Annotated in this window: 41 protein-coding genes, 8 tRNA genes and 1 pseudogene; 29 read left to right on the forward strand and 21 right to left on the reverse strand. The window is 56.0% G+C overall.

The window, feature by feature from the left end:
- Positions 1–147: 147 nt before the first annotated feature.
- The 4 genes from QZ305_RS06685 to QZ305_RS06700 are packed head-to-tail and all read right to left on the reverse strand — an operon-like array spanning position 148 to position 4352.
- On the reverse strand, positions 148–1446 hold the full coding sequence (locus tag QZ305_RS06685; RefSeq protein WP_294730966.1) for an ABC transporter substrate-binding protein: 1299 nt from the start codon (positions 1444–1446) through the stop codon (positions 148–150).
- Positions 1443–2096: a response regulator transcription factor gene (locus QZ305_RS06690; RefSeq protein ID WP_067558783.1), complete on the reverse strand. Its 654-nt coding sequence runs from the start codon at positions 2094–2096 to the stop codon at positions 1443–1445. The genes QZ305_RS06685 and QZ305_RS06690 overlap by 4 nt, the downstream gene beginning before the upstream one ends.
- Positions 2093–3400 (reverse strand): sensor histidine kinase, encoded by a 1308-nt coding sequence (locus tag QZ305_RS06695; RefSeq protein WP_217948440.1) that lies wholly within the window; start codon positions 3398–3400, stop codon positions 2093–2095. The genes QZ305_RS06690 and QZ305_RS06695 overlap by 4 nt, the downstream gene beginning before the upstream one ends.
- 1 nt (position 3401) lies before the next feature.
- Positions 3402–4352: a sugar ABC transporter substrate-binding protein gene (locus QZ305_RS06700; RefSeq protein ID WP_242325067.1), complete on the reverse strand. Its 951-nt coding sequence runs from the start codon at positions 4350–4352 to the stop codon at positions 3402–3404.
- Between the two features lie 448 nt (positions 4353–4800).
- On the opposite strand from QZ305_RS06700, the gene QZ305_RS06705 reads away from it, so the two are divergent.
- From QZ305_RS06705 to prfB, 9 genes are all read left to right on the forward strand, one after another.
- Positions 4801–5535, forward strand: coding sequence for a LytTR family DNA-binding domain-containing protein (locus QZ305_RS06705; RefSeq protein WP_067558778.1), 735 nt, complete (start codon positions 4801–4803; stop codon positions 5533–5535).
- Entirely contained in the window at positions 5529–6317 is a 789-nt protein-coding gene (locus QZ305_RS06710; protein ID WP_217948438.1) for a GHKL domain-containing protein, read from the forward strand. Before QZ305_RS06705 ends, QZ305_RS06710 begins: the two co-directional genes overlap by 7 nt.
- Positions 6314–7144, forward strand: a complete 831-nt coding sequence (locus tag QZ305_RS06715; protein ID WP_217948437.1) for a hypothetical protein — start codon at positions 6314–6316, stop codon at positions 7142–7144. Before QZ305_RS06710 ends, QZ305_RS06715 begins: the two co-directional genes overlap by 4 nt.
- A gap of 233 nt (positions 7145–7377) precedes the next feature.
- Entirely contained in the window at positions 7378–8340 is a 963-nt protein-coding gene (locus QZ305_RS06720; RefSeq protein ID WP_217948435.1) for a type I phosphomannose isomerase catalytic subunit, read from the forward strand.
- A gap of 221 nt (positions 8341–8561) precedes the next feature.
- Positions 8562–9626, forward strand: coding sequence for an A/G-specific adenine glycosylase (locus QZ305_RS06725; RefSeq protein WP_217948434.1), 1065 nt, complete (start codon positions 8562–8564; stop codon positions 9624–9626).
- A 95-nt stretch (positions 9627–9721) separates the two neighbouring features.
- Entirely contained in the window at positions 9722–10198 is a 477-nt protein-coding gene (locus QZ305_RS06730; protein WP_217948433.1) for an S-ribosylhomocysteine lyase, read from the forward strand.
- Between the two features lie 9 nt (positions 10199–10207).
- A complete protein-coding gene (locus tag QZ305_RS06735) occupies positions 10208–10975 on the forward strand; it encodes a carbohydrate deacetylase (protein ID WP_217948432.1) in 768 nt (255 codons plus the stop codon).
- Between the two features lie 234 nt (positions 10976–11209).
- Complete coding sequence (gene secA / locus QZ305_RS06740; protein ID WP_294730967.1) at positions 11210–13606, forward strand: preprotein translocase subunit SecA; 2397 nt, start codon at positions 11210–11212, stop codon at positions 13604–13606.
- Positions 13607–13778: 172 nt separating this feature from the next.
- Complete coding sequence (prfB, locus tag QZ305_RS06745; RefSeq protein WP_294730968.1) at positions 13779–14879, forward strand: peptide chain release factor 2; 1101 nt, start codon at positions 13779–13781, stop codon at positions 14877–14879.
- A gap of 483 nt (positions 14880–15362) precedes the next feature.
- Here the strand turns inward: prfB and rd are convergent, their stop codons facing one another.
- Positions 15363–16385 carry a rubredoxin gene (gene rd, locus QZ305_RS11790; RefSeq protein ID WP_367268823.1) on the reverse strand — a complete coding sequence of 341 codons (1023 nt, stop codon included), beginning with the start codon at positions 16383–16385 and terminating at the stop codon, positions 15363–15365.
- Positions 16386–17510, reverse strand: a pseudogene (locus QZ305_RS06760) (acyl-CoA dehydrogenase); the annotation flags it as partial. It abuts the gene before it with no gap.
- 147 nt (positions 17511–17657) lie between these two features.
- Here QZ305_RS06760 and QZ305_RS06765 point away from each other — a divergent pair.
- The gene (locus tag QZ305_RS06765) at positions 17658–18365 is read left to right on the forward strand and encodes a UTRA domain-containing protein (protein WP_294730969.1); all 708 of its coding nucleotides are present in this window, start codon (positions 17658–17660) and stop codon (positions 18363–18365) included.
- 59 nt (positions 18366–18424) lie between these two features.
- On the opposite strand, the gene QZ305_RS06770 is transcribed toward QZ305_RS06765, so the two are convergent.
- Positions 18425–19039, reverse strand: coding sequence for a hypothetical protein (locus tag QZ305_RS06770; RefSeq protein WP_294730970.1), 615 nt, complete (start codon positions 19037–19039; stop codon positions 18425–18427).
- A 271-nt stretch (positions 19040–19310) separates the two neighbouring features.
- On the opposite strand from QZ305_RS06770, the gene cysK reads away from it, so the two are divergent.
- The gene (gene cysK, locus QZ305_RS06775) at positions 19311–20222 is read left to right on the forward strand and encodes a cysteine synthase A (RefSeq protein WP_294730971.1); all 912 of its coding nucleotides are present in this window, start codon (positions 19311–19313) and stop codon (positions 20220–20222) included.
- A gap of 117 nt (positions 20223–20339) precedes the next feature.
- Here cysK and QZ305_RS06780 read toward each other — a convergent pair whose 3' ends face one another.
- Together QZ305_RS06780 and QZ305_RS06785 are read right to left on the reverse strand one after the other, a co-directional pair.
- Complete coding sequence (locus QZ305_RS06780; RefSeq protein WP_294730972.1) at positions 20340–21170, reverse strand: hypothetical protein; 831 nt, start codon at positions 21168–21170, stop codon at positions 20340–20342.
- 56 nt (positions 21171–21226) lie between these two features.
- Entirely contained in the window at positions 21227–21883 is a 657-nt protein-coding gene (locus tag QZ305_RS06785) for an SGNH/GDSL hydrolase family protein (RefSeq protein WP_294730973.1), read from the reverse strand.
- 455 nt (positions 21884–22338) lie between these two features.
- Between QZ305_RS06785 and QZ305_RS06790 the strand changes: the two genes are divergently transcribed.
- From QZ305_RS06790 to QZ305_RS06810, 5 genes are all read left to right on the forward strand, one after another.
- On the forward strand, positions 22339–23373 hold the full coding sequence (locus QZ305_RS06790; protein WP_294730974.1) for an ABC transporter substrate-binding protein: 1035 nt from the start codon (positions 22339–22341) through the stop codon (positions 23371–23373).
- A complete protein-coding gene (locus QZ305_RS06795; protein ID WP_294730975.1) occupies positions 23370–24236 on the forward strand; it encodes an ABC transporter permease in 867 nt (288 codons plus the stop codon). Before QZ305_RS06790 ends, QZ305_RS06795 begins: the two co-directional genes overlap by 4 nt.
- Positions 24229–24978, forward strand: a complete 750-nt coding sequence (locus QZ305_RS06800) for an ABC transporter ATP-binding protein (RefSeq protein WP_294730976.1) — start codon at positions 24229–24231, stop codon at positions 24976–24978. The genes QZ305_RS06795 and QZ305_RS06800 overlap by 8 nt, the downstream gene beginning before the upstream one ends.
- 139 nt (positions 24979–25117) lie before the next feature.
- Positions 25118–25333: a hypothetical protein gene (locus QZ305_RS06805; RefSeq protein WP_294730977.1), complete on the forward strand. Its 216-nt coding sequence runs from the start codon at positions 25118–25120 to the stop codon at positions 25331–25333.
- 109 nt (positions 25334–25442) lie between these two features.
- Positions 25443–27209 carry a Na/Pi cotransporter family protein gene (locus tag QZ305_RS06810; protein WP_294730978.1) on the forward strand — a complete coding sequence of 589 codons (1767 nt, stop codon included), beginning with the start codon at positions 25443–25445 and terminating at the stop codon, positions 27207–27209.
- Between the two features lie 189 nt (positions 27210–27398).
- On the opposite strand, the gene QZ305_RS06815 is transcribed toward QZ305_RS06810, so the two are convergent.
- The 5 genes from QZ305_RS06815 to QZ305_RS06835 all read right to left on the reverse strand — a co-directional run bounded on the left by QZ305_RS06815 (position 27399) and on the right by QZ305_RS06835 (position 28079).
- Positions 27399–27599 carry a hypothetical protein gene (locus QZ305_RS06815; protein WP_294730979.1) on the reverse strand — a complete coding sequence of 67 codons (201 nt, stop codon included), beginning with the start codon at positions 27597–27599 and terminating at the stop codon, positions 27399–27401.
- 161 nt (positions 27600–27760) lie between these two features.
- Positions 27761–27834 (reverse strand) — tRNA-Gly (locus tag QZ305_RS06820).
- 9 nt (positions 27835–27843) lie between these two features.
- A tRNA-Lys gene (locus QZ305_RS06825) sits at positions 27844–27919 on the reverse strand.
- A 3-nt stretch (positions 27920–27922) separates the two neighbouring features.
- Positions 27923–27998: transfer RNA gene (locus QZ305_RS06830), tRNA-Thr, on the reverse strand.
- 5 nt (positions 27999–28003) lie between these two features.
- Positions 28004–28079: transfer RNA gene (locus QZ305_RS06835), tRNA-Val, on the reverse strand.
- 148 nt (positions 28080–28227) lie between these two features.
- On the opposite strand from QZ305_RS06835, the gene QZ305_RS06840 reads away from it, so the two are divergent.
- From QZ305_RS06840 to QZ305_RS06865, 6 genes are all read left to right on the forward strand, one after another.
- Entirely contained in the window at positions 28228–28989 is a 762-nt protein-coding gene (locus tag QZ305_RS06840; RefSeq protein WP_294730980.1) for a DeoR/GlpR family DNA-binding transcription regulator, read from the forward strand.
- 7 nt (positions 28990–28996) lie between these two features.
- Positions 28997–29671 carry a response regulator transcription factor gene (locus tag QZ305_RS06845; RefSeq protein WP_294730981.1) on the forward strand — a complete coding sequence of 225 codons (675 nt, stop codon included), beginning with the start codon at positions 28997–28999 and terminating at the stop codon, positions 29669–29671.
- A complete protein-coding gene (locus QZ305_RS06850; protein WP_294730982.1) occupies positions 29664–30866 on the forward strand; it encodes a cell wall metabolism sensor histidine kinase WalK in 1203 nt (400 codons plus the stop codon). Before QZ305_RS06845 ends, QZ305_RS06850 begins: the two co-directional genes overlap by 8 nt.
- A gap of 30 nt (positions 30867–30896) precedes the next feature.
- Positions 30897–31136 (forward strand): hypothetical protein, encoded by a 240-nt coding sequence (locus QZ305_RS06855; RefSeq protein WP_294730983.1) that lies wholly within the window; start codon positions 30897–30899, stop codon positions 31134–31136.
- 122 nt (positions 31137–31258) lie between these two features.
- Complete coding sequence (locus tag QZ305_RS06860; protein ID WP_294730984.1) at positions 31259–32137, forward strand: DUF1848 domain-containing protein; 879 nt, start codon at positions 31259–31261, stop codon at positions 32135–32137.
- The gene (locus QZ305_RS06865) at positions 32134–32745 is read left to right on the forward strand and encodes a uracil-DNA glycosylase family protein (protein WP_294730985.1); all 612 of its coding nucleotides are present in this window, start codon (positions 32134–32136) and stop codon (positions 32743–32745) included. Before QZ305_RS06860 ends, QZ305_RS06865 begins: the two co-directional genes overlap by 4 nt.
- A 142-nt stretch (positions 32746–32887) precedes the next feature.
- Here QZ305_RS06865 and QZ305_RS06870 read toward each other — a convergent pair.
- From QZ305_RS06870 to QZ305_RS06890, 5 genes are all read right to left on the reverse strand, one after another.
- A tRNA-Gly gene (locus QZ305_RS06870) sits at positions 32888–32961 on the reverse strand.
- A 12-nt stretch (positions 32962–32973) separates the two neighbouring features.
- Positions 32974–33049 (reverse strand) — tRNA-Gln (locus QZ305_RS06875).
- Positions 33050–33060: 11 nt separating this feature from the next.
- Positions 33061–33144, reverse strand: a tRNA-Tyr gene (locus QZ305_RS06880).
- 7 nt (positions 33145–33151) lie between these two features.
- Positions 33152–33227, reverse strand: a tRNA-Val gene (locus tag QZ305_RS06885).
- Positions 33228–33421: 194 nt separating this feature from the next.
- Entirely contained in the window at positions 33422–33844 is a 423-nt protein-coding gene (locus QZ305_RS06890; RefSeq protein ID WP_294730986.1) for a hypothetical protein, read from the reverse strand.
- Positions 33845–33904: 60 nt separating this feature from the next.
- On the opposite strand from QZ305_RS06890, the gene QZ305_RS06895 reads away from it, so the two are divergent.
- From QZ305_RS06895 to QZ305_RS06920, 6 genes are all read left to right on the forward strand, one after another.
- A complete protein-coding gene (locus QZ305_RS06895; RefSeq protein ID WP_294730987.1) occupies positions 33905–34870 on the forward strand; it encodes a rod shape-determining protein in 966 nt (321 codons plus the stop codon).
- A 166-nt stretch (positions 34871–35036) separates the two neighbouring features.
- Positions 35037–35255, forward strand: coding sequence for a translation initiation factor IF-1 (gene infA / locus QZ305_RS06900; RefSeq protein WP_067558689.1), 219 nt, complete (start codon positions 35037–35039; stop codon positions 35253–35255).
- A gap of 57 nt (positions 35256–35312) precedes the next feature.
- Positions 35313–36263, forward strand: a complete 951-nt coding sequence (locus QZ305_RS06905) for a DNA-directed RNA polymerase subunit alpha (RefSeq protein ID WP_294730988.1) — start codon at positions 35313–35315, stop codon at positions 36261–36263.
- Between the two features lie 63 nt (positions 36264–36326).
- Positions 36327–38069, forward strand: coding sequence for an ABC-F family ATP-binding cassette domain-containing protein (locus tag QZ305_RS06910; RefSeq protein WP_294730989.1), 1743 nt, complete (start codon positions 36327–36329; stop codon positions 38067–38069).
- Entirely contained in the window at positions 38066–39013 is a 948-nt protein-coding gene (locus tag QZ305_RS06915; protein ID WP_294730990.1) for a DMT family transporter, read from the forward strand. Before QZ305_RS06910 ends, QZ305_RS06915 begins: the two co-directional genes overlap by 4 nt.
- A gap of 10 nt (positions 39014–39023) precedes the next feature.
- Positions 39024–40313, forward strand: a complete 1290-nt coding sequence (locus QZ305_RS06920; RefSeq protein WP_294730991.1) for a hemolysin family protein — start codon at positions 39024–39026, stop codon at positions 40311–40313.
- 236 nt (positions 40314–40549) lie between these two features.
- Here the strand turns inward: QZ305_RS06920 and QZ305_RS06925 are convergent, their stop codons facing one another.
- Positions 40550–41128, reverse strand: a complete 579-nt coding sequence (locus QZ305_RS06925) for a TetR/AcrR family transcriptional regulator (RefSeq protein WP_294730992.1) — start codon at positions 41126–41128, stop codon at positions 40550–40552.
- Positions 41129–41172: 44 nt separating this feature from the next.
- Positions 41173–42405: a PPK2 family polyphosphate kinase gene (locus tag QZ305_RS06930; RefSeq protein WP_294730993.1), complete on the reverse strand. Its 1233-nt coding sequence runs from the start codon at positions 42403–42405 to the stop codon at positions 41173–41175.
- Positions 42406–42727: 322 nt separating this feature from the next.
- Between QZ305_RS06930 and QZ305_RS06935 the strand changes: the two genes are divergently transcribed.
- A complete protein-coding gene (locus QZ305_RS06935; protein ID WP_294730994.1) occupies positions 42728–42850 on the forward strand; it encodes a hypothetical protein in 123 nt (40 codons plus the stop codon).
- The last annotated feature ends 30 nt before the right edge of the window (positions 42851–42880 follow it).

Genomic DNA, 42880 nt, shown 5'->3' on the forward strand with positions numbered 1-42880 from the left:
CGACCCTAAGGTCGCGTTATTGTAGGGGGTGGACCCTGTCCAATTTTGCGTATTCCAAAAAGACCGCTTTCCTCTGCCGGCAGGCAGAGGAAAGCGGTCTTTGTCTGTTCTTTCGGTGTTCTGATCAGCCTGTGGCCGGAAAGGGATTCAGCTGCGCAGATAGGAGCGAATTGTCTCCTCGATTTCCACCAGCTGCAGATCCAGATCTTCCGGATCAGCCGCGGCTTTTTCCATCCGGTCCGCCAGCTGTTCCCGGGCGGATTCGTATTTCGCAAACCGCACTCTGGTCCCTTCCTGGTTCATGATCGCCCGCACAGTATCGCCGGACAGCCCGGAATCATCCAGAAATGCATCCAGCAAAGACTTGTCAGTCTGCAGCACACACATTCCCTGAGAATGCTCCAGGATGCCTGTCTGAGTTGTCTGATTCACACAGAATTCCTTGATGAGATCCCAGGCCAGTTCTCCTTCCCGGGTCCCGGCGCTCATGCCCATGACCAGACTGTCCCCGGCATACCGGATGGTCCGGTCCGATGCCTGGGGAAGACTGATGCAGATCCAGTCAAACCCGGTATATTTCTTCACTTTCCAGGGCCAGGGATTGTAGGTGATGAACTCCGCATAAGACATTGGAGCAAAGGCCACCCGCCCGGCCTCCATGAGCACCTCCCGCTCTGTCTGACTGCCCATGAACTCCGTCAGCTCCCGATAGGTTTCTGTCACTTTCCGCACCTGATCGCCCCTGAGATCCACGTTGTGGCCGTCATCGGAGAAGAGGTCCAGACCGCTGGCTTCTGCCAGATCCAGCCAGTCGTAATCCACCACACCGTACTGATCCGGGGTGCCGTCGTGATTCAGGTCCCTGGTCAGCTGCCTGCACAGAGCCAGGAACTGTTCCGGCGTCCAGGATTCCTCCGGGACATTCAGTCCTTCCTCCTTCAGCAAAGAGACATTCACGAACATGAGACGGGGATTCATCATATAAGGAAGGGCATATTGCGAATACTGATATTTTCCGGACTGGACAGCGGCGGGAAAGAAATCCGATTCCGAACAGCTGTCATCCTGCCGGAGGTAGGGATCCAGGTTTTTCAATACCCCCAGACTGGCGTATTCGCCGAACTTTTCATCGGGCATGACAAAGACATCGGGAACCTCTCCCATCACCACGGCATCATCGAGCCATTGGGTGTAGTCGTTTATCCGGATCCCGGATTCATACACCACATCCACCATCGGATGGTTCGCTTTAAACCGCGCGATGGCTTCGTCAATATACTCATAGCCGGAAGACTCATGCACCTGCCAGGGACTGCCCGCATAGATTCCCAGCCGCAGGGTACGGCGTCCTGTCAGAGTGCAGCCGCAGAGGTTCATCACCATGGACAGACACAATCCGGCTACAGCCAGCCCCAGGACACTTCTTCTGACCTGACCGGTTCTCATAGCCGGAACATCGCCGACTGCACCGCCCAGATGGCCAGCTGGGTCCGGTCCCGAAGATCCAGCTTGGCAAGAATCTGCGAAAGGTAGTTCCGGATGGTGCCCTCCGAGAGGTACAACGTACCGGAAATCTCCTTATTGGACTTGCCCTTTCCCACCTCGCGGATGATCGCCCGCTCCGTCTCTGACAGGGACGCTTCTTTTTCGGGTTCCACTTCAATGCCGGTGGATTCCGGAACCCGGGAAAACATATCCACCACTTTGTGAGCCACATCCGGGTTGATCATGGCCCCGCCATGATGGACGGTTCTGATCGCCTTGACCAGATCCTGACTGGGGAGGCCCTTGAGAAGATAGCCCGAGGCGCCGTACCGCAGGGCGGAATACACGAAGTCATCATCGTCAAAGGTGGTCAGAATGATCACCTTCACATGAGGAAAGCGTTTTTTGATTTCCCGGGTGCACAGAACCCCGTCGATCCGGGGCATGCGGATATCCAGAACCGCCACATCCACCGGCATCTGACCAATGAGAGACAGAGCCTGGGCTCCATCCTGGGCTGTGGCACAGACATGGATGTCCGGTTCGCATTCCAGCACGATTTTCAGAGACTCCCGGATCATGGCCTGGTCGTCTGCAAGGATCACATTCATTCTCGGTATTCTCCTTTCGTCAATGGGATCCGCGCTTCTGTCAGAAAGCCGTCAGATCCGTCAAAGAGCAGCGTTCCATGCAGAGAAGAGACATTCTCTTCCATCTGCGTCAGGCCATACCCATAGGTGATGGTCTTCTGAGGAAGTCCGCGGCCGTTGTCCCGGACCGTGATTACCAGCCAGTCACCGTCGACCGCGAAACGGACAGCTGCATGGGTGGCGGCCCCGTGGCGCCGGGCATTGGTGATGGACTCCTGCACCAGGCGGAAACACACATCTTCCTTGGCCTTGTCCACGTCCAGAGAATCCGCCTGATAGTCCAGATCGATGGTCATGGCCGTGACAGACTCGAACTCCCGGATCATTTTCTCCAGGGCCCCCTTCAGGCCACGCTGTTCCAGGGCTCCGGGCCGCAGTTTCTGAAGACTCGCGCGGACATCGCCGATGCCCTCGGAGACCACCTGCCGCACCAGATGCAGCTGGGATTTCGCCATTTCCGGGTTTTTGTCCATGATCACCAGGGTGGCGTCAATGCCCGCCGCAATCCCTGTGAGGGCATGTCCCAGGGTGTCGTGGATTTCCCTGGCCAGCCGTTTGCGCTCCCGGCTTTCCGCAATCTGTTCCGTCATCTGTGCATAATGCCGCAGATCTTCGTTGACGCGGTTCATCATGTTCAGTTCCTGCGCGATGTTCTCCTTCTCCTGATGCAGGTCAATCAGAAACTCGCACATGAAGGCGATGAACAGCACCAGCGTGGCGGATTCCAGCAGCGACTGCCCGAAAGCCAGCAGGCTCGCGGTGCTGTGTTCAAATACCGAAAAGTAGGCACCGGTGCTCACCATGGGGATCATGGGGGTGATTACTTCGTAGGAAAACAGCAGGTACAGTCCGGTCAGGATACTGCCGATGCCCACCATGTACCGTGCCTGGAATCCCCGCATGGTGTACAGGACATCGGAGAACACCAGCAGAAGCAGCGGACGGCAGCTCAGGTTCACGTTCCAGATGATGATGCAAGCCAGCAGTGTCTTGAAGCCGGCACAGAGCAGGATCCCGGACTTGCTTCCCTGGACGGTATTGAGAATGAGCCAGCTCAGGAGACTGCAGAGAATGAAACTCAGCCAGAACACCATCCAGGGACTGGAAGGAGCGTGCGGGATGGACTGCAGAAAGGAAGAGGATTCTCCGGATTCCACAATGTGCAGCGATCCTGCCAGCATGACGCCGGCGGTGTACAGGACCAGCAGGAAACTCAGTGCCGTCATGGCCTGACGGATCCGCTTCATGGCCAGCATATTATTCATGTCACTGCCACTCCGTCAGGGAATACCCGCCGATGGTTTTCCCGTCAATCAGGGACACTTCCACAGGGATGTAATGAGGCACGCGTTTTCCGGACAGATGCTCATACATCGTGCTTGCCGCAATGGAACCGATGGAGATCGGGGATTGCGCCACTGTCGCGAACTGAGCGGGATGGACTGCGATCCGGCTCTTCATGTCCGGCGTGCCGTCAATGCCATACACCAGAACGGAATTCAGTCCCGCTTCCTCGAGGGCTGCGATGGCTCCAAGAGCCGAGGGGTCGTTGAGGGCCATCACGACCGATCCATCCGGGTGCAGACGAATGAGTTCTTCCATGGCCGGCATGGCCTGTTCGAGCTGTCCCTCGCATTCGGCTTCCCCGATCACTGTATACCCCGGGACGGATTCCACCACCGAGAGAAATCCGCGGATCCTGTCACTCGCGGAGACCGCTTCAGAATGTCGCAGGAGCCAGATCCTGGCGGAATCGGTTTTCTCCAGCAGGTCCTGGCCGCACTGCCTGCCTGCATCGTAGTTGTCCGAAATCACCGTCGACAGCAGCATGGAGTCATCCTTGAGCGTGGAATCCACGGCAATCACCGGGATCCCCGCCTTCTGTGCCCGGCGCAGGACCGGACCCAGGGATACGGAATCCACCGGATTCACAAAAATCCCGTCCACGTCATCGGCTATAAACTGCTCCACCTGTTCAATCTGCCGGTCGGCATTCATGAGGGGATCGCGAACCACCAGACTGTCACCGTGTTCTGTGACAGCCTTGCGCAGTTCCGTGTTGATGACCTGATAAAACGGGTTGTTCATGGTCATGTACGTCGCCCCGAACACAAGATGTTCCCGTCGGATGATTCCCGCTGTGAACACCAGAGATCCCAGGGCAAAGACCGCCATCATGACCAGCCAGAACCGCAGGTTTCCCTTCAGATTCTTCATAGTCCAATTCACCGCTTTCTTCCTCTGTCATTTTCTGATTATCAGAACGATTTTGCAAAGAAATTCGACGAATCGGGGGATATGTTGAAAATAAACGTATGATTCTTTGGAATCATAAAGTTATGGCAGGATTCCGCCGATGCCGGCATGTGTCAAGTGGTGCCAGAGAGTACGAAAAAACCGCAGAACGGTCTGCAGCTTCCGGCAAACTGGCGTGAGGTAAAAAGCGGTGCCTGCCTGTAGGCCAGTCAGAGGTTTTCGTCCTGGCCGGAGCCGGCGGATCATCTGCCCAAAACCAGCAGCATCACCATGAATGAATTAAAACAGACTGTTTTATCCGGCAGGCAGTCAGTATAATGGTCCCATTGGCAGGACCAATGGCTCTATCCAACTCTCTGCATGCTGTCCAGGCATGCGGCTGCCGGAAGGTTCTGCAGGAAAGGGAAGCATGGAAGACAAGAAGCAATATGAGCTGGTCCTCTGCGAAAACGATCCGCTGCAGAGGGAAGACATGATCCGGATCCTTTCGCAGCTGGCACCGGAGCTGGTCATTCGTCCTGTCACAGGATCCCTGGAACTGCAGCGGCTCCTGCAGGGGCCGCAGACAGCCGGCACGAAGCGGATATTTCTCATGGACATTGTCCTGGACAACGGGGAAGACGGCATTGATCTGGCCAGATACATTCACCGCCTGGACCCCGGGTCGCCGGTGATATTCATGAGCGCCTACCTGGAAAAATCCTGTGAGGTCTATGATGTGGAACACTGCTACTTCATATACAAGCCGCAGAAGGAACAGCGGCTGAAAGCCGCGTTGTCCAGGGCGCTGCGCCAGCTGCAGGACCAGCCCAAACCACTGGTGATCCACGATGGAACGGCCATCTACCGGGTGGAGCCTTCGTCCATCCTGTGCATGGAACGGGTCCGGCGCTGGACGTTCATCACCTGCCGGAACCGGGTGCTGAAAGCCAGAGAAGATCTGCGCACTCTGCTCGAACAGCTGCCGGACAGCTTTGTGCAGTGTCACCGCAGCTATGTGGTGAATTACTCCATGACCGCTGCCTTCTACGGCACAGAATTCGAACTTGCCAACGGACTGCGCATTCCGGTCTCCAGAGCTCATCAGGCTGAAATCCGCCAGTCCTACAGCCGGTTCCTGCTCCGGGAGGAATCATTGTGCTGAAGGGCAGGCCGCTGATTTACATGATTCTGTTTTTCGTGTCTGAAGCGCTCATGGTCGGCGCTTCGCCATTTCTGTTTCGCAGCTGGAGCTATGAACAGGCACAGGTGGCCATCCTGGGCCTGTTTGCAATCAGCGCCTTTCTCTGTCTTCTGCTCATGAAGTCTCTCATGGCCATGATCCGCCGGGATGCATCGGCCCAGGCACTGGAAACACTGAAGGACATGGAGCTCGAGCAGCTCGCGGCGATGGTGCAGACCGGTCAGGAAATCGAAGCCATACGGTCCCGTATCCGGCAACACCCGTCAGTCATCCAGGACCTGGAGGAGGACCTTCCGGATCTGTATGTCAGCCGCTGTGACAACCCGGTGGCGGATGCCATCCTGTTCAGGAAGTCCAGAGAAATGAAAGAACAGAACATCCGCAGTCATTTTCAGGTCTCACTTCCGGCAGACCTGCCGCTGGATTCGGCCATTCTTTTGAGCCTGCTCACAAACCTGCTGGACAATGCCATCCTGGCTGCCTTGCAGTGTCCGCCGGAGCGCCGGTTTGTGTCTCTGGAAGCCGGACTGCGGCGCAACTGTCTGGTCTGCATTTGCGAAAACTCCGTTTCTGACAACGCCGCCATTACCCCTGGTCTGTCCAGCAAAAACAGGCCTGGTCACGGACACGGACTGCAGATCCTGGAAGATCTCTGCACACAGCAGGGAGGCCAGCTAAAGGGTGTCATGGAAAACGGCCGGTGCCGGTTCACTGCCACTCTCTGGCTCGAGGAAGAAGCATGACCATCAACTGGCTTCATCTGCTGGTTCTGGTCCTGCAGTGCCTGGTGCAGTCCTGGTTTCTGAGCCGGTATTTCGATACAGGACGACGGGGCTTTCTGATATATGGCGGGTTTTTTCTGTTCGTCCTGTATCCCCTGGATGCGATCTGTCCCCTGGACTGGGCGCTGCTGAAAAATATCCTGAACTGCATAGCCCTGCTGCTGCTGTTTCGGGTCATGAACCCGGAACTGAGCCTGAAGCAGCGGCTGCTCGGCTTTGTCCTGTACTGGCTTCCGCTGCCGCTGTGTGAAATCCCGGTTCACAGTCTGATCCATCTGCTGAACATGCAGTTCATTTTCTCCCAGGACATTTATGTGCTGTTTGGTCAGACTCACTGGCTTCTGGGACTGGCACAGCTGCTCGCCACATGGATCATGGCGCTGATCTACGGACTGATCCTGAAAAAAGTCCGCTCTTCGAGCCCCAGTCAGACCCTGTTTCTGTACCTCACGTCTTTGCTGGCCAGTCTTTCCATCCTGGCTTTCTACTGCATCAGTCTGTCTTATCCCCGTGGTTATGCCGCGACCTGGCAGCAGTATGTACTCATGACGGTCATGCTGGCGGCTTTCGATGTGTGGTTTGCCGTTTCTCTCCATCGATATATGCAAAGACAGACAGACATCAGAGCCGGACAGATCATACGGCAGGAATACCGGAAGCAGCTGCAGGCACTGCTCAAGCCCGACCTGAGCCGGCAGGAACTGCGCCGGTTCCGCCACGATCTGATCAACGCCCTGGAACATGAGCGGCTGACGCAAAGCAGCCGCTCCGCAGATGATCTTCCCTGACAAATCCGCCTGCATGCAGCCTGTCGCACGCAGGCTTTTTTCTCCTGATCAGTGATGCCGATGCCGGCCACATGGTCCCGGGACCTGTAAATCCACGGGTTTCAGGACGGAAGACCGCTGCATTTGTCTGATATATGTGCATACATATAAAAAAATACGTATATTCAACCATCACAGGCTCGCTTTCCGAGCCCTGTGTTCTATAATGAGGACAGAAACGAGGTACTTCAAAAATGGCGATTGTGAAACTGCACCCCGCGTTCAAGGATTACATCTGGGGCGGGACCAAGCTGAAAGAACTCTACAATAAAAAAACCGACATGGATCCCCTGGCCGAGAGCTGGGAACTGTCCACACACAAGGACGGACAGAGCGAAGTCGTGACAGGCGATGACGCCGGAAAGACACTCTCACAATACATTGAAGACAAAGGCTGGCAGGTGCTGGGCACAGACTGCAAAGACATGAACCGGTTCCCTGTGCTGATCAAGCTCATTGACGCGAAGGAACCCCTGTCCATTCAGGTCCACCCGGATGACGAGTATGCCTGGCGCGTGGAGGGTGAACCTGGAAAAACCGAAATGTGGTACATCCTGGATGCCGAACCCGGCGCTTTCCTGTATTTCGGCGTAAAGCGCCACACTGACCGGGAGGAATTCCGGAAGGCCATCGAAGACGGCACGGTTCTCGACCTGCTTCGGGCGGTTCCGGTCCACAAAGGCGATGTGTTCTTCATCAAGTCCGGCACGATCCATGCCATTGGCGCCGGCATCCAGATCTGCGAAATCCAGCAGAACTCCAACACCACCTACCGTGTCTATGACTTCGGACGTGTGGGCAAGGACGGCAAGCCCAGGGAACTGCACATTGACAAGGCCCTGGATGTGTCGATTTTCGATCCCATCGACTCCGACTTCAAGCCCATCGGAGAGAAAGTGGACAACGGCCAGGCTTCAACCGAAATGCTGGCAACCTGCAACTACTTCACGACCTTCGTGACGGAAGTGCATGGCAAGGTGACCATTGACCAGGATGACGAAAGCTTCGGCTCGATCATCATGATCGAAGGCGATGCGATCATCTCCAATGACGGCACCGAGCTGCATGCCAACAAAGGCGACTCGATTTTCATCGACGCAGGCAGCGGCAAGGTCGATATCGTGGGCAACTGCACCTATATCTATACACGGGTATAAGCAGAAACAGATCCTCTGATTCCCGTGACCGCCTGCAAGACAGGCCGGCACAGACGCATGAAGAGAACGGGAAGCCGGAAATCCGGTGTTCCCGTTTTTTCTTTCACCCGATTGTGAGAAGCTGTGTATACTGGGCTGTGCCGGTGCTGGCACACAGGGCCTGTGGCTGCAGAGGCAAGCCCGAAGGTGACAGCAGACACCAAAAACAAAGGAGGGACTGCATGAAGACAGAACGAAGCATGAATGCAGATCCGGAAACCGTCAATCCGGCACCGGGGTTTACCCGGCCTTTGATGGACTGGTACCAGGCCCATCACCGGGATCTGCCATTTCGACGGGATCGAGAGCCGTACCACATCTGGGTGTCGGAGATCATGGCCCAGCAGACCCGCATTGAGGCCATGGTGCAGTACTATGACCGGTTCATGACGCTGTTTCCCACGGTGCAGGACCTTGCGGCTGCGGATGAAGACACGCTCCACAGGGCCTGGCAGGGACTTGGATATTATTCCCGGGTGCGGAATCTGCAGAAGGCCGCGCAGATCGTGGCACGGGAAGGAATGCCCCGGTCAAAGAAGGAACTGCAGACACTGCCGGGAATCGGTCCTTATACCGCGGGGGCCATCGCCTCGATTTCCTTTGGCGAAAAAGCCGCTGCGGTGGACGGGAATGTGCTGCGGGTGTTCGCAAGACTGTATGATATCCGGGAGGATGTGACGAAACCGGCGGTGAAGCGGGAAATCGAGGCACGGGTCCTGGATGCCATGATCGAACCGTATGGAGAGTTCAACCAGGCCATCATGGAACTCGGGGCTCTGGTATGCACGCCCGGGACCCCGGACTGTGCGGGCTGTCCGGTGAATCAGTGGTGTCTGGCAAAGGATCCGGCATCACTGCCGGTCCTGCCGGAAAAGAAGCGGAAAACAGAGGAGGAGAAAACCTTCCTGATCTATACAGACGGGTACAGGATGCACCTGGAAAAGCGCCCCGCAAAGGGCCTTTTGGCCGGACTATATGGCTTTCCTGAAGGCGAAGTTTCCAAAGACACAACCGGGATCCATCCGCTGCCGCGATACGACCATGTTTTTACCCACAAGATCTGGCATATCTCCGGCTGGCTGGTTCCTGTCGAACAAGGGGCCATGGCCCAGATGTATACGCCGGAGGAAATCGAAGCCGGCATGGCGGTTCCCACCGCCTTCCAGCCTCTGTACAAAGCCGCCTGCAGGCTGCTGGCTGAGGGGATCATCGGCAGGGAGCGGGTCAGTGAAAACACACAGGACTGACGGCTGTGCCGAGGCGAAGCGATTCCTTTAGAAGCGATTCTTTTATATATAAGAAGGACACCGGGAGCGGACGGTGTCGGAAAGGCAACAGTGATATGAACGATACAACCATCGAGAGCTTTACCCTGGACCATTCAAAAGTGAAGGCCCCGTACGTGCGGCTCATCAGCGAACAGACCGGTCCTGCCGGAGACGTGATTTCCAATTATGATGTCCGGCTGACACAGCCCAATGTGCAGGAGATCCCCACGGGTGCCATCCACACCCTGGAGCACCTGCTGGCGCTCTACCTGCGTCCGCAGCTGGAGGGCTACATTGACTGTTCCCCCTATGGCTGCCGCACGGGGTTCCATCTCCTGACATGGGGCCATGGCGATCCGGAACAGGCGGCAAAGGCCCTGAAGAATGCCCTGGAGCAGGTGCTGGAAACCGAATGGGAGGATGTACCGGGCACCCGGGCCGAAGAGTGCGGCAATTACAAGGATCACTCCCTGACCGGCGCGAAAGCCTGGGCGGGCGAGATTCTGGAAAAGGGCATTTCATCGAATGCCTTCGAGCGCAGACTGGTGTAGACGCGCGGAATGAAGCTGATCGTAAACGGAGATGACTTCGGAATCACCCCCGCCTGCAATGAAACCATCATCGACTGTTACCGCAAGGGAAGGCTGACTTCCTGCTCGCTGATGACGAACATGCCCGCTGCTGAAGAAGCAGCCGGACTGTGGAAGCAAAACCCGGGGCTGAGTGTGGGCCTGCATGTCTGCCTGACCGCAGGCAGGCCGCTGACACGACCGGCTTCGTTGATGAAGGAAGACGGGACCTTTGACAAATCCATCTGGACTGGCGGTCAGGCGATTGATCTGCAGGAGATGGAAACCGAGATCCAGGCGCAGTTTGACCGGTTCGTGGAACTCACCGGGAAGAAGCCGGAACACCTGGATTCCCATCATGGCATCGAGCGGATCCCCGGGGCAGCAGCCATCATGGAACGGCTCTCCGGAAAATACCACATCCCGCTGCGGATGTTCATGGCGCCGGAAGAAAACGGACCCGTCCCCTTTGTGCTGCCCAGACTCTGCCTGGCGGGCTCGTCGGATGACTGCCTGCAATCTCCGGAGGACTTTGTACAGAAACTGGCCGGACAGGCCGGGGACGCCGGGTGGGTGGAACTGGCCCTGCATCCGGGCAGAGCCGATGCGGACCTTGCAGCTCTCTCCAGCCTGTGCAAAGGCAGGGAGGCCGATGCCGCCAACCTGTTATCAGAGACTTTCGGTGCGTTTCTCGACAGACCGGATGTGGAACTGTCTTCCTGGCGGGGTGTACCGGAAAGAACGCCGGAAACAAACTGACTGCCTGAAACAAAGAAGGCCTGTCTGATGGCCTTCTCTGTCCGGCATTTCCGGCTCGTCATTTCAGCAGTCCACCACCCCTCACAACCTCCGGCCTGACCTGTCAGGGTTTCCCTGCCAGGCAGGATGGACGGTTGTATTGTATTATTTAGTACAATAAACCCGCCTGACAGGATACTCTCCGCCCTGCCGACATGATATAATCAAAACTATCGGAAGATGGAAGGAGTATATATGGCAGTATTTGGCGGACTCTTTTCCGAAGAGAAAAGGGAACTGAAAAAACTGGAGAAAACAGCCGACCAGGTCCTGGCGCTGGAGCCCAAAATGCAGGCGCTGAGCGACGAAGAGCTGAAAGATAAAACACGTGAATACCGCGAACGTCTGGAAAAAGGCGAAACCGTGGATGACCTGCTGCCCGAGGCATTTGCGACTGCCCGGGAAGCCGCGTTCCGGGTCATCAACGAAAAGCCCTACAAGGTGCAGATCATGGGTTCTGTGGCCATGCACAAAGGCGACATTGCGGAAATGAAAACCGGTGAGGGCAAGACCCTGACCGCGACCATGGCCGTCTACCTCAATGCACTCTCCGGGCAGGGTGTGCATGTGATCACCGTCAACGAATATCTGGCAGGCCGTGACGCTGCCTGGATGGGGGAGATTTACCGCTTTCTGGGCCTGAGCGTAGGCGTCAACAAACGGGAGCTGTCTCCCCGGGAAAAGCGCGCGGCCTATGCCTGCGACATCACCTACACCACCAACTCGGAACTGGGATTCGACTATCTGCGGGACAACATGGTCACGGATGTAAAGGACCGCGTCATGCGCGGCCTGCACGTGGCATTCGTGGATGAAGTCGATTCGGTTCTGATCGATGAATCCAGAACCCCGCTGATCATTTCCGGAGGAAAGAAACAGACAGCCAATCTGTACATTGCCTCGGACCGGTTCGTGAAGACCCTGACCAAACCGGAGTACGAATTCGACAAGTCCACCAAGGAAAACAAGCTGCTTTCCGGTGACTATGACATCGACGAAAAAACCCGGCAGGTCATGCTCACGGATGACGGCGTGGCCAAAGCCGAGAAGTATTTCGGTCTGGAAAACCTGTACGATCTGGACCACACCCAGCTGGTCCACCACATCAACCAGGCTCTGCGGGCCAACTACATCATGATGCGGGAAGTGGAGTACGTGGTGAACGACGAGCAGGAAATCGTCATCGTTGACCAGTTCACCGGCCGCATGATGCCCGGACGCGCTTACTCCGACGGCCTGCACCAGGCCATTGAAGCCAAGGAAGGTGTGCCCATCAAGGAGGAAACCTCCACGCTGGCCACGATCACCTATCAGAACTTCTTCCGTCTGTATGAGAAACTGGCAGGCATGACCGGTACTGCGAAAACCGAGGAAGAAGAGTTCCTGTCCACCTACAACATGAAAGTCATCGTGATTCCCACGAACCGTCCCGTAGCCAGACAGGATCTGCCCGATGAAATCTATTCCCGGAAAGACTCCAAGTACCGCGCCCTGGTGAACAAAGTCAGGGAACTCCACGAAAAAGGACAGCCGGTGCTGGTGGGTACCATTGCGGTGGAAACCAGTGAGCTGATCTCCAATATGCTGAATGCGGAAAAGATTCCCCATGAAGTGCTCAACGCGAAAAACCACGCCCGTGAAGCGGAAATCATCGCCAAAGCCGGGCGCCCCGGCAGCGTGACCATTGCCACCAACATGGCCGGCCGTGGCACCGACATCAAGCTTACGGAAGAAAGCCGGAAGCTGGGCGGACTGGCAGTGCTGGGATCCGAGCGTCATGAATCCCGCCGGATCGACAACCAGCTGCGGGGCCGCTCCGGCCGGCAGGGCGATCCCGGATTCTCCCGGTTCTACGTCTCCCTGGAAGACTCCCTGATCGTGCGCTTCGGCGGTGACAAGCTGCAGGCGCTGTTCAACAAAATGGGCGACGAGCAGATTGAATCCAAAGCCGTGACGAAGTCCATCACCATGGCACAGAAGCGGGTGGAAGGCTTCAACTTCGATACCCGGAAAACGCTGCTGGACTATGACGATGTTCTCCGCCGCCAGCGGGAAATCATCTATGCCCAGAGAAACCGGATCCTGGAAAGCGAAGAAGTCCATGATCTGGTGAAAGTTGTGCTGGAAAAAGCCATCGACCAGGCCATGCAGGCAAATCTCTCCAACGAGAAGAAACAGTCCGTGGACATTGCGGGCCTGACCAAATCCCTGGAAATGATGGGTCTGCAGGACGACAAGGCCATTCACGCAGACGAACTGGAAGGCAAGTCCTTCACGGAAATCCGGGACTATCTCTACGACAAAGTATGGAACGGCTACGAAAACGAAATCAAAGACGTCCGCAGCCAGTTCCTGCCCTTCGAGAAAACCGTGGTGCTGCGCAACATTGACCGGAACTGGATCGAGCACATTGACCGCATGGACAAACTGCGTTCCGGCATCTATCTGCGCTCCTATGCCCAGAACAACCCCCTGCAGCAGTACGTGCAGGAAGGCTTCGACATGTTCGAGGACATGAATACGCGCATCGACCGGGAAATCGCGTTCTTCCTGATGAAAGTGCGCATCCGCAAGGAACCACCTCAGGCCTGAGACCCCCGCAGCCGGCGGTCATGACAACAGGACAGCCACAGCTGCCCGGGACCTGCTGACGGAAACAGCGGGTCCTTTTGTCTTATCCCTGCTATACTCAGAATACGCCGGACCGGCAGCAGCCGCTCCGGCAATGGCAAAGAATACGGTCTTTTGAACCGGGAGGATGAAAATGGAACTATATGAACTGAGGCAGAACCTGGAAACGGATCTGGAAAAACTCAATGCTCTGGGAGAATCCCTGGATCTTCCGGCAAAAGAAGAAGAAATCCGGCAGCTGGACGAACAGTCCATGGATCCGGATTTCTGGAGCGATCAGAAAAAAGCCCAGTCGGTGATCCGCAAACGCAACGGACTCAAGGATATCGTGGACTCCTACACCACCCTGAAGGAACAGTACGATGGTCTGGCGGAAACCGCCGGGGCGCTGAAAGACGAATTTGACGAAGAGCTCATGGAGATGGCCGTGGAAGAGTACACCGAGGCGTCCAAAGCCATGGAAACCTTTGAAATCAAAGTGCTGCTCTCCCATGAATACGACAACTCCAACGCCATTCTGGAACTGCACCCCGGCGCAGGCGGCACCGAGTCCTGTGACTGGGCCGGCATGCTCTACCGCATGTATACCCGCTACGCCGAACGCAAAGGATACAAAGTCACTGTGCTGGATTATCAGCCCGGTGAAGAAGCGGGCATCAAGAGTGTCACCATGCTGGTGGAAGGCGACAAAGCCTACGGCTATCTCAAAGGAGAAAAAGGCGTGCACCGTCTCGTCCGGATTTCTCCCTTTGACGCCGGCGCACGCCGGCACACCTCCTTCGCCAGCCTGGACGTCATGCCGCAGTTCAATGACGAAATCGAAATCGAGATCAAACCCGAGGACCTCCTGGTGGAAACCAAGCGGGCATCCGGCGCCGGCGGCCAGCACATCAACAAAACTGACAGCGCCATCCGCATGGTCCACAAACCCACCGGCATCGTGGCCACCTGCCAGTCCGAACGCAGTCAGATCCAGAACCGGGAAAAAGCCCTGCAGATCCTGAAATCCCGTCTGTATCAGCTGGAAATCGAGGAACAGGAAAAGAAAATCCGCGAACTCAAAGGCGAACAGGCCGCCAATGAATGGGGCAGCCAGATCCGCAGTTATGTCCTGCATCCCTACACCATGGTCAAGGATGTTCGCACAGGCACCGAAACCAGCCAGGCTCAGTCCGTCCTCGACGGGGATCTGGATGATTTCATCTTCGCTTACCTGAAGTCCCAGGTAGCCTAGCCGGCAAATCGTGACATACAGCCAAAGGCCGGAGCAATCCGGTCTTTTTGCCATGCCGATGCGGGCTGCGCCCTGGACAGGGCATACAGTGCCAGGTGTACCGGGGGACAGAATACGGCGAGGCTTGACAGAAGCACCGTAGTTAGTGCATGCTAACTACAGAGAAAGACAGACAGCCAGGCTGGCTGTCTGAAGGAGAATCAATATGATCAGGCACAAGCTGAACAAATACATCTGGGTTCTCTCAGGCGCCGCTCTGCTCTATGCAGCCGGTTTCCCTCTGTAGAATTCAGACAATCATCGCCGGGGAACTCTATCCGCATCAGCCGGCAGCGGTGAATGGAGTTCCCCGGCTTTTTCCTGTCCGGATGTGCCGCAGATCCGCACAGCATGCTCCGGCAGGCGGCTTTGACCGCCATCGGCAGCGAAAAAACGGGAACCGCCACGTGGGCAGTTCCCGTTGTGCTGGTGAATCAGAGGCTGTCAGCTCTTTTCAAACAGGTCCTTTCCCGCGCCGCAAATCGGGCAGACCCAGTCGGCGGGCAGATCTTCGAAGGGGATCTCTCCGTCGTAGATGTAGCCGCACAGGCTGCAGGTCCAGACAGAGGCACCGGTTTCCCTGACAACCGCTGCGGCTTCTTCCAGGACAGCGCCTTCCGCGGTGAACAGCTCTTTGGGAGCACCGCACATGGGACATACCCAGTCGGCGGGCAGGTCTTCAAAGGGGATCTCTCCGTCGTAGATGTAACCGCACAGACTGCAGGTCCAGATGGGACCGGCGGGTGCAGCGGGAAGTGCTTCTTCCGCCACTTCGGTTTCTTGCGCAGGTTCTTCAGCGGGTTCAAACATATCTTTGTCCGCGCCGCAGATCGGACATACCCAGTCAGCGGGGAGGTCTTCGAATGCCATACCCGGTTCAATGCCGTTTTCAGGATCGCCCACAGCCGGGTCGTAGATGTAGCCACAGAGGCTGCAGACCATGAGCCTGGCCGGAGTCCTGGGGGGTTCGCCGGTGAGTTCTTTCACCAGCAGCGGCAGAATGACATTCATGTCGCCCACGATGCCGTAGTCCGCGCGCTGGAAGATGGGGGCAGTGGGATCCGTGTTGATCGCCACCACGGTTTTGACATCTTCAATGCCTTTCAGGTGCTGCGGGGCCCCGGAGATGCCTGCTGCGATGTACAGATCGCCGTGCGTTTTCTGCCCGGACAGACCAATGAACCGGTCCATGCCCATGAAGTGATGCACTTCGGCTGCGGGGCGGGATCCTGCGAAGACAAAGCCCAGGGCTTTTGCGGCTTCTTTTGCGGCTTCGGCGTTGCGGATGTTGCCGGCGCCCTGTCCGATGGCCAGGATTCTGTTCGCGGTGGACAGGGGTGCGTCCACTGCTTCCGGTTCCTGCAGGCCTTTCTGCCTGAGAATGGATGCCAGCTTCTTCACGGAGGCTTCCAGTGTGAGCTCGTCTATGATCTGCGCTTTTTTCGCAGCTTTGTCCGGTTTCTTCATCTTGCCGAGAATGTGGCTGGCAATGACCACGCGCTGGATTTCGTTGGTACCTTCGTAAATCGTGGTGATCTTCGCATCCCGATACCGGCGTTCCACGCCCATTCCCTTGAGGTAGCCGCTGCCGCCGAAGATCTGCAGTGCGTCGTTGCAGACTTCCAGGGCGATGTCCGAAGCGTACATTTTGGCCATGGCGGCTTCCTTGGAATAGGGCTTCCCGGCCTGTTTGAGTTCGGCTGCCTGATACACCAGCAGCCGGGCGGCTTCCAGTTTGGTGGCCATGTCCGCCAGCTTGAAGGAAATTCCCTGGTTCATGCCGATGGGTGCACCGAACTGCACCCGTTCTCTGGCGTATTCCAGTGCTTCTTCATAGGCGCCCTGGGCAATGCCCAGGGCCTGGGCTGCGATGCCGATTCGGCCGCCGTCCAGTGTGGCCATGGCGATTTTGAATCCCTGGCCTTCCAGCCCCAGCAGATTTTCCTTCGGTACCCGGACGTGATCAAAATGCAGCTGGGCGGTGCAGGAGGAGCGGATGCCCATTTTGTCATAGGGTATCGAGAAGGTGAATCCCGGCATGCCTTTTTCCAGAATGAAGGCGGAAATCCCCCGGGTGCCTTTGGATTTGTCCGTCGAGGCGAATACCACATAGGTGTCGGCTTCCGGGGCATTGGTGATGAAAATCTTCTTTCCGGTGATGATGTAATCGTCTCCGTCTCTGACAGCCACGGTTTCCGTTCCTCCGGCGTCGCTGCCTGCGTTGTCTTCTGTCAGACCGAAGGCAGCGAGCTTCCGTCCGGAGGCGATATCCGGGAGGTATTTCCGTTTCTGTTCCTCATTGCCGAAATGGGCGATGGGGTAGGTGCCCAGAGAGGTATGTGCGGAGAGAATGACACCGATGCCGCCATCCACCCGGGAGAGTTCTTCCACGGCAATGGCATAGGATTTCACATCCGCGCCGGCACCTTCGTACTCTGTGTCATAGGGCAGGCCCATGAGCCCGGCGTCAGCCATCTGCCGGACAAAGGCATGGGGAAATTCGTCGTTCAGGTCCAGATCCATGGCAATGGGCGGAATGTTCTCTTCTGCGAGCGTCCGGACTTTCTGCCGGAAGGTTTCGTAATCAGTCATGTTGTTTGGTCTCCTTTACAGACAGTATAGCGGTTTCATTTTGAAAGAAGATGACAATTTGCTGCCAAATGCCTCAACGCGTCCGGATTCTCCGGGTTCCAAAGCGGGTTTCGGGAAAAATGATATACTGTCAGCAGGAGTGATTGGATGCCCAAATATCAGGACCTGTACCATGATCTGGCTGCGAAAATCCGGAAGGGAGTCTACAAGGAAGACACCTGGCTTCCTTCGGAGCCCATGCTCATGGAAGAATATCAGGCGGGAAAGGACACAGTCCGCAAAGCCCTGGCGCTGCTGCAGCAGGAGGGCTATATTCAGAAGGAACATGGAAAAGGAAGTCTGGTGCTGCATGTGGAGAATCAGCCGCAGCTGCAGGACCTGGCCGCCTATCCCTATCTGCCGGAAGCGGAAGGATGCGAATCAAAGGTGCATTCTGTCCGGCTGATCCAGCCCACGGGGGAGATTGCCCGGAGTCTGGGGTATACGGCGCGGCACAAAGTCTGGAAAGTCCAGAAAACCCGGTTTATCAACGGAGAACCGGCGGTTCTGGAAACGGATTACATCGATCCGACCATCATCCCGGACCTGGATGTGGAAAGTGCACGGATCCCGGCCTGGCAGCAGGTGCAGGATCAGCTGGGGCTGGATGTGGGCTATTCCCGCAAGGAGATCACCCTGCGGCCGGCCACCGGCAGGGAGGCCTCCCAGCTGAGGCTGAAACCCGGACAGCTGGTGGCGGTGGTGCGTTCCTGGACGAGTCTGGAGGATGCCAGACAGCTGGAGTACACGGTGGCAAAACACCACCCGGAAAAATTCAGATACACCGATTTTCTGAGAAAGAACCGAAAGGCATGAAAACAGCCGGAGAAGGCAATTGAGGATGTTCCTCTGCCTGCTCCGGCTGTTTTGCTGTGTCACTTCACTTCTTCGATGGACTGGATCTTCCAGTTCTCTGCGCCGTCCTGAGAGATGACTTTGAAGTTCAGCACCTTGTCTGCCGGCTGCTGTCCGGCAATCTGTTCATACATCCGGTCAAAAATGATTTTTCCCATATCACCCAGGATTTTTTCCTGGTCTGTCTGGTCGGGATGGGCTTCGCCATAGGCCTGGATATCTTCCGAGAGTGTATCCTGAATGTCCTCCATCATGGTTTCCGGATTGATTTCATTGACCGGAATCCCCGTGATTCTCGCCCGGACAGTGGCGCTGTTTCCGTGGCCGGACACACTTTCGATTTCATAGGTCTGGACAGCCAGGGCGGTTTCTTTCTTCTGGAATTCCTGCGCCTGGGTGTCAAAAGCCTCTCCGAATCCGGCATCCTTAAGAAGAGCGTTGAATTCACTGGTATCCTCCACCAGACTGCTCATACCCTGTATATCGTCCGCTTCAAACTGCGCGGCTTTTTCCAGGTCTCCTTCCTGGATCGCATCGAGAAATCCGGTGACCGGGGCTTTGGCGGCTTCTTCGTCCACCGGCTGGCAGCCTGCCAGGATCAGGCAGCCCAGAATCAGACCTGTGAGTCGTTTCATATACTTTGCTCCTTTTGTTTCATTATAGGCACCACGGCCGGATACAGGGCGGTTTCACGCTTTCATGCCTGCCGCCAGATCATTCCCGAAGACCCGCCGGGCAGTCTGCATTACGATGGATACGATGACAGGCGGCGGCTGCAGGGCGTTCTCCGGCTTTGGCCTTTACAGCCGGTGGAAGGAAGGATACAATAAACCTATAAAATAACTAGGATTACTAGGCTATCATGGCCGTGATCCGGGATATGGAAACGAAACAAGGAGGATCAACATGGCAGTACACAAGAGTATTCTGGAAGCAATCGGACACACACCGCTGGTGGAAGTGCAGCAGGAACCGGCCCGGGTTCTGGTGAAGGTGGAAGGCGTCAATCCAGGTGGATCCATCAAGGATCGGATCGCCAAAAACATGATCGAACAGGCGGAAAAGGCCGGGGTTCTCAAGCCAGGCGCCACAATCATTGAACCCACGTCCGGCAATACCGGCATTGGGCTGGCCATGGCCGGAGCCGCGAAGGGATACAAAGTCATCATGACCATGCCGGAAACCATGAGCGTGGAACGCCGCAAGCTGCTGAAAGCCTATGGGGCTCAGGTGGTGCTGACCCCCGGTGCCCAGGGAATGAAGGGCGCCATTGCGAAGGCGGAAGAACTGCATGCACAGATTCCGGGAAGTTTCATTCCTTCCCAGTTCTCGAATCCCCACAACCCGGAGATTCACTATCTGACCACAGGCCCGGAGATCTGGAAGGACACCGAGGGCAATGTGGATGTGTTTGTGGCTGGTGTGGGTACCGGCGGCACCCTGTCGGGTACCGGCAAATATCTGAAGGAACAGAATCCGGCTGTCCGGATCTATGCAGTGGAACCGGAAACATCCCCGGTTCTGTCGGAAGGAAAGGCAGGTCCTCACAAGATTCAGGGAATCGGTGCTGGCTTTGTGCCTGAAACGCTGGATACCGGCATCTATGACGGTGTCCTGAAGATCAGTGACCAGGAAGCCTTTGAAGGCGGCAGGGAACTGGCCAGAGAGAAAGGCATCCTGGCCGGCATTTCTTCCGGCGCCAACTATGTGGCAGCGAAAAAGCTGGCGGCACTGCCGGAAAATGCAGGCAAGACCATTGTGACGGTTCTGCCGGATACCGGCGACCGGTATTTGTCCACTTCGCTCTTTGAGGACTGACCGGTTCCGGAAGGCGGTCAGTCAGCGGACAGAAACTGAAAGAGGCGGAACTTCTGAACATTCGGAAGTCCGCCTTTTTTTGGATAAGACTGACAGATTGTCAGCCTGACTGTTTTTTCAGATGCCGGAAGCTGCACGGCTGCCCTGATGCCACATACCGGCATACAGCAGCTGGCCGGATTGGCTGTATTCCCGGCCGAAACCGTGGAAGCAGTCATCTGCGAAACTGCCTTCATAGCGGATCGCGCCGTTTTCGTAGAACAGCGTGCCTTCTCCGTTTTTGGCGTTCCAGTCCCATTCGCCTTCGTACTCGGGAATGGCATCAGGCAGGAAGGAAATGCCGGATCCCCGCCGGACACCATTGAAGAGCTGTCCGTCGTAGATCACATTTTCTCCCTGTTCGTCATACAGGATCCCGAATCCGTTCAGCACATCGCAGCACCATTCGCCTTCGCTGATCTGGGTTCCGTCGATCCAGTAGCTGCGGCCATAGCCGTTGCGGAATCCATGGGCAAATTCGCCTTCGTGAATGACAGTCTGTCCGTCCGTGTGATAGAGCCGGCCGTGACCGTGACGCCGGTCGTTTTTCCACTCCCCGGCATACTCCAGTGTTCCGTCTTCCCGGTAGAGACAGCCGTAGCCCTGCCGCTGTTCGTGGCAGAGGCTGCCTTCATACCAGACCGTTCTGCCATCTGCATAATAATAGGTGCCGCGTCCGTGAGGCCGGTCCTGATCCCAGACCCCTTCGTAATGCAGCGTTCCGTCACTGCGGTACATCCGTCCAAAACCGTCAAAGGCATTGTTGCGGAATGTTCCGTCATACTGAATCGTACAGCCGTCCTGATAATACAGACAGCCTTCGCCGTTGGCCATGCCATCGGACCAGAACCCGGCGAATTCCAGCGCTCCGCTGGGATACCAGGATTTTCCATACTGTTTCTGCTCCATGAAGATACTCCTTTCTTTATCAAATTCCTCTCAATTCATGAAGTCAGCTTAACATATCAATGTATGGTCATGTCCTGACAATCGGGAGTACAATGTCCCAACGCCCGGGGCAGCCCGCAGGCAATGTGACGGGCGATTTCCTGCTGTCCCAGCGCTGTGGGATGCATGCCGTCTGCAGCCAGCGGGACAAAGACATTCCACAGATCGATCACGGGAATGTCCGCTGTCAGAATGTCCTGACGGATCCGCTCCAGCCGCCGGTTCAGGGCCGGACGGGCGGTCTTTGGCGGAATCACCGCCACCACTGGCCCCAGTGTTTGCAACCGCTTCACCAGCTGCCGGTATTCCGTGCCAAAACGGGGTGTCAGCTGTTCGGCGTCATTGGTTCCCAGAAAGAGAAGGGTCAGATCCGCCGGACGGGAAAAGGCAACGCGGGCTGCCAGGGTGTTTTCCCAGGCGTTGGGCAGAAAGGACTGAACGGCGGCGCCGGCGCTGCCATAGTTCTCGAACCGGATGCCCGGTAGCTGCTTTTCCAGCAGAGACGGCCAGGAAAGAGTTACCGGATCCTCCAGTCCCCAGCCTTCGGTGATGGAATCTCCGACGCACCGGATGGTGTGAATGCCCGCGGGGAGGGCCGGGCAGCTGCCGGCTGCCAGAGAGCTGTCTGTGCCGGCAGGAGTCGTGTGTGACTGATTTTCGCTGGTATGGTTCATGACTGTATTGTAGATCTGAGGGAAAGTTCTGCCATGCAGTGTGCCTGTGGTTCATGAAAGAATGAAAAATTCTGAAAATTTCTGTATGAAGGTTGAAATCTCTTTTCAGGCGGAGTACCATACAGACAAACCTAAGCGGAAGAGATCAAACGGGAAGATGTGCACAAAGCGAGTCCGGAGCGGTGGAAGCCGGGCGGCGGCAGTCCCGCAAATGGACTTCCAAGGGCGAGGTGAACCGGCAGCAGCCGCAGTATCCAGGCCGGGGCTTTCCCGTTACAGAAAGAAGAATGTGATGGCATTCGCAGAGCGGACATACTCCATGTCAATACAGGTGGTACCGCAGATCCGGAACTGAAGATCTGTCCTGTGTCAAAGTTATTTTGACACAGGACTTTTTTGTTAATAAGGGAAGGGCGCAGGCTGCGAAGCATCGAAGCAAACAGGAGGACAGAACCATGAAAACAAATCTGATCAGAAAACTGGCGGCTGGAACTCTGGCCATGAGCATGCTGGCAGGCTGCAGCCAGGGCACAGCCGGTGCGGAAAGCACCGCAAAGGAAGACAGCTATACAGTGGGCGTGGCCCAGCTGGTGGACCACACGTCCCTGAACACCATCCGGGATGCGATGTTCGATGAATTCGAGAAACTCGGATACAAGGACGATGAAAACTTCACCATTGACTATCAGAACGCTGCCGGTCAGATTTCCAATCTGGATACGATCATGAATGGCTATGCCAGCGAAGGCGTGGATGCGATCGTAGCCATTGCCACACCCACTGCGCAGACAGCACAGAACTATTCCAGCGACACACCGGTGATTTTCTCCGCTGTCTCAGACCCTGTGGGTGCAGGTCTGGTGGAAACGCTGGAAGCTCCCGGCGGCAACATCACCGGAACCAGCGACGAGGTGCAGGTGGATCAGATTGCAGACCTGATCAAAGAGATTTGCCCGGATGCGAAGACCATCGGCATGCTGTACAACGCCGGGGAAGCCAATTCCGTGACAAACACCACAAACTTCAGAAAGTATGCGGAATCTCTGGGCTACAAAGTGGAAGAGGCCACCGGAACGGATCTGACCACCCTGCAGCAGGCGGCCGATGTGCTGGCTTCCAAGGTGGATGTGATGTTCTCTCCCAACGACAACACCGTCGCCTCCGGCATGACAGCCCTGGCGCAGATCGCGCTGGATCACAAAGTGCCGTATTTTGTCGGAGCGGACTCCATGGTGCAGGACGGCGGTTTCGCCACTGTGGGCATTGACTACGAACAGCTGGGCCGGGAAACCGCAAAGATGGTTGTGGATGTGCTCAACGGGAAAAACGCCGGCGAGATTCCTGTGAAGGTGTTCAAGGATGACCTGAATGTCTATGTGAACGAAGCGGCGCTGAAACAGCTGGGAATCGAGCTGCCTGCGGCAGTGAAAGACAATGACAAGCTGATCCTGGTGCAGGAAGACGCACAGGACGGGGACAAAGCCGAATGAGTACAGGCGTGATCATCCGCGCCGTTGAACTGGGACTGATCTTTTCAGTCCTTTCTTTGGGTGAGTACATCACAGTCAAGGTGATGGATTCTCCGGATCTGACGGTAGACGGTTCCTTTGTCACCGGCGGGTGCACAGCGGCAATGCTGACCCTGGCCGGCTATCCCAATCTGGGCCTGGCGGCTGCGTTTGCGGCGGGGCTTCTCTGCGGCTGTGTCACGGCGTTTCTTCAGACAAAAATGAAAATCCAGGGCCTGCTGGCGGGAATCCTGACCATGACCGGTCTGTATTCCATCAACCTGCGGATCATGCAGGGGGCGCCCAATGTCTCTTTGCATGCGGTCCCCAAAGCGACGATACTGGCCAATCCGGCCACTGTGCTCTATGTGCTGATCGCCATTGTGGCAGTGATCGTGGCGCTGATGTACGTGTTCTTCAAAACCAACCTGGGGCTGATGCTGCGGGCGGCGGGGGACAACGAGGAAATGATCCGGTCTTCCTCCGTGAATGTGGATGCCATGAAGTTTCTGGGATTTGCCCTGTCCAACGGCCTGGTGGCGCTCTCCGGGGCGCTGCTGGTGCAGTTCCAGAAATTCGCCGATGTCACCGGCGGCACGGGCATGCTGGTGCTGGGCCTGGCGGGCATCATCATCGGCGAGGCCATATTCCGGCGTTCCGGCATCGGTTTCGGTCTGGCGGCTTCGGTGACAGGTGCGATCCTCTACCGGCTGCTGTACACCTTTGCGCTGCAGCTGGGGTTCCCGGCCACGGACATGAACCTGGTCAGCGCCGTGCTGGTGGCCATCACCATTTCGATCCCCCATTTGCAGAAACTGAAAAAGAAAAGAGGCAGCCATGCTTGAACTCAAGGACGTCAGCGTGATCTTCAATCAGGGCACTTCCCTGGAGAAACGGGCTCTGGACGGGGTGTCCGTGCATATTCCCGAAGGGCAGTTCGTGACGGTTCTGGGATCCAATGGAGCGGGAAAATCCACGTTCTTCAATGTGATCACCGGGGCTGCCCCGGCAGCAGCGGGAACGATTCTGCTGGACGGTCAGGACATCACCGCGCAGAAGGAGCATGTGCGCAGCCGCAGCATCGGCCGTCTGTTCCAGAATCCGGAACATGGCACAGCTCCGCATCTGACCGTGGAAGAGAATCTGGCACTGGCTTATTCCCGCAGCCGCGGTCCCTTCTCCAGAGCCATCCGGAAAGAAGAGCAGGCGCTGTTCCGGGAGAAGCTGAAGAGTCTGGACATGGGTCTGGAAGACCGGCTGAAGACACCCATCGGGCTGCTCTCCGGCGGACAGCGGCAGGCGGTGGCGCTGATGATGGCGGTGCTCAATCCGCCCAAGCTGCTGCTTCTGGATGAACACACCGCGGCGCTGGATCCGAAAAGCGCCCGGAAGATTCTGGAGATCACCAATGATCTGGTGCGCCGGGAGCACATGACCGCGCTGATGATCACCCACAACATGACCGATGCGCTGACCAACGGAGACCGGCTGCTGATTTTCAACGACGGCAGGATCACGCAGGATTTCTCCGGGGAAGAAAAAAACCGGCTGCGTCCGGCGGATCTGCTGGATTTCTACGAGGTATGACGACAGCCGCGCAGGCAGATGGATTTCCCGGCATCAGGTGGCAGAAAGCCGGCATTTGGCTATCCTGACCGGATGGCAGCCGGCTGCGGTTGGAAAAAGGCCTGTGTCAGTGATATATTCAGAATGCGAGGTAAAGAATATGAAAACGATGGCGGAAGAACTCCGGGAGATCCCGGCGAAGAAGAAAATCATCACATCTGTTGAATATGACTGCGGCAGAAAAGACGCAGCGGATGAAGTGTTTGCCACGGTCACCGGAATCGTGACTGACCATCTGGATGAACTGGCGAAGATCACCTTTGACCGCAATGAGGCAGATCACACCTGCCGGGTAGAGCTTACACAGAACGCCTGATACATGAATGACCGAACAGCCTGAACACTTGTTCAGGCTTTTTGCTTGCGGTCATGTATAATGGTCCTGTTCTGCTATGCGCGGATCTTTTTGACAATACGGAGGAAATATGAGTATAAGCACCGTTGTCACGGTTTTGACACTGCTTTCCGGCGTGGCTTTGTTTCTGTATGGCATGCAGCTCATGGGCGAAGGCCTGAAACAGGTTGCCGGCAACAAACTGGAACTGATTCTCTACAAGCTGACCAATACCCCGCTCAAGGGGTTTCTGCTGGGAACTGCAGTGACGGCTGTGATCCAGAGTTCCGGTGCCACCACAGTCATGGTGGTGGGATTCGTGAATTCCGGACTGATGAAACTGTCGCAGGCCATCGGCATCATCATGGGTGCCAACATCGGCACGTCCATCACGGGCTGGGTGATCTGCCTGTCCTACATTGACGGACAGCAGGGGCTTGCCTCGCTGCTGTCCACCGCGACGATTTCCGCTGTGGTGGCGATTCTGGGCATCATTTTCCGGATGTTCATGAAGAAGGACATTTTCCATGCAACGGGAAACATCATGCTGGGATTTGCCATTCTGATGGTGGGCATGCAGACGATGTCCGGGGCTGTTTCCCCGCTGTCCCAGTCGCCGGCGTTCACCTCCCTGCTGACATCCTTCACCAATCCGGTTCTCGGCGTCCTGTTCGGCATCCTAATCACGGCTGTCCTGCAAAGTGCCAGTGCGGCCTGCGGTGTGCTCCAGGCGCTGTCTGTGACCGGCGCCATCACCTTTGCTTCGGCGTATCCGATGCTTATGGGTGTGGGAATCGGTGCGGCGACCCCGGTGCTGCTGTCAGCCATTGGGACGAGCACAAACGGAAAGCGCACTGCCCTGGTGTATCTGCTCAACGACCTGTTCGCTATGCTGCTGGGATCGGTGCTGTTCTACGGATCGGACCTGATTTTCCACTATTCCTTTGTGAATACGGTGATGAATCCCTTCTCGATTGCAGCGCTGAACTCGATTTACCGCATGGCGGCCATGATTCTGCTGCTGCCCTTTGTGAAGCAGATCGAACATCTGACCAAGGTGCTGATCCCCAACACCGAGGACGAGGAAGAAGACAGCGATACTCTGGATCTGCTGGAAGACCGCTTCCTGGATTATCCGGATCTGGCGCTGGCACAGTGTCAGCGGGCGATGGATTCCATGGCGGAAAACGTGGTGAAAAACCTTTCCCGCTCCATGGATCTTCTGGAGAATTTTGATGACAGGAAATTCAACAAGGTACATGAAAAGGAAAAGCGCATCGACAAGTACCAGGACAAGCTGGATACCTATCTGATGCAGATGCTCAAGCGGGAGCTGAGCAACGCGCAGAGCACCGAAGTCTCCAAGTTTCTGCACTGCATTCCGGATTTTGAGCGGATTGGCGATTATTCCTATGAGATGGCCAAAGTCGCCAGAGACCTGTACGAGAAGAAGCAGAGGTTTTCTTCCAGCGCCTGGCAGGATCTGCAGGTGGTGATGCAGGCTGTGACCGAGATTGTGGATCTGACAGTGGACAGTTTCAATACCTCGGACAGACTGGTGGCTCAGCGCATCGAGCCGCTGCGGGTCTGGATCAGCATGCTGTGCAGCGAGGTCCGGCACCGCCGGATCAGCCGGCTGAAGGACACCCGTTCGGGAATCGAAGAAGGGTTTGACTACAATGAACTGGTCAATGAACTGGAACGGATCGCCGATCACTGTTCCAACATCGCGGTCTACATCATTGAAACAGCCAACAACGATCTGGACGTACATGAGTACGTATCCCGGACCAAGAAAGACAAGCGCTCCAAATACAAGGAATATCTGACGGAATACCGGCAGAAATACGCGATATAGAGATTCAGGCCCAGCGGGCAGGAGGAATGGCATATTCCGCTGCCCGCCGGGCTTTTTTTTCGGATGATCAGACGAAGAGCGGGGGCATGCAGCTGGCAGAAGCTGCACAGCAGCGCAGACAGGTGGATGCAGCCTGGCATCTGGATGCTGCGACAGAAAAAGAGAGCATCCGCCAGATTGCGGATACTCTCAGTTTTCGTCCTGGCTGCTGCCGGAAGCCTGCTTTTTGAGCTGCTTTCGCAGGGGGATGCCGGTGATCACCGCCAGCACCATGCAGATCAGTCCTGCATACAGCGCCCAGTCCTGGTTTGCGGCCACGAAGGTGATGAACAGAATCGCCGCCCCAAAGTAGAGGAGTGTGCTGAATATGCTCCAAATCTTGAATTTCATGAACATATACTAGCATACTGCGCAAATTTGAGCGCCAATAGTTTTTTTGCGGGCATAACATTTAGGGAAACGGGCACCCGCGATTAGAATATAGAAGAAGGAACCGAAATGCGCAGTTCCTTCACAAAAAAAGACCGGTTATCCGGCCGAATGTTTCTGAATGGAGCAGGTGATGAGAATCGAACTCACGTAGTCAGCTTGGAAGGCTGAAGTTCTACCATTGAACTACACCTGCAAATAAAAATGGTGACCCGTGGGCGATTCGAACGCCCGACCCTTTGATTAAAAGTCAAATGCTCTACCAGCTGAGCTAACGGGTCACATGGTGCTGACTATAGGACTTGAACCCACAACCTACTGATTACAAATCAGTTGCTCTACCAATTGAGCTAAGTCAGCATGAATGGTGGAGGTTAACGGGCTCGAACCGCTGACCCTCTGCTTGTAAGGCAGACGCTCTCCCAACTGAGCTAAACCTCCATCACAGTGCTCACTAATAATACCAGTCTGCCGGCACAGAGTCAACAGAATTGGTGATATTTTTTGTGCACAATTTTCATGGACGGGTCCAGCCATTCAGAAGCAAGTGTTCCGCTGTGCGGAAACGACTGGAAATCGAGGGATTGTTATGCTGACAAAAGAACGAATTATATATCTTCTCGACCGCCTGGACAGGGATCATATCATTCATGTCAAGGAGATCGCGGAAGAACTGGATGTATCCCAGTCCACGATCCGGAGGGATCTGACCGAACTGGAAAACCAGGGAAAACTGAAGCGTGTCCACGGGGGAGCGATCAAGGGCAGCGTCAGTGAAATCGTTTCAAGGCGCAGAGAACGCAGCGCACCGGAACCCGTCAGGGATGATCCGGCAGCGGTCAGGGCTTTGTGCAAAGCGGCAGCGGATCTGGTGGAGGACGGAGAATGCATCTTCCTGGACAGCGGGGTGCTTCCCGCGGGAATGATCGAATTTCTGGCCAACCGTCCAGTCCGTATCGTCACCAACAATCACCTGGTTATTTCCAGACTGAACGATCCCAAAGCGCAGGTCATTGTCATAGGCGGGGACTACATACCCCGTTATGCCATGAGCGGCGGCGCCATGGCGCTGCATGATATCAGCCAGTTTCAGTTTGACCGCAGTTTTCTGGAGTGTGCGGGCCTGGATCTGGAACGGGAAATGACGTACACGTCAGATCTGGAGTCCCGGGATATCAAGGAGCATGTCATCAACGCGTCTGCCGCGAGCTACCTGCTGCAAAGCGGATCCAGGATCCAGTCCGGAGGCTTTTGCAAACTGCAGCCAGTGAGCAGGTTTTCCAGAGTATTTGTGACGGATGAAGAGAAACTGCCGGTTCTTCCGGCAAACTTCGAGGTCATACAGGTATGATGGAACCATGCGAGTGCTGGTTATTGAAGATGAGGAAACCCTTGCCCGGCTTATAGAGTCGCGGCTGAAGCGGGAGAACTATGAGGTCGCGGTCGCTTTGGAGGGCGATGCGGGGCTTCTGGAAGCTCTTCGCGGTATTTACGACCTGATTATCCTGGATGTGATGCTTCCGGGAACATCGGGATTTGACATTCTGTCCGAACTGAAGCAGCGAAGGATCCCGTCGCGGGTCATCATGCTTACAGCGCGGGGCGCCCTGGAAGACAAGCTGCATGGTCTGAAAGCCGGCGCAGACGACTATGTCACCAAGCCGTTTCACCTGGAGGAACTGGCTGCACGGGTGAATGTGCAGCTGCGTCAGCAGGGGGCAAACGGACGGACTGCCGGTGATCTGGAGCTTGCCGATCAGTCCAATCTTCTTGTCTGCCGCACAACCGGCAAGTCCATCGAACTGTCCGCCAGGGAACTGGGAGTCATGGAATATCTGCTTTCTCATCCACAGCAGATTCTTTCCAGAGACCAGATCCTGGACCGGGTATGGGGACTGGACAGCGATGTGACGGCAAACAATCTGGAGGCGTATCTTTCGTTTCTGAGACGCAAGCTTCATTCCATCGGATCTGCGGCAGCCATCAAGGCTGTCCGGGGACTGGGGTATCGTCTGGAGATCAAGGATGCATGAACTCAGAACCCGCATGCAGACACTGGTGTTTGGACTGGCCGCACTCTTTGCGGTACTGATCCTTGCCCTGGCAAATGGCTTTGCCTACTGGCAGGCCGCGCAGACTGTTCAGGAAAACCTGAATGGTGCCAGCCGCCTGTTCGATGAAAGAGGATACGACAGAGAGTTCGACATCCTTTCGTCACTGCCTGTATGCACGGTTCTGCTGGACCACAGCGGGGAAGTCACCGCCGTGATTGCCCGGGATCCGGATATGGATGAAGAAGACCTGGTCAGGGCCGTCAGCAGTGCCCTGCATCCGGCGTCTGATTTTCTGTATACCGCAAACTATGTCTCCCGGCGTGAGGGAAATGCGATCACCATCGTGGAAACCGGAGAGATTGCCTGCCAGCTGCGGACTGTTCTCCGGGGTTCCCTTGCACTGGGAACCGGACTGCTGGTCCTGCTCTGGTTTGGCACAAAACGGCTGATTCAAGTCATGACAGATCCCATCGCGGAGAGCATTGAAAAGCAGAAGCAGTTTGTAGCGGATGCGTCTCACGAGCTGAAGACGCCGCTGTCTGTGATCCTGGCCAGTGCGGAGGCCATGGAACAGGATCCGCAGCCCCGGTGGCTGCGGGCCATCGTTACGGAATCCGAGCAGATGAACCGGCTGATCACCAGCCTGCTGGACTTGTCCAGAAGCGAGCGTCTGAAGGACAAAGCACTGGTGAATCTGACAGAAACGGTGGAGCAGGCGGCGCTGCCCTTCGAGAGTCTGCTGTACGAACGCCATCTTGGGCTGGTCCTGGATCTGGAGCCGGGGCTGGAAATCATGGGCGTTCGGGAGGATCTGGCCAGACTGACTGCCATACTGCTGGACAACGCCAGCTGCCATGCGGATCCGGACACGGATGTGACGGTCACCCTGAAACAGGCAAAAGACCGGATCATGCTGGAGGTCACGGATGTGGGCGAGGCGATTCCCGCAGGAGAGGAAAAACGGATCTTTGACCGGTTTTACCGGGCGGATGATTCCCGCAGCCGGCACCAGGGACGATATGGACTTGGTCTGGCCATCGCGAAAAACATCACAGAAGGGCATGGGGCTGCTATACAGGCCTCCAGCCGCAGCGGCACAACCACATTTCGGGTGTGGTTTGAACCGCTGAGTGAAAAACAGAAAATCCGCTCCGGCAGAAACCGGAACAGATGAAGCACCGGCATGACCGGCGTGGAGAGAGATATGAAAGACAACAGAAAAATCTGGATCTGGATTGCTGTAATCGTCATTGTGATCCTGGCTGTATGGGGCATTTCCGCCGCCAACAAAAACGAAACTGCAGAAGAAGACAAGATTCAGGAGCAGACCCCGGCAGCAGAGCAGGAAGATTCCGGCATTGAAACCGAAGCACCTGACAGCCAGGAAGAGGCAGATCAGGATGCAGCCACGATTGAAGAAGTGGAAGGCACAGCCCAGGAATAGTCTGAAGACAGATCGCACCAGCAAAGCGCCCGGCACAGACCGGGCTTTCTGCTGTCTGAGGGAATGGATGCACAAACAGCGGTTGCGGGCTGAAAAATGACAGCAAGGCGTACAATGAAGTCATGATACTGAATGTCAGCAGCCGGACAGATATACCGGCGTACTATCTGGACTGGTTTTTCAACCGACTGGAAGCGGGGTTTGTGGATGTGCGCAATCCCTTTCATGAACAGAGTGTATCCAGAATTCATTTCGAGAATGTGGATGCGTTTCTGTTCATCACCAAGGACCCGCGTCCTCTGGCAGCCCGTATGGAAGAAGTGGGAAAACCCTGTGTGGTTCATGTAACCATCACAGGCTACCACAGTGACATCGAACCTGGTCTGCCCGACAAGCGGGAGGTCATTGACAGTCTGAAGAAAATCGCTTCTGTTATCGGCCGGGACAACGTATATGTGCGCTATGATCCGGTTCTGCTCAATGACCGGTACACGGTGGACTATCACAGAACTGCGTTCGAACGGCTGGCTTCGCAGGTGAAGGAGTGCGCCGCGCATATGGTGATCTCTTTTCTGGATGACTGCAAAAATGTCCGGCTGCATCAGCAGGAGACGGGATTCAGACGCCCGGGTCCTGATGAAGTCCGTCAGCTGGCGCAGAGTTTTGCTGCCAGCGGCAGACGTTACGGGCTGGATGTCTATGGATGCAATGAACGGGATATCCTGGCTCCGCTGGGGTTTCGGGACAGTGCGTGTTTTTCGCAGAAAAAAGCCTTCGAGCTCACCGGCAAGGCATTCGGCACCTGGAAAGCCCGCGACTGCGGCTGTGTGAACATGGTGGATATCGGATACTACAATTCCTGTCCGCGGTTCTGCAAATACTGCTATGCGAATTTTGATGAAGCCAGGATCGGGAAGAATGTGAAAAACCATGATCCTGAATCGAGCCTGCTCTCCGGACATCTGAAGCCGGAGGATGTGATAAAGCGGAGGGTGAAATGACGGAACTGGAAACATTGCAGAATCAGCTGAAGGCCTGCAGACACTGTGAAGGAATGCTGGAGCCCAATCCGGTGGTTCATGGCAACGCAGCAGCTCCCATCCTTCAGATTTCCCAGGCGCCGGGGAAGAAGGTGCATGAAACGGGCATTCCGTTCAATGATGCCTCCGGCAGGCGGCTGCGGCGGGAATGGTATCAGATCACAGATGAACAGTTTTACGATCCGGATCTGTTCTATATCACGAGCATGGGACACTGTTATCCGGGAAAAGGAAAAACCGGAGACAGGAAGCCTCCGAAGTGCTGTTATGAAATGTGGACGAGACGGGAAATCGAATGCAAGCCGGATACCAGGCTGATCCTGGTGATTGGACGGGAAGCGGCAGACCGGCTGTTTCCCAAACGGGACTTCACAGAGCTGATATTTGAGGATCAGCAGATCAATGGCGTTCCGTGCTTTGTGCTGCCGCATCCCAGTCCCCTGAATGTCCGGTGGTTCAAAATGCATCCGGAGTTTGAAGAAACGCGGATGCCGCAGATCCGCCGGAAGCTGCATCAGGTCATTGATGAAGCGGACAGGCAGAAAACCACCGGATCCGGGGAATCGTAATATTCTGGCGACGAAAAACCCTGACGCCCAACAGCAGCTTCTGAAACCGGCTGCTGTTTTTTTCTGCCTGTACAGCCGGAAACCCCGCGCACTGTACCGCACAAAAAAAGGATCCGGCATGAACCGGATCCTGAATGTACAATGGAGCAGGTGATGAGAATCGAACTCACGTAGTCAGCTTGGAAGGCTGAAGTTCTACCATTGAACTACACCTGCGCGATCAGCGATTGGCTGGGGTAACTGGATTCGAACCAGTGGAATGCAGGAGTCAAAGTCCTGTGCCTTACCGCTTGGCGATACCCCAAAATAAAAAAATGGTGGAGAGAGGCAGATTCGAACTGCCGAACCCGAAGGAACTGAGTTACAGTCAGCCGCGTTTAGCCACTTCGCTATCTCTCCAAAAAAATGGTGGAGGTTAACGGGCTCGAACCGCTGACCCTCTGCTTGTAAGGCAGACGCTCTCCCAACTGAGCTAAACCTCCGTGTTTCGCTTGACGCTTCTATAGAATACACCGGGATACGGAGTTCGTCAAACATTTTTCAAAAATTTTTATCCGAAATTTTTTCGGGTCATTTTCGCCTGTTTCCGGGAAGACGGATTCGCCGTCTTCAGAGGGATGGATGCCAGGTCACCTGCGGTCCGTTCTGCATCCGGACTGGTGCAGACAGCAGGCGCTTATCCCTCTGGCAGACAGCCCGTCATCTGTTCCATGACAGCCTTTGTCTGGATCAGGAATGCCTGTTTCCACAGTTTCTGCAGACTCTGGCTGTTGATCCGGGCTGCCCGGCCTGCAACGGTATCATTCTGCACCAGAAACAGAGAAGCCCGGACAGATTCCGTGCGGTGACCGAACACGGCTTTTTCCTGCCTGGCCTGCAGCCTGTCTATGATCTGGCTGTCTTCCACATACAGCGTATCCGGATCCTGCATCTGGATGCCCCCGGCATCCTCCGTCACGATGGACAGCGGCACATCGATCTGGCCGAAGACACTTTTCCACTGCAGAACAAGATCGTGATAGCGTCTGCCCCGCTCTGTGCGCAGGGAAGGGAGGACTGCAGTCAGTTCCAGCCCTGTCATCGGGTTTTCCAGCTCCATGATCCCTCACCTCGTTTGCAATCAGCCGTATGGTATAATTCTATCACGTGAGGTACTCCTATGATCAAAGCAGGGATCGATCTGGGCGCCGGCAGCATCCGCATCGTCACGGAAGAAGATGGTGTGGTGTTTGACGAAGCCAGCATGATCGCAATTGACGAAAAGGGGAACTGCCTGGCTTATGGCAATGAAGCGCTGGAGATGAAGGGGGTCACGGATCCGCAGGTTCGTGTGCTGTCTCCAATGCATGATGGCAGAATGGATTTCGAACTGCTGGGAAAGCTGTTCGACCAGCTGTTTTACCAGCTGAAACTCTTCAGAATGTTCCGGAAAACGGTATTCGTTCTGTCCTATCCCTCCGGTCTGAAGCCGGAGGATGTGGAGCAGCTCAAGGAGCAGCTGCTGAAAATGGGTGCCTGGAAGGTGTATTCCGATCAGGAAATCTGGGTGTCCGCCATTGGCGCCCGGCTGGATGTCAGCCTGCCGGTGGCCAGCTGTGTCCTCAATATGGGGGAACGCAGCTGCGACATAGCGGTCTTCTCCCGCAGCCGGATCCGGAAACAGGCAAAATCTGCTGACGCGGGGCTGCGTGTCAAAAGCGCCATCCGCCATTGGCTCCGGGAAAACAGACAGCTGACTGTCTCCGAACTGACGCTGGAAAAGATCTGCCGGCAGCTTGGCTGCGTAACGCCCAGACCCCATCCGAAACAGATGGAAATCTCCGGCATCTCCACCGCAAACCGGGCTGTCCGGCGGGAAATCATCACCGAAAATGACATTGCCCAGGCACTGGGACCCCTCTGCGAGGAATGGGCCCTGTGGATTGTCCGGTTCCTCCGGAGTCTGGAACCGGATCAGCAGCAGGATGTCCGCATGCGGGGCATTGTCAGCTGCGGCGGCACCATGAAGCTGGCCGGGCTTTCCGCCTATCTGCAAAGCGTTCTGGGATGCCCTGTCTATGTAACGGAAGATCCCGCCATGACAGTCACCGACGGGCTGTCGATCCTGATTTCCCGTATGGAATGAACCGCAGAAACTTCAGACAGGCGCCCAGACCCGGTAGGTCCCAGGCTTGTTTTCAGCCTGCCTGTTTGATATTGTAATAGTTGGCTATTTACGACTATGGAGCCGGTTGCCCAACCGGACCGTTGACTGAATTCAGGCACATCATCAAGGAGGCGAATATACATTCATGGCAAAACAGGACATGATCGAGCTGGACGGCGTTGTTGTTGATACACTGCCCAACGCTGCTTTCAAGGTTAAACTGGAAAACGGACACGAAATTCTTGCCCATGTATCCGGCAAGATCCGCATGCACCACATCCGCATTCTGCCCGGAGACCGGGTGACGGTGGAGATTTCTCCCTATGATCTCACCCGCGGCAGAATCACCTTCCGCCGCAAATAAGCTCTCTGCTGTTATGATTTCCGTGAACGGAAACAATATTTAGGAAGAAGGAGAACCATGCAGGAATTCGAACGCGCGACCTTTCACAAAGAATCCCAGGAAGACCGTCTCGACAAGGCTGTTTTTCTGTTTGAACCCCTGGAAAGGGGATTTGGCACCACAATCGGCAACGCCATCTGCCGCACCATGCGTTCCAACCTTCCGGGAACCGGCATTGTCGGCTTCCAGATTGAAGGCATGGAACCCGGCGACACCACCATCAGCGGTCTGCTGGAGGACACCACAGCGCTGATCCTGAACCTGAAGGCTCTCATGCTGACAGGAGACGTGGATGAAGCTGTTCAGCTGCAGGTGCACAAAAAGGGCCCGGCCATCATCACGGCAGCTGACATCATCTGTCCGGAGGAAGTGGAAGTGTCCGATCCGGATCAGATCATCTGCACCCTGACAAAGGGCGCGGATCTGAACATGGATCTGTATGCTGCCAGAGGCACAGGCTACAAGAGCGCTGCGGACAACAGAACCAACTGGCATCTGCCCGAGGATGTTCAGGCCATTGACACGATGTTCACCCCCATCCGCCAGGCAGAGTATCTTTCGGAACCCGCCCGCCTGGGTCAGGACATCAAGTACGACAAGGTGCACATTGATGTCACCACAGACGGCGCCATTACGCCCCTGCACGCCATCAGCGGCGCGGCAGGCATCCTGATGTCCGCCCTGGATCAGATTGTTCCGCTGGCTGATCTGAAGCTGGAAGAATGCTTCACGGTTCAGCTGCCTCAGACGGAAGACAGCCAGAAGCCGGCAACGCAGATGATCGAGGATCTGGATCTGTCCGTGCGGTCCTACAACTGCCTGAAACGGGCTGGCATTCAGACCGTGGAGGAACTGACGCAGAAGACCGAGGACGAAATGATGCATGTCAAGAACCTTGGCAAGAAATCTCTGAAGGAAGTCAAGGACAAGATGACGCAGCTCGGTCTGTCGTTCAAATCTTACGACTGACACCGATACAGCCGGAATTTCCGGCTTTTTTTGACGAAGGCCGACAGCCGGGAAAGGAGCTCTATGTATCTTGCTGCAAAAGACATCACGAAACGGTGGACGGACAGGAATGTCCTGGATCATATCGATCTTGTGATTGAAGAAGGAGACCGGATTGGTCTGGTGGGGGCCAATGGCTGCGGAAAATCCACCCTGCTGCAGATCCTGGCGGGTCAGGAAAGCTGCGAAGGGGAGATTACCTGGCAGAAAGGTCTGAGTCTTCACTATCTGGCCCAGGATCCGGTCTTCACGGAGGATACGGTCCTGAAGGAAATGCAGGCGCATGCAGCCAGACAGCCGGAGCCGATCGAGGAATTTGAAATTTCGTCGATTCTCTCCCGTCTGGAACTGGAAGACCAGCCCATCCGGCAGCTTTCCGGCGGTCAGCGCAAACGGCTGGCGCTTGCCAGGGCCCTGATCACCCGCTGCCAGCTTCTGCTGCTGGATGAGCCCACCAACCACCTGGATGCAGCCATGATCGAATGGCTGGAGAACCGGCTGCGAAAAGACAACCAGACTGTTCTGATGGTCACCCATGACCGCTGGTTTCTGGACCGGACCGTCAATCAGGTTCTGGAACTGGATCAGGGACGGCTGTGGCGCCATGACGGCGGCTATGAAACGTATCTGGAGAATAAAGCCGCCCGCCAGGAAGCGCAGAAAAGTGCCGCTCACAAGCTGGACCGGCTGTACAAACAGGAACTGGACTGGGTGCGGGCCGGGGTTCAGGCCAGAAGCACGAAATCCCGCTCCCGGCTGAACCGGTTCGAAGCCCTGCGTCAGCAGCGGACAAAAGTCCAGGAACGCAGTCTGAAGCTGGTTCCGACTGCCCGGCGTCTGGGAAAGAAGAGTCTGTCCTGGGAGAATCTGTCCTTTGGCTACGGCAAACGGACGCTGTTCCATGACTTCTCCTATCAGATGAAGAAACAGGAGCGGCTTGGCTTCATTGGTCCCAATGGCTGCGGAAAGTCCACGCTGTTCAAAGTGCTGGCAGGAAAGCTCAAGCCGGCAGCCGGACAGGTGGAAACCGGCGAAACGGTGCAGATCGGCTGGTTCGGACAGGGAGAACTCTGCGATGATCTCTCCATGACGGTGATTGCCTTCATTGAAAAAACCGCGCAGACCATCCCCTGGGAAGGACAGGAATACACCGCCGCGCAGATGCTGGAAAAGTTTCTGATTCCCCGCTCCATGCAGCATATGCCTGTCGGACGGCTGTCCGGTGGTGAACGGCGCCGTGTGTATCTGCTGAAAGTCCTCATGGAAGCACCCAATGTGCTGTTTCTGGATGAACCCACCAATGACCTGGACCTGGTCACGCTGGATATTCTGGAAGATTATCTGGACGGGTTTCCCGGAATCGTTCTCACGGTCTCCCACGACCGGTACTTTATGGACCGGGTCTGTGATTCTGTGTTTGTGTTTCAGGAAGATGGCAGTCTGAAGCAGTACATGGGCGGATACACAGAGTACAGGGAGCAGGACAAAGAGGAAAAAGCGGTCCGGAAGCAGACCAGAGGGGACAGCCGTCCGCCGCGCAGGCAGACAGGGCTGACTTACATGGAGAAAAAAGAGCTGGAACAGCTTCCGGAAACCATGGAAACACTGCAGAATGAAATCGATGCATTGAACCAGGCCATGAACACCATGACGGACTTCGACCAGCTTCAGACGCTGACAGACAGACGGGATTTGCTGGACCGGCAGCTGGAAACAGCGGAAAGCCGGTGGCTGGAGCTGGAGGAGAAACAGGAGCAGGCTGCATGACCGGCTCCCGCCTGCACCCGTCCCGAAAGCTCCCGCTGACTCTCACCGCTGTGTTCTGCACCCTGCTGTGGGGATCTGCGGCGCCTTTCATCAAATGGGGATACGATCTGTTCGGAATCACCCGTACCGGGGACATACTCGTATTCGCCGGGATCCGCTTTCTGCTGGCCGGCCTCCTGGTGATCCTGGCAGGAAGCCTGATGGAGCACCGGTTTCTGGCCCCGGAGAAAAAAAGCCTGGGACCAATCATTGTACTGGCTTTTTTTCAGACCTTCGGGCAGTATTTTCTGTATTATCTGGGTGTGTCAAAAGCCAGCGGTGTCAGCAGTGCGGTGATTACCGGAACCGGTGCGTTCATCAGTCTGCTCATGGCGGTGTACGTCTTCCGGTACGAACAGATGACCAGCCGGAAAGCCGCCGGATGTCTGGCAGGGTTTGCCGGGATCCTGGTCATGAACGGTGCCGCTCTGTTTCAGTCAGATGTGGCCTGCGGCGGCGGGGAACTCCTGATTCTGATCAGCCAGGTGTTTTCCGCTGTGAGCGCGGCATTCATCAAGAAGTTCACGCAAAGCCAGAGCGCGGTGATGCTCTCCGGCTGGCAGTTTGCCGCCGGGGGCCTGGCACTGGCAGCCTCCGGACTTCTTGCCGGGGGCTCCATTCCCGCCGGCAGCCTGTCCGGATGGGCGGTGATCCTCTATCTGGCTTTTGTCAGCGCCGCGGCCTATACCCTGTGGGGACTGCTTCTCCGGGAATATCCCCTCTCCCGGGTGGGCATCTACAACTGCCTGATTCCAGTCGCCGGCGTCTTCTGGAGCGCCGCACTTCTGCAGGAAACAGCACAGGCTTTTTCACCCCGGACGCTGGCTGCCATGGGACTGGTGGTCTTCGGCGTGTGGCTGGTCAATCGTCCCGCACCGTCCGGCAATCCCGGACAAAAGGAGTAACAAACAGACTATGTGGATCCTCATTCTCGTACAGGTGGTGCTGATTGCTCTCAATGCGGTCTTTGCCTGCGCGGAAATAGCAGTGCTGTCCGTCAATGAACGGAAGATGGAAAAACTGTCAGCTCAGGGAAGCAGAAGCGCCCAGCGCATTGCGGGATTCCTGAAACATCCCGAAACCTTTCTCTCCACGATCCAGGTGGCCATCACCCTTTCCGGATTTCTGGGGAGTGCCTTTGCCGCGGATAATTTCGCCGGTTCCCTGACAGACTGGCTCCTGGGCATGGGCATCGGCCTGCCCCGGGACGTGCTGTCTTCCATTTCCGTCGTGGTCATCACGCTGATCCTGTCTTATTTCACGCTGATCTTCGGTGAACTCGTCCCCAAGCGGCTGGCCATGCGCAAAAGCGAGTCGCTTTCCCTGTCCATGTCCGGCTTTCTCCAGGGAATCTCCGTTGCCTTCCGCCCCCTGGTCTGGCTGCTGTCCGTCAGCACCAACGCCGTGCTGCGTCTGATGGGCATTGATCCCAATGAGGAAGAGGAACAGGCCGGAGAAGAAGAAATTCTGCTCATGGTGGACTCCGGCAGGATCGAACCTCAGGAAAAACAGCTGATTGCCAATGTATTCGACTTCAATGATCTGACCCTGCGGGAAATCTGCACCCACCGGGTGGATGTGGATTTTCTGGACGCAGACGACACCCTTCAGCAGTGGGAGGAAACCATTCACCAGACCCGCCACTCGCTGTATCCGGTCAGAGGCGAAGAAGAGGAAATACTCGGGGTCCTGGATACCAAGGACTTCTTCCGGATGAAAAACCCGGACAAAGAACAAGTCATGGCTGCCCTGAAACCCGCTCTGTTCGTGCCCGAAACCGTGAAAGCCGACGATGCCCTGGCGCTCCTTCGTCAAGCCCGCAGCAAGCTGGCTGTGGTGCTGGATGAATACGGCGGCATTGAAGGCGTTGTCACCCTGCAGGACCTGGCAGAGGCCATTGTCGGCGTCATGGAAGCAGATGAAGACATACCGGTGATCTCCGGTGACGAAAACGGCTGGAAGATCACCGGCAACGTCAGTGTCTCCGATCTGGAAACCGCAGTGGGGATCACGGTGAAATGCGATGCGGATACGATTACGGGTCTGATCACGGAAATCACCGGTCACATTCTGCAGACAGGGGACACAGTCACGCTGAAGGACAGTCAGCTGATTCTGAAAGTGGAAGCGGTGAAGGACCACGTGGTGGAGCAGGCTGTGCTGTATCCCGCCGCCCGGGAAAAGATCGCCAGCCAGGTGCAGTAGTCATTCAGCAGGGAAGAGGTGCATAAAGCAGATCCTCTTCCTTTTTCCGTTTCTGCCGATGACCGGCTGCGCCGGTGTGACAGGGCATCAGGACCAGGGAAATTCCGGTCTGACCCGATTACCGGACATGGGAACCCACAGTCAATCAGATCCTGGTCCAGACGCAGCAAAGCCGCGGGATTTGTACTTCCCGCGGCTTGTTTGCGCATTTGAGCCTCCTGCCGGTTTCAGCTGCTTCAGACAACCAGCAGAGACCGAAGTGACTTGGCCGCCCGTCTGGCATCCTCCAGTTTCAGAATGCCATGGCGGCTCACTGCTTCGAAGCCCAGACTGCCGGACATGAATAGCAGCCAGAGACCTTCCGCATCCACCTGGCGGAATTCGCCCCGCTGCTGGCCGTAACGGATCAGACTGATGCAGGCTTCCCGGCCCTGATTGAGCATGGTTTCCATCAAGGCCAGCCGGTGTTTCTGCGCCGGATCGGAAAAGAACTCGCAGATGGCCAGAAACAGACTCGCCTGATTCTGTTCAATGTTCTGCAACGTGGTTTCGACAAATTCATCCAGTATATCCGGTGCCGCATCCTGTTGTGCCATCCGTTTCTGCATGGCACTGTGCTTTCGGGCGGGGAGCTGTTTCAGAATCTCCAGAAAAATCTGTTCTGCGCTGTCATAGTGTCCGTACAGCCCGCCCCGGGACAGACTGCAGACCTCGCATATTTCTTTCATGGTCACAGACCGGAAGCCCTTTTCGGCGAACAGAGCCAGGGACTTGTCCAGGATCATCTGTCTGGTTGCCTCTCCTCGTTTACTCATGGAGCTATAATCCGACACTTATGTCGGAAAGTCAAGGAAGGCGTTCAGGATTTGCTGTTCTGATTCTCCGGCTTGTTTCCGGTTTTCCGTTCCGCCGGCTTTCTCCCTCTGGGTCGATGATGCCGGGAATGACGATAGGGGCGGCGTTTGACAGGGGGCTTGGGAGCAGCTGCCGAGCCGGCCGCATCGGGCTGTTCCTGCGGACGGCCGGATGGGGCTGCGTTATCCGGAGAAACATCCTTCTTTTCCTCTCCCGGCCTGACAGGCTGCTCCTCTTCAGGACTGACAGCACTGTTCTTCTCTGCCTGAGCAGGTGCCGCCGGAGCCGTCTCCCGTTCCGGCTGTTCAGCCTGAGCCTGCGGATTCTGCGAAGTGCCGGATTTGCGGTGTTTCCGGGATTTTTTCGGAGTGTCTCCGTCTTCCGCTTCCAGCTCCTCCCTGTACAGTGCCAGCCGCGCTTTCTGTTCCGGCGGCATCACCGGATACCTGGGATCCATTTCCTCCATGGCTTTGCGGATGATCTGGGAAACAAGATAGCGTGTATACCACTTCTTGTCCGCCGGAATCACATACCAGGGAGAGCCGGATGTGGCGGTGGCATTGATGGCATCTTCATACGCAGCCGTATACTGGTCCCAGAGCTTCCGTTCCTTCAGATCGGACTCGGAGAATTTCCAGTTTTTATCCGGATCTTCAATACGCTCCAGGAACCGTTCTTTCTGGGTTTCTTTGGATACGTTCAGGAAGATTTTGACGATCCGGTAGCCGTTCTGACGAAGATATTTTTCGTAGTGCCGGATCTGCTTGTACCGCTTTTTGAAGAATTTGGGATCATCCACGATCCGGGAAGGCATCATATAGGTCTGATGCAGATTCCGGACCTGCACCACCAGAACATCTTCATAGTAGGACCGGTTGTAGATCGCGATTTTGCCCCGCCGGGGAATGTGCCGGTTGACTCGCCAGAGAAAATCATGCGCCAGTTCATCGGATGTGGGCTGCTTGAAGCTGCAGACATCCACGCCCTGGGGATTGATTCCGCTCATGACGTGCTTGATGGTGGAATCCTTGCCGGCAGCATCCCGGGCCTGAATCAGAATGATCAGACCTTCTTTCTGATCGGCATACAGTTTATCCTGCAGTGCCTGGATTGCCAGCTGGTTCACGGTGGTTTTCTGGATGATTTCCTCCTTGATCACCTTGTCCTCTTTGGCACCGGTGTTCATTTTGGACAGATCCAGCTTCCGGGATCCGTCGAATGTGTATTTTTTCAGCATGGTTTGTGCCTCCGTTTTCTTTATTGTAGAAGCCGTGCTCCGTTCAGGACGCTTCCATGACCGTTTTTTCCACCGGTGAAGACAGAAGTCGGTGCCGGTGGTAGGATACAGATGAACAAGAGGACAGACCGATGGACACAGAAACATCCGGAGAACCGGAACCTGAATCCCGCGCGTAGAGGTCCTGAACATTTCATTCTTGGCCCGGTACATCCGGGCCGGTTTTGCATTCAGGCGCTGTTTGCGGACTGGTGGTTCTGACGGTTCATTGCTGACGGCTCGATGAAGGAGAAAAGCAGAAGGAAACAGGAAGGAGAAGAAGATGAGAAGACAGGACAGGGAAATCAGGGACAGGGAAGATATTCTGGATATCATGAAACGGGCGAAAGCTGTCCGCCTGGCATTCAATGACGATCCGGTTCCGTTGCAAACTACTTTGTCATAGTTTACATATCCCCGTTGCCAGGGACAGCTC

It is taken from the genome of uncultured Faecalibaculum sp., from assembly GCF_910588395.1.
Lineage (GTDB): Bacteria > Bacillota_I > Bacilli_A > Erysipelotrichales > Erysipelotrichaceae > Faecalibaculum.

Excerpts from the sequence above, each read along its gene's own strand:
- QZ305_RS06685 (WP_294730966.1), bottom strand. The coding sequence starts at position 1,446 with ATGAGAACCGGTCAGGTCAGAAGAAGTGTCCTGGGGCTGGCTGTAGCC.
- QZ305_RS06690 (WP_067558783.1), bottom strand. The coding sequence starts at position 2,096 with ATGAATGTGATCCTTGCAGACGACCAGGCCATGATCCGGGAGTCTCTG.
- QZ305_RS06695 (WP_217948440.1), bottom strand. The coding sequence starts at position 3,400 with ATGAATAATATGCTGGCCATGAAGCGGATCCGTCAGGCCATGACGGCA.
- QZ305_RS06700 (WP_242325067.1), bottom strand. The coding sequence starts at position 4,352 with ATGAAGAATCTGAAGGGAAACCTGCGGTTCTGGCTGGTCATGATGGCG.
- QZ305_RS06705 (WP_067558778.1), top strand. The coding sequence starts at position 4,801 with ATGGAAGACAAGAAGCAATATGAGCTGGTCCTCTGCGAAAACGATCCG.
- QZ305_RS06715 (WP_217948437.1), top strand. The coding sequence starts at position 6,314 with ATGACCATCAACTGGCTTCATCTGCTGGTTCTGGTCCTGCAGTGCCTG.
- QZ305_RS06720 (WP_217948435.1), top strand. The coding sequence starts at position 7,378 with ATGGCGATTGTGAAACTGCACCCCGCGTTCAAGGATTACATCTGGGGC.
- QZ305_RS06725 (WP_217948434.1), top strand. The coding sequence starts at position 8,562 with ATGAAGACAGAACGAAGCATGAATGCAGATCCGGAAACCGTCAATCCG.
- QZ305_RS06730 (WP_217948433.1), top strand. The coding sequence starts at position 9,722 with ATGAACGATACAACCATCGAGAGCTTTACCCTGGACCATTCAAAAGTG.
- QZ305_RS06735 (WP_217948432.1), top strand. The coding sequence starts at position 10,208 with ATGAAGCTGATCGTAAACGGAGATGACTTCGGAATCACCCCCGCCTGC.
- secA (WP_294730967.1), top strand. The coding sequence starts at position 11,210 with ATGGCAGTATTTGGCGGACTCTTTTCCGAAGAGAAAAGGGAACTGAAA.
- prfB (WP_294730968.1), top strand. The coding sequence starts at position 13,779 with ATGGAACTATATGAACTGAGGCAGAACCTGGAAACGGATCTGGAAAAA.
- rd (WP_367268823.1), bottom strand. The coding sequence starts at position 16,385 with ATGAAGAAACCGGACAAAGCTGCGAAAAAAGCGCAGATCATAGACGAG.
- QZ305_RS06765 (WP_294730969.1), top strand. The coding sequence starts at position 17,658 with ATGCCCAAATATCAGGACCTGTACCATGATCTGGCTGCGAAAATCCGG.
- QZ305_RS06770 (WP_294730970.1), bottom strand. The coding sequence starts at position 19,039 with ATGAAACGACTCACAGGTCTGATTCTGGGCTGCCTGATCCTGGCAGGC.
- cysK (WP_294730971.1), top strand. The coding sequence starts at position 19,311 with ATGGCAGTACACAAGAGTATTCTGGAAGCAATCGGACACACACCGCTG.
- QZ305_RS06780 (WP_294730972.1), bottom strand. The coding sequence starts at position 21,170 with ATGGAGCAGAAACAGTATGGAAAATCCTGGTATCCCAGCGGAGCGCTG.
- QZ305_RS06785 (WP_294730973.1), bottom strand. The coding sequence starts at position 21,883 with ATGAACCATACCAGCGAAAATCAGTCACACACGACTCCTGCCGGCACA.
- QZ305_RS06790 (WP_294730974.1), top strand. The coding sequence starts at position 22,339 with ATGAAAACAAATCTGATCAGAAAACTGGCGGCTGGAACTCTGGCCATG.
- QZ305_RS06795 (WP_294730975.1), top strand. The coding sequence starts at position 23,370 with ATGAGTACAGGCGTGATCATCCGCGCCGTTGAACTGGGACTGATCTTT.
- QZ305_RS06800 (WP_294730976.1), top strand. The coding sequence starts at position 24,229 with ATGCTTGAACTCAAGGACGTCAGCGTGATCTTCAATCAGGGCACTTCC.
- QZ305_RS06805 (WP_294730977.1), top strand. The coding sequence starts at position 25,118 with ATGAAAACGATGGCGGAAGAACTCCGGGAGATCCCGGCGAAGAAGAAA.
- QZ305_RS06810 (WP_294730978.1), top strand. The coding sequence starts at position 25,443 with ATGAGTATAAGCACCGTTGTCACGGTTTTGACACTGCTTTCCGGCGTG.
- QZ305_RS06815 (WP_294730979.1), bottom strand. The coding sequence starts at position 27,599 with ATGAAATTCAAGATTTGGAGCATATTCAGCACACTCCTCTACTTTGGG.
- QZ305_RS06840 (WP_294730980.1), top strand. The coding sequence starts at position 28,228 with ATGCTGACAAAAGAACGAATTATATATCTTCTCGACCGCCTGGACAGG.
- QZ305_RS06845 (WP_294730981.1), top strand. The coding sequence starts at position 28,997 with ATGCGAGTGCTGGTTATTGAAGATGAGGAAACCCTTGCCCGGCTTATA.
- QZ305_RS06850 (WP_294730982.1), top strand. The coding sequence starts at position 29,664 with ATGCATGAACTCAGAACCCGCATGCAGACACTGGTGTTTGGACTGGCC.
- QZ305_RS06855 (WP_294730983.1), top strand. The coding sequence starts at position 30,897 with ATGAAAGACAACAGAAAAATCTGGATCTGGATTGCTGTAATCGTCATT.
- QZ305_RS06860 (WP_294730984.1), top strand. The coding sequence starts at position 31,259 with ATGATACTGAATGTCAGCAGCCGGACAGATATACCGGCGTACTATCTG.
- QZ305_RS06865 (WP_294730985.1), top strand. The coding sequence starts at position 32,134 with ATGACGGAACTGGAAACATTGCAGAATCAGCTGAAGGCCTGCAGACAC.
- QZ305_RS06890 (WP_294730986.1), bottom strand. The coding sequence starts at position 33,844 with ATGGAGCTGGAAAACCCGATGACAGGGCTGGAACTGACTGCAGTCCTC.
- QZ305_RS06895 (WP_294730987.1), top strand. The coding sequence starts at position 33,905 with ATGATCAAAGCAGGGATCGATCTGGGCGCCGGCAGCATCCGCATCGTC.
- infA (WP_067558689.1), top strand. The coding sequence starts at position 35,037 with ATGGCAAAACAGGACATGATCGAGCTGGACGGCGTTGTTGTTGATACA.
- QZ305_RS06905 (WP_294730988.1), top strand. The coding sequence starts at position 35,313 with ATGCAGGAATTCGAACGCGCGACCTTTCACAAAGAATCCCAGGAAGAC.
- QZ305_RS06910 (WP_294730989.1), top strand. The coding sequence starts at position 36,327 with ATGTATCTTGCTGCAAAAGACATCACGAAACGGTGGACGGACAGGAAT.
- QZ305_RS06915 (WP_294730990.1), top strand. The coding sequence starts at position 38,066 with ATGACCGGCTCCCGCCTGCACCCGTCCCGAAAGCTCCCGCTGACTCTC.
- QZ305_RS06920 (WP_294730991.1), top strand. The coding sequence starts at position 39,024 with ATGTGGATCCTCATTCTCGTACAGGTGGTGCTGATTGCTCTCAATGCG.
- QZ305_RS06925 (WP_294730992.1), bottom strand. The coding sequence starts at position 41,128 with ATGAGTAAACGAGGAGAGGCAACCAGACAGATGATCCTGGACAAGTCC.
- QZ305_RS06930 (WP_294730993.1), bottom strand. The coding sequence starts at position 42,405 with ATGCTGAAAAAATACACATTCGACGGATCCCGGAAGCTGGATCTGTCC.
- QZ305_RS06935 (WP_294730994.1), top strand. The coding sequence starts at position 42,728 with ATGAGAAGACAGGACAGGGAAATCAGGGACAGGGAAGATATTCTGGAT.